Source organism: Streptomyces sp. MUSC 14, from assembly GCF_001866675.1.
Lineage (GTDB): Bacteria > Actinomycetota > Actinomycetes > Streptomycetales > Streptomycetaceae > Streptomyces.
On the sequence record NZ_MLYN01000009.1, the window covers coordinates 57,672 to 112,533 of the forward strand.

The window sequence follows — 54,862 nt, forward strand, 5'->3', positions numbered from 1 at the left end:
TTCCGGAGCACGTCGGCCTACCCGACGGCGCGCGGGCGCGCGGGCCTGCTGACCGAGGACCGCGACGGCTCCTGGCGTACGACGGCCCGGGCGGGCGAGTCCGTGGCGCTCCCGATGGTCGGCGTGCTGCCCGGGGACCTGCCGAAGAACGCCGCGCCCGCCTACCCGGCCGCCGCGAAACAGGCGGCCTCCGGTGAACTGCGCGGAGTCGTCTACCTCGACTTCACTCCGGGCGGGGGCGGCCGGCAGGGCAAGGTCGACCCGAACGAGAGCGGCCTGCCCGGGATGACGGTCCAGGCGGTGCGCGACGGCAAGGCGGTCGCGAGCGCGACCACCGCGGCCGACGGCTCCTTCCGGCTGCCCGGGCTCGCCGCGGGCTCGTACACGGTGCGGCTGCCGGAGTCCAACTTCGCCCAGCCCTACCAGGGCGTCTCCTGGCTGGGCCCGGCCCTCGTCACACCGGCGATCATCGGCGCGTACCTGTGGATCTGGACCGGCTTCGCGATGGTGCTGATCGGCGCGGGGCTCGCCGCCCTGCCCCGGGACGCGCTGGAGGCGGCCCGGATGGACGGCGCGAACGAGTGGCAGATCTTCCGCCGCATCACCGTGCCGCTGCTGGCCCCCGTGCTGACCGTGGTCTTCGTGACCCTGGTGATCAACGTGCTGAAGGTCTTCGACCTCGTCTACATCATCGCGCCCGGCCCGGTGCAGGAGGACGCCACCGTCCTCGCGACCCAGATGTGGCTCGTGTCCTTCGGCGGCGGCAACAACCAGGGCCTCGGCAGTGCCCTCGGTGTGCTCCTGCTGCTCCTGGTCATCCCCGCGATGGTCTTCAACGTCCGCCGTTTCCGCCGCAGTCAACGATGAGGAGTCAGCGATGAACGTGATCAGACGCGGCCTCGGCAACGGCTTGGTGCAGGCCTTCCTGGTGGTGATCGGCCTGGTCTGGCTGACCCCGCTGGCGGGACTGTTCGTGTCCTCGCTGCGCTCGTCCCAGGACACCGCCAAGGGCGGCTGGTGGACGGCCCTGACGAGCCCCGGACAGCTGTCCTTCGACAACTACGCGGCCCTGCTGAAGAACTCCGGCATCACCCAGGCCTTCTGGAACACGGTGCTGATCTCGGTGCCGGCGACCACCCTGGTCGTCGTCATCGCGGCCCTCGCCGGATACGCCTTCGCCTGGCTGGACTTCCCGCTCAGGGAACCGCTCTTCCTGCTGGTGGTGGCCCTGTTGGTGGTGCCGGTCCAGATCGGTCTGCTGCCGGTGGCCAAACTCTTCGGTGCGCTGGGCCTGTTCGGCACCATCCCCGGAGTCGTCCTCTTCCATGTCGCCTACGGCCTGCCCTTCGCGGTGTTCCTGCTGCGGAACTACTTCGCGGAGATGCCGAAGGAGATGCTGGAAGCGGCGCGGATGGACGGCGGCAGCGAGTGGCGCATCTTCACCCGGCTGGTCCTGCCGGTCGGGCGCCCGGCGATCGCCTCGCTCGCCATCTTCCAGTTCCTGTGGGTGTGGAACGACATGCTGGTCGCGCTGCTCTTCGCCGACAGCTCGTCCCAGCCACTGACCGTTCAACTCCAGTCCCAGATACGCCAGTTCGGCAGCAATATCGACGTCCTGGCGCCGGGCGCGTTCCTGTCCCTGATCGTGCCCGTCGTGGTGTTCTTCGCGTTCCAGAAGCACTTCGTGCAGGGCGTGATGGCGGGCTCCGTGAAATGAGGGGCGGCGGGGACCGAGGTCCCCGCCGCCCCTACGCACAGCCGGCCGTCACGGCGACGACGGCGGATACAGCGACCGCGGCAGCTGCGAAGCAGCCGCGGAGTCCAGCAGCCACAGGGTGCGCTGCCGGCCGTGCGCGCCCGCCGCCGGAGCCTGGATCTCGCCCGCGCCCGACAGGGCGATGGCCGCGGCCTCCGCCTTGTCCGCACCGGCCGCGAGCAGCCACACCTCGCGGGCCGCGCGGATCGCGGGCAGGGTCAGGCTGATCCGGGTCGGCGGCGGCTTCGGCGCGCCGTGCACGCCGACCACCGTGCGCTCGGTCTCCCGTACGGCCGGCAGCTCCGGGAAGAGCGAGGCCACATGGGTGTCCGGGCCGACGCCCAGCATGAGCACGTCGAAGGTGGGCACCGAGCCGTGGTTCTCCGGCCCGGACGCCTTCGCCAGCTCCGCCGCGTACGCCTCCGCCGCAGCCTCGACGTCCGTACCGTACGGGCCGTCGGAGGCGGGCATGGCGTGCACACGCTCCGGGTCCAGCGGCACGGAGTCCAGCAGGGCCTCGCGGGCCTGCGTGACATTGCGCTCGGGGTCGCCCTCGGGGAGATAACGCTCGTCGCCCCACCACAGGTCGAGCCGGCCCCAGTCGATGGCGTCCCGGGCGGGCGCCGCCGCGAGCGCGGCCAGCAGACCGTTGCCGTTGCGGCCGCCGGTGAGGACCACGGACGCGGTGCCCCGGGAGGCCTGCGCGTCCACGATCTTCGTGATCAGACGGGCCGCGGCGGCCTGCGCCATCAGCTCCTTGTCGCGGTGGACGACCAGCTGCGGAGTGCTCACTTCGCCGCCGCCTTCCTCGCCGGGGCCTTCTTGGCGGTCTTGGCGGCCGCCTTCTTCGCGGGCGCGGGCGCCCCGGCCGCCTCCGGCCCGGACGCCGTGGGCTCCGGCACCGTGTTCAGCCGCTCCACGCCGTAGCGCAGCGCCGACGCGTAGGTGTCGTCCGGGTCGAGCCGGCGCAGCTCCTCCGCGATCAGCTCGGCGGTCTCCCGCCGCTTCAGCGCCACCGCACGGGCCGGCTGGCCCTCGATGGTCAGCGTGGCCAGCGAACCGTCCGCGCGGTCCAGCACGATCGGGCCGCAGGTGGTCTCCATGCGCACGGCCGTCAGACCGGGGCCGGAGGACAGGGAGCGCCGGACGGGGACGTCCAGCCGGTTCGCGAGCCACATCGCCAGCAGCTCGCAGCTCGGGTTGAACTCCTCGCCCTCCACCTCGACGCCCCGCACCTCGCAGGTGACCTGGTCCAGGGCCGCCGCGAGCATCGAGCGCCACGGCGTGATCCGGGTCCAGGACAGGTCGGTGTCGCCGGGCGTGTAGGCCTCGGCGCGGGCCGACAGCTCCCGCACCGGCTGCTCGGCGGCATAGGTGTCGGTGACCCGGCGCTGGGCGAGCGCGCCCAGCGGGTCCTTCGCCGGGTCCACCGGGGCGTTCACCGGCCACCACACCACGACCGGGGCGTCCGGCAGCAGCAGCGGCAGCACGACCGAGTCGGCGTGGTCGGACACCTCGCCGTACAGCCGCAGGATGACCGTCTCGCCGGTGCCCGCGTCCGCGCCCACCCGCACCTCGGCGTCCAGCCGGGACGTCGTCCGGTCGCGTGGGGTGCGGGAGACCCGCTTGATGACCACGAGCGTGCGCGAGGGGTGCTCGCGCGAGGCGTCGCCCGCGGCCTTCAGCGCGTCGTAGGCGTTCTCCTCGTCGGTCACGATGACGAGGGTCAGGACCATGCCCACGGCCGGGGTGCCGATGGCGCGGCGGCCCCGGACGAGCGCCTTGTTGATGTCGCCGGCGGTGGTGTCGGTCAGGTCGATCTTCATGGCCTGCGCCAGCTCCGTCCGTCTCGTGCGAGCATCTCGTCCGCCTCGGCGGGGCCCCACGTGCCCGACGGGTACTGCGCGGGCCTGCCGTGCTTGTCCCAGTACTGCTCGATCGGGTCGAGGATCTTCCAGGACAGCTCGACCTCCTCCGTGCGCGGGAAGAGGTTGGCGTCGCCGAGCAGCACGTCCAGGATCAGGCGCTCGTAGGCCTCCGGCGACGACTCGGTGAAGGACTCGCCGTAGGCGAAGTCCATCGACACGTCGCGGATCTCCATCGAGGTGCCCGGCACCTTGGAGCCGAAGCGGACCGTGATGCCCTCGTCGGGCTGGACGCGGATGACGATCGCGTTCTGGCCCAGCTCCTCCGTCGCCGTGTGGTCGAAGGGGGAGTGCGGGGCCCGCTGGAAGACGACCGCGATCTCGGTGACCCGGCGGCCGAGGCGCTTGCCGGTGCGCAGATAGAAGGGGACGCCCGCCCAGCGGCGGTTGTCGACCTCCAGCTTGATCGCGGCGTAGGTGTCGGTCTTCGACTTGGCGTCGATGCCGTCCTCTTCGAGGTAGCCGATGACCTTCTCGCCGCCCTGCCAGCCGCCCGCGTACTGCCCGCGCACGGTCGAGGCGCCCAGGTCCTTCGGCAGCCGTACGGCGCCGAGCACCTTCTCCTTCTCGGCGGCCAGCGCGTCCGCGCCGAAGGAGGCGGGCTCCTCCATGGCGGTGAGCGCCATGAGCTGGAGGAGGTGGTTCTGGATGACGTCGCGGGCGGCGCCGATGCCGTCGTAGTAGCCGGCCCGGCCGCCGATGCCGATGTCCTCGGCCATGGTGATCTGCACGTGGTCCACGAAGGACCGGTTCCAGATCGGCTCGAACATCGTGTTGGCGAAGCGCAGCGCCAGGATGTTCTGGACGGTCTCCTTGCCGAGGTAGTGGTCGATCCGGAAGACCTGGTCCGGCTCGAACACCTCGTGCACGACCTTGTTGAGCGCCTCGGCCGACTTCAGGTCGTGGCCGAAGGGCTTCTCGATGACGGCACGCCGCCAGGAACCGCTCGACTGGTCGGCCAGCCCGTGCTTCTTCAGCTGCTGGATGACCACCGGGAAGGAGCGCGGCGGCACCGACAGGTAGAAGGCGAAGTTGCCGCCCGTGCCCTGTGCCTTGTCCAGCTCCTCGATGGTGGCGCGCAGCCGCTCGAAGGCGTCGTCGTCGTCGAAGGTGCCCTGGACGAAGCGCATCCCCTGGATGAGCTGCTGCCAGACCTCCTCACGGAACGGCGTACGGGCGTGCGCCTTGACGGCGTCGTGGACCTCCTGGGCGAAGTCCTCGTTCTCCCACTCGCGGCGGGCGAAGCCCACCAGCGAGAAGCCCGGCGGCAGCAGACCCCGGTTGGCGAGGTCGTACACCGCGGGCATCAGCTTCTTGCGCGACAGGTCGCCCGTGACGCCGAAGATCACCAGGCCCGACGGCCCCGCGATACGCGGGAGCCGTCGGTCGGCGGGGTCACGAAGCGGGTTCGCTCCGGATCCGACGAGGGGTGACAAATCAGCCCTCCGAGGGGGTGAGGCGCTTGAGCTCCGCCTCGGTCGACTTCAGCAGGTCGATCCAGGACGCCTCGAACTTCTCGACGCCCTCGTCCTCCAGCACCTGGACCACGTCGTCGTACGAGATCCCGAGCTTCTCGAGCGCGTCGAGGTCGGCGCGGGCCTGCTCGTAGGTGCCGGTGATGGTGTCGCCGGTGATCTGGCCGTGGTCCTCGGTGGCCTCAAGAGTGGCCTCCGGCATGGTGTTGACCGTGTTCGGCGCGACCAGGTCGGTGACGTACATCGTGTCCTGGTACGCCGGGTCCTTCACACCGGTCGACGCCCACAGCGGACGCTGCTTGCGGGCGCCCGCGTTCTCCAGCGCCTGCCAGCGGTCGGAGGAGAAGACCTCCTCGTACGCCTGGTAGGCGAGGCGTGCGTTGGCGACGGCGGCCTTGCCGCGCAGCGCCTTGGCCTCGTCGGTGCCGAGGGCGTCCAGGCGCTTGTCGATCTCGGTGTCCACACGGGACACGAAGAACGACGCCACGGAGCGGACGAGCGACAGGTCGAGGCCGCGCTCCTTCGCCTTCTCCAGACCGGTGAGGTAGGCGTCCATCACCGCGCGGTAGCGCTCCAGCGAGAAGATCAGCGTGACGTTGACGCTGATGCCGAGGCCGATGACCTCGGCGATCGCCGGCAGACCCGCCTTGGTGGCCGGGATCTTGATCAGGGTGTTGGGGCGGTCCACCAGCCAGGCCAGCTGCTTGGCCTCGGCGACCGTCGCCCTGGTGTGGTGGGCCAGCCGGGGGTCGACCTCGATGGAGACCCGGCCGTCCTGGCCGTCGGTGGCGTCGAAGACCGGGCGCAGGATGTCGGCGGCGTCCCGGACGTCCGCCGTCGTGATCATGCGGATGGCCTCGTCGACGGTGACCTTGCGGGCGGCGAGGTCCGTGAGCTGCTGCTCGTAGCCGTCGCCGCCGCTGATCGCCTTCTGGAAGATCGTCGGGTTGGTGGTGACGCCCACGACGTGCTGCTGGTCGATCAGCTCGGCGAGGTTGCCGGACGTGATCCGCTTGCGCGACAGGTCGTCCAGCCAGATCGCGACGCCCTCCTCGGAGAGGCGCTTGAGTGCGTCTGTCATGGAATTACATCTCCTACGTGTCGTATATGAGCGTCAGCGCTGGGCGGCGGCGAGGGATTCCCGGGCCTGGGCGGCCACGTTCTCAGGCGTGAAGCCGAACTCGCGGAACAGGACCTTGCCGTCGGCGGAAGCACCGAAGTGCTCCAGGGAAACGATGCGGCCGGCGTCCCCGACGTACTTGTGCCACGTGAGACCGATACCCGCCTCGACCGACACGCGGGCCCTGACCGACGGCGGCAGGACGGAGTCCTTGTACGCCTGGTCCTGCTCCTCGAACCACTCCACGCACGGCATCGACACCACGCGCGTGGGGACACCGTCGGCCTGGAGCTGCTCCCGCGCCTCGACGGCCACGTGCACCTCGGAACCGGTGGCGATCAGGATCACCTGCGGCTCGCCGCCTTCGGCGTCGAACAGCACGTAACCGCCCTTCGCCGCGTCCTCGTTGGGCTCGTACGTCGGCACGCCCTGGCGGGTGAGGGCGAAGCCGTGCGGCTGCCCCTTGCCGAACTCCTTGGTGTAGCGCCCCAGGATCTCGCGCCAGGCGATCGCCGTCTCGTTGGCGTCGGCCGGGCGGACGACGTTCAGGCCCGGGATGGCGCGCAGCGAGGCCAGATGCTCGACCGGCTGGTGGGTCGGGCCGTCCTCGCCCAGACCGATGGAGTCGTGCGTCCACACGAACGTCACCGGCAGGTGCATCAGCGCCGACAGACGCACGGCGTTGCGCATGTAGTCGGAGAAGACGAGGAACGTGCCGCCGTAGATACGGGTGTTGCCGTGCAGGGCGATGCCGTTCATCTCGGCGCCCATGGAGTGCTCACGGATGCCGTAGTGGACGGTGCGGCCGTAGGGGTTGGCCTCCGGCAGCGGGTTGCCCTCGGGCAGGAACGAGCTGTTCTTGTCGATGGTCGTGTTGTTCGACCCCGCGAGGTCGGCGGAGCCGCCCCACAGCTCGGGGATGACCGCGCCGAGCGCCTGCAGCACCTTGCCGGAGGCGGCACGCGTCGCGACACCCTTGCCGGGCTCGAAGACCGGGATCTTCTCCTCCCAGCCGGCGGGCAGCTCGCCCTTGCTGATGCGGTCGAACTCGGCGGCCCGCTCGGCGTTGTCGTCGCGCCACACCTGGAGCGACTTCTCCCACTCGGCCTTGGCCTGCGCACCGCGCTCCAGCGCCTTGCGGGTGTGGCCGATGACCTCGTCCGCGACCTCGAAGGTCCGCTCCGGGTCGAAGCCGAGGACGCGCTTGGTGGCCGCGACCTCCTCGTCGCCCAGCGCCGAGCCGTGCGCGGCCTCGGTGTTCTGCGCGTTCGGGGCCGGCCAGGCGATGATCGAACGCATCGCGATGAACGACGGCCGGTCCGTGACGGCCTTGGCCTTCTGGACCGCGTCGTAGATGGCGGCCGGGTCCAGGTCGCCGTTGTCCTGGGCCTCCACGCGCTGCACGTGCCAGCCGTAGGCCTCGTAGCGCAGAGCGGTGTCCTCGGAGACGGCCGTCTCGGTGTCGCCCTCGATCGAGATGTGGTTGTCGTCCCACAGCAGGATCAGGTTGCCGAGCTTCTGGTGGCCGGCCAGCGAGGACGCCTCGGCGGAGATGCCCTCCTGGAGGCAGCCGTCACCGGCGATGCAGTAGACGAAGTGGTCGAAGGGGGATTCGCCCTGCGGGGCCTGCGGGTCGAACAGACCGCGCTCGTAGCGGGCGGCCATCGCCATGCCCACCGCGTTGGCGACACCCTGGCCCAGCGGGCCGGTCGTCGTCTCCACGCCCTTGGTGTGCCCGTACTCCGGGTGGCCGGGGGTCTTCGAACCCCAGGTCCGGAAGGCCTTCAGATCGTCCAGCTCCAGGCCGAAGCCGGCCAGGTACAGCTGGGTGTAGAGGGTCAGGGACGAGTGGCCGGCGGACAGCACGAAACGGTCGCGGCCCACCCACTCGGGGTCGGCCGGGTCGTGCCGCATCACCTTCTGGAAGAGGGTGTACGCGGCCGGAGCCAGGCTCATCGCCGTACCGGGATGGCCGTTGCCGACCTTCTGTACGGCGTCGGCGGCCAGGACACGGGCGGTGTCGACGGCCCGCTGGTCCAGCTCGGTCCACTCAAGGTCTGTGGTGGTCGGCTTGGTGCTCACCCTGGGTCAGGGCTCCTCTCCACATGTCGGTCGCCGGTCTTTCGGGGCATGCGCCCACCCGGCTTCCGGGGGGCTTGCCGCCCACCGGACGCTGTCGAGCCTACCCTCGCGAAGACGTGCGTTTTTTCGACTCATTCCAGACTGCCGGGAGTCCGTGCGATCCGCCTCCCGACTGGCCGAGACGGCATTTGGCACATGAATACGGAGCCGGTCATCTGAGCGCTCAATCGAGGGGTGGGTCCCCTCTTATGGGGGGCCTCCGGAAGGCCGCTCATGAGGGCCCGCCAACACGACCCCACCCCCGCGAAGGTCGGGGTATGGGCAACGTCTAAAGTGGCGTGGTACGCGCGAGCCTTTACCGGGACTTCACAGGGACGGGCTTGCTGGGATGTCTCTGTCAGGGGTGTGCGTGACGGCCGTCGAATCACGTCCAGCTGGCGTGCTGGGTGGTGCGAGCCAGGGCCCGGGCCATCGGCCGTTCGGAGCTCGCGTCAAGGCGTTCGTGGCGCTGACGAAGCCGCGGATCATCGAGCTGCTGCTCATCACCACCGTTCCGGTGATGTTCCTGGCGCAGAAGGGTGTGCCGGACCTCGGTCTGGTCCTGCTCACCTGCGTCGGCGGCTACCTGTCGGCGGGCGGCGCCAACGCGCTGAACATGTACATCGACCGTGACATCGACGCCCTGATGGACCGCACCGCGCAGCGGCCGCTGGTGACCGGCATGGTCAGCCCGCGCGAGTGCCTCGCCTTCGGCATCACCCTCGGCGTCGTCTCCACGCTCCTGTTCGGCCTCACCGTCAACTGGCTGAGTGCCTGGCTCTCCCTCGGCGCACTCCTCTTCTACGTCGTCGTCTACACGATGCTCCTCAAGCGGCGTACGTCGCAGAACATCGTGTGGGGCGGCATCGCCGGCTGCCTGCCGGTGCTCATCGGCTGGTCCTCGGTCACGAACTCGATGTCCTGGGCGCCGATCATCCTCTTCCTCGTCATGTTCTTCTGGACCCCGCCGCACTACTGGCCGCTGTCCATGAAGGTCAAGGAGGACTACGCGCGCGTGGGCGTGCCCATGCTCCCGGTCATCGCGTCCAACAAGGTCGTCGCCCGGCAGATCGTCATCTACAGCTGGGTGATGGTCGCCGTCTCCCTCCTGCTGACCCCGCTCGGCTACACCGGCTGGTTCTACACGGTGGTCGCCCTCGCGGCCGGCGGCTTCTGGCTCTGGGAGGCGCACGGGCTGCAGAACCGGGCGAAGGCCGAGGTGACCGGCGTGAAGCTGAAGGAGATGCGGCTCTTCCACTGGTCGATCACCTACGTGTCGATCCTCTTCGTCGCCGTCGCGGTGGACCCCTTCCTGCGCTGACGCACGTCACAGCGGCCCGCTCTCGCCAGTCGATCTACCCGTGAGTAGCATCGGGGTCATGGCAGACACGCAGCAGGTTGACGCGCGGGCCGAGCGCAAGGTGTCCCGGCTCGCCCACCAGATCAGCGCCTTCGCCAAGGCGCACGGCGGCGCCGAGGGCCAGGTGGCCTACATCGGCGAACGCGGCGCCCGCATCGTCCTCGTCGGCGAGGACGGCGGCTGGGGCGACCTGGTGGCCCCCAGCACCGAGATCGCCGAGAAGGCCGTCGAGAAGTCCGGCATCACCGTCCACGAGTCCTTCGACGGCGAGTTCGCGGCCAAGGTGACGACGGGCCCGTACGAGTGGAAGAGGATGGCGGGCATTCAGATCGGGGGTTGACCACATACGGTCCGAAGCCGCCGAATAACCCGCAGTCCCGGCCTGTTCCGCGACCTCGGTCCCCGTTCCCCCGTTAGGACGTGCAAGGCAGCGCACGTCTTCACGGGGAGCCCCGGATGATCGAAACGCCGTCCCTGGTGGACCAGTACTGCCACGGAGTGCTCCGCACGGAACTGGGCCTCGGCACCTTCGAGGCCCAACTCGCCCGCACCGAGGGCCCGCCCGCGGCCGGCACCACCCTCTTCGACACCCAGACGGGCTTCGCCGTACGGCGCTGGTGCCCGCCCCTGCTCGGCCTCGAACCCCACTGCGCGCCCGCCCGCTATCTGGCCCGGCGCCGGGAACTGGGCGTCCTGGAGGCGGGCCGGCGGCTGCTGCGCGGCAGCGGCATCACCACCTACCTCGTCGACACCGGCCTGCCCGGCGACCTCACCGGCCCGGCCGAGCTGGCCTCGGCCGGTTTCGCGGAGGCCCACGAGATCGTCCGGCTGGAGCTGCTCGCGGAGCAGGTCGCCGACACCTCCGGCACCGTCGAGTCCTTCCTCGCCAACCTCGCCGAGTCCGTGCACGGCGCCGCCGCGCACGCCGTCGCCTTCACCTCCGTCGCCGGCCTGCGCCACGGCCTCGCCCTCGCGCCCGAGCCGCCGGGGCCGGGGGAGGTGCGGGGCGCGGCGGGCCGCTGGCTGGCCGGCCGCCCGGTCGGCGGGGCGCTGCGCGACCCCGTACTGCTGCGGCATCTGCTGTGGATCGCCGTCGCCTCCGGACGGCCCCTGCAACTGCACGCGGGCCTCGGCGAGCCCGGCTCCCGCATCGACCGCACCGACCCGGTGCTGCTCACCGACTTCGTGCGGGCCACGGCGGGACTCGGCACCGATCTGATCCTGCTGCACGGCTATCCGTACCACCGGCACGCCGCCCATCTGGCCGGTGTCTTCGCGCACGTCTACACCGACTCCGGCGCCGCGCTCGTGCGTACCGGGGCGCGGGCCGCCACCGTTCTCGCCGAGATCCTGGAGCTGGCCCCCTTCGGCAAGATCCTTTTCTCCACGGGCGCCCACGGCCTGCCCGAGCTGCACGTCGTCGGGGCCCGGCTGTTCCGCGAGGCGCTGGGCCAGGTCCTGGGCGGCTGGGTCGGCGAGGGCGCGTGGGCCCTGGAGGACGCCCAGCGGGTGGCCCGGATGGTCGCGTCGGGCAACGCGCGCCGGGTGTACAGGCTGGGCTGAGCTGCCCAGACTGGGCGGATGACGACGGAATCCCTGCTCGCCCGGTTCCTCACCGACCTGACACCCCTGCGCCCTCGCGCGGTCTGGGCGCACGGCTCACTGGCCGGCGGCGACTACCAGGAGGGCCGCAGCGACCTGGACCTCATCGCCGTACTGCCGGACGAGGTGAGCTTCACGACCGTACGGCGGGTCGTGGCGCTGCACCGGCGCCTGCGCGCGGAACCGCTCGCCGCGAAGCTCCACTGCAGCTATCTGACCCCGGCCACCCTGGACGATCCGGACCGGTCCCACCTCACCTGGGCGCACCGGCGGGTGATGCGCCGCCCGGTCACCCCCGTCACCCGGCGCGAGCTGCACGACTTCGGCCGGGTGCTGCACGGCGAGGCACCGGCCGCCCTGCTGCCGCCGGTGCCGGAGCGGCAGTTGCACACCTTCGTCGTCCGCGACCAGCGGGACTTCTGGCGGCCCCACGTCGAGAGGGCCCGGCTGTGGATGCAGGACGTCTGGGTCGATCTGGGCCTGGTGACCTTCGCCCGCGCCACCGTGACCCTGCGCGACGGGCGGCTGATCTCGAAGCGGGAGGCGCTCGCCGAACTCCCGTCGCTCGGCGCTCCGGCCGAGGTCGTCGAGGACATCGCCCGAAGGCGGTACGACGCGGCCGCGCCCACGGCGGACGACGCCTGGCTCACCCGCCGCGCCGCGCTGACCCGCGCCTACCTCGCCCCGGCGATCGACGCGCTGGTCGCCACGTACGGCTGACGTACGCGCGTGGCGTCGAGAACTTCGAAAGACGCACCACGCGCGTGTACTGCGAAAAACGCGCTACGCGCGCGTGCCCACCGTCACCTCGGCGGCCGGGCCGGGCAGGTCCACGGTGGCCTCCGGGCGCTCCCGCAGCGCCAGCAGGACGCGCAGGACGCCGATCCACACCAGGCAGGAGCCGAGCATGTGGAGGCCGACGAGCGCCTCGGGCAGATGGGTGAAGTACTGGACGTAGCCGATGACGCCCTGGCTCAGGAGGATCAGGAACAGGTCCCGGGTGCGGTGCAGCGGGCCCTTCGGCGCGTCGACCGCCTTGAGGACGAACCACAGGGCGAAGGTGAGCGTGACCACGATCCAGGCGAGCACGGCGTGCAGCTTGGCGACGGTCTCCCAGTCGATCGGGATGCGCTTGACGTCGCTGGAGTCGCCCGCGTGCGGGCCCGCGCCGGTCACCACCGTGCCGGCCGCGATCAGCAGCACCGAGGCGACCACGAGGAACCACACCAGCTGCTGCACGGCCTTGCCGACCAGCGGCCGGGGCGCCCCGTCGCCCTCACGGGTACGCTGCCACATCACCGCGGCGACCGTGATGAGGGCCGTCGCGAGCAGGAAGTGCGCCGCGACCGTGTACGGGTTGAGGCCGACGAGCACCACGATGCCGCCCAGCACCGCGTTGCCCATCACGAGCCAGAACTGCGCCCAGCCCAGCCGGGTCAGGCTGCGCCGGTACGGCTTCTCGGAGCGCGCGGCGATGATCGCCCAGCCGACCGCGGCGCACAGCACGTACGTCAGCATGCGATTGCCGAACTCGATGGCGCTGTGATAGCTCAGCGCGGTCGTCGGCGTCAGTGAGCCGTCGGTGCACTCGGGCCAGGTCGGGCAGCCGAGGCCCGAGCCGGTCAGGCGCACGGCGCCGCCGGTGACGACGATGACCACCGACATGACGAGCGCGGCGAGGGCCGCCCGCTGCACGGTCCGGGGTTCCGGCGTCCAGCGTGCGGCGATGAAGGCGAGCGGGTTGCGCAGGGCGGCTACGGCGTCGGCGCGGGTCAGCTTGGGCACGGGCACCATGGTAGGGCGCCGCTTGTGCACGCTTTCACGAGGGTCCACCGTGCCTCATTCCCAGCGGAAGAACTTCCCCGCCGCCGCGAGCCCGACGACCGCCCACACGGCGAGGATCCCGAGGTCGCCCCACGGCATGCCGGCCCCGTGCTGGAGCACGTCCCGCAGGCCGCCCGACAGCGCCGAGATCGGCAGCAGCCCGAGGACGTGCTGCCCGGCCGAGCCGAACTTGTCGAGCGGGACGATGACCCCGCCGCCGACGAGCAGTAGCAGGAAGACCAGGTTGGCCGCGGCCAGGGTGGCCTCCGCCTTCAGCGTGCCCGCCATCAGCAGGCCGAGCCCCGAGAAGGCGGCCGTGCCGAGGACGAGGAGGAGCAGGACGGCGGCGGGGTTGCCGTGCGGGTGCCAGCCCAGCGCGAACGCGATCACCGTCAGCAGGACGACCTGGAGGACCTCCGTGACCAGCACCGACGCCGTCTTGGCGGCCATCAGCCCCCAGCGGGGCAGCGGCGAGGAGGCGAGCCGCTTCAGCACGCCGTAGCGGCGCTCGAAGCCGGTCGCGATGGCCTGCCCGGTGAACGCGGTCGACATCACGGCGAGGGCCAGGATGCCGGGGGCGAGGAAGTCGACGGCCCTGCCCTTGCCGGTGTCGACGATGTCCACGGAGCTGAACAGGACCAGCAGCAGGGTCGGGATGACGACCGTCAGCAGCAGCTGCTCGCCGTTGCGCAGCAGCATCCTGGTCTCCAGCGCCGCCTGGGCCCCGATCATGCGGGGGAGCGGCGCCGCACCCGGCTCGGGGGTGTAGGTACCGGTACCGGTGGCGGTCGTCATGAGCGCAGCTCCTTGCCCGTGAGCTCCAGAAAGACGTCTTCGAGCGTGTGCCGCTCGACCGAGATCCGGTCCGGCATCACCCCGTGCTGGGCGCACCACGAGGCCACCGTGGCCAGCAGCTGCGGGTCGACCTTGCCGACGACTCGGTAGGCGCCCGGGGTCAGCTCGGCGGCCGTGCAGCCGTCGGGGAGGGCCTTGAGCAGGGAGCCGACGTCGAGGCCGGGGCGGCCGGTGAAGCGCAGGGTGTTCTCTGCGCCGCCCCTGCACAGCTCCTCGGGGGAGCCCTGGACGACGACCCTGCCGCCGTCGATGATCGCCACGTCGTCGGCGAGCTGCTCGGCCTCTTCCATGTAGTGCGTGGTGAGGATCACCGAGACGCCGTCGGCGCGCAGGTCCTTCACCAGGTCCCAGGTGGCCCGGCGGGCCTGCGGGTCGAGGCCGGCCGTGGGCTCGTCCAGGAAGACCAGTTCCGGGCGCCCGACGACGGCCATGGCCAGCGCGAGCCGCTGTTGCTGGCCGCCGGAGAGCCGGCGGTAGCTCGTCCGCCCGCAACCGCCCAGCCCCAGCCGCTCGATCAGCGCGTCCACGTCCAGCGGATGCGCGTGCAGCCGGGCGACGTGCCGCAGCATCTCGTCGGCCCGCGCGCCGGAGTAGACGCCGCCGGACTGGAGCATCACACCGATACGGGGACGCAGCTCGGCGGAGTGCCGCACCGGGTCGAGGCCCAGGACGCGCACCGTGCCGGAATCCGGCTTCCGGTACCCCTCGCAGGTCTCGACCGTGGTCGTCTTCCCCGCTCCGTTGGGACCGAGGACGGCGGTCACGCCCGCCCGGGCCACCAGGTCGAGGCCGTCCACCGCGGTCTTCGTGCCGTACCGCTTCACCAGGGCCTGGACCTGGACCACAGGGTCGCTTCGCATGGCTCCAGAGTCTAGGGAGAGCGCGGGGCGCCGCGGAGCCGGGGTGCTAGAACTCCTCCGCACGGGGCCGGTGCAGCGGCAGCCAGCGTTCGGCGTAGGCCACGGCGTCCGCCACGGGGAACAGCCGTACGTCGGCCGCGCCCGCCTTTCCCCGTACGACGTCCCGGTCCCGCTCGAAGTCGTGCCCCAGTTCGTCGAAGCGGTCCGAGGTGATCGAGACCTCGGTCACGGTCTCCCAGCCGCCGCCGGGGGCGGGCCGGCCGACCGCCACGCGGGGCGCGGGTACGCGGTACTCGGCGAGGTGGAAGCTCGTGCAGGCCGCGTATCCGGCGCCCAGCAGCAGGACCCGGGCACCCCGTTCCTCCAGGCGGGCCAGCGGGCTGTGCTCGCCGAGGCGGCAGTCGGGCGCGTGGCCGTCGGTGATCTCGCGCGCGTGCGGGCCGACGGCCGCGAAGGAGGTCTGCGGGTGTGCGCTGCGCAGCGCCCCGGGCCAGGTCCGCACGGTCTCCGGGATCACCCCGACCCCGCGCGTGGGCGTGATCAGCGGATCGTAGGCGGGCATGGTGACCCGGATCCGGTCCCACCACTGCGCGGGCACCGGCGGGTTCGACCACACCGCCGGGTCGGACAGATCGCCGGTCTGCGTCGGGACGACGAGCGTGCCGTCCGGGCCGAGGGCGTCGAGCAGACCCTGCACGACGGCGACCGCGCCTCCGTTGACCCAGCCGAGCGCGCTGAGCGAGGAGTGGACGAGGAGGATCTCGCCGGGCTCGACGCCGAGCAGTCGCAGCTGCGCGGCGAGGGTGTCGCGGGTGACGAGCGGGCCGGTCGGAGCGGGGGTCGGCATGGTCCGTGAGTCTTCCGGACGGACCCGCGCCGCGCCACCGAAATACCTGCTCAGCACCCTGGAGATGATCGATCAAAGATCGTTTGCGCAGGTCAGATTAGGTATGCCTAAGTGATGCAGGGCACCGTCCGATGATCCCGGCGGCGCTTGTCAGGTTCCGTGGAATTACGCAACAATGGCGTTGTGAAAAACGTCGACGAGGCTCGGGAGACCCCCCTGGGGGCCCCGCAGGAGGAACTCGCGACCGGTGAGCGCTCCACGCGCAACCGCGTCGCCCGCTCCATCCTGGACCACGGCCCGTCGACCGTCGCCGAGCTGGCCGGCCGGCTGGGGCTGACCCAGGCCGCCGTCCGGCGTCACCTGGACGCCCTCGTCGCCGACGACGTCGTGGAGGCGCGCGAGCAGCGGGTGTACGGCACGCGCACGCGTGGCCGCCCCGCCAAGGTCTTCGCGCTCACCGACTGCGGCCGCGACGCCTTCGACCAGTCGTACGACAAGCTGGCCGCCGACGCGCTGCGCTGGATCGCCGAGCAGGGCGGTGGCCCCGAGGCCGTCGCCGCGTTCGCCCGCGCGCGGATCACCGCCCAGGCGAGCGCCTACCGCAGGGCGATCGAGGCGGTCACGCCCGACAAGCGCGCCGAAGCGCTGGCCAAGGCCCTGAGCGTGGACGGGTACGCTGCAACGGCGCGCACCGCACCGGTCGGCGAGCAGCTGTGCCAGCACCACTGCCCGGTCGCCCACGTCGCGGAGCAGTTCCCCCAGCTGTGCGAGGCGGAGACGGAGATCTTCGCCGAACTGCTGGGGACCCACGTCCAACGACTGGCGACCATCGCGCACGGCGACGGCGTCTGCACGACGTTCATTCCCAAGATTTCCACTGACGCACCTGCAAGCACGGCCGGGAGGAACCCCGCATGACTCTCCCCACGGAGACTGCCCACCCTGAGCTCGAGGGCCTGGGCACGTACGAATACGGCTGGGCCGACTCCGACGTGGCCGGTGCGTCCGCGCGCCGTGGCCTGAACGAGGACGTCGTCCGGGACATCTCCGGCAAGAAGTCCGAGCCGGAGTGGATGACCAAGCTCCGCCTCAAGGGCCTGAAGCTGTTCGAGAAGAAGCCGATGCCGAACTGGGGCTCGGACCTCTCGGGCATCGACTTCGACAACATCAAGTACTTCGTGCGCTCCACGGAGAAGCAGGCGGAGTCCTGGGAGGACCTGCCCGAGGACATCAAGAACACCTACGACAAGCTGGGCATCCCGGAGGCCGAGAAGCAGCGCCTCGTCGCCGGTGTCGCCGCCCAGTACGAGTCGGAGGTCGTCTACCACCAGATCCGCGAGGACCTGGAGGAGCAGGGCGTCATCTTCCTCGACACCGACACCGCGCTGAAGGAGCACCCGGAGCTCTTCAAGGAGTACTTCGGCACGGTCATCCCCGCCGGTGACAACAAGTTCGCCTCGCTGAACACCGCCGTGTGGTCGGGCGGCTCCTTCATCTACGTCCCGCCGGGCGTCCACGTCGAGATCCCGCTCCAGGCCTACTTCCGCATCAACACGGAGAACATGGGCCAGTTCGAGCGGACCCTGATCATCGTCGACGAGGGTGCCTACGTGCACTACGTCGAGGGCTGCACCGCCCCGATCTACAAGTCGGACTCGCTGCACTCCGCGGTCGTCGAGATCATCGTCAAGAAGAACGCCCGCTGCCGCTACACGACCATCCAGAACTGGTCGAACAACGTCTACAACCTGGTCACCAAGCGCGCCGTGGCCTACGAGGGCGCGACCATGGAGTGGATCGACGGCAACATCGGCTCCAAGGTGACGATGAAGTACCCCGCCGTCTACCTGATGGGCGAGCACGCCAAGGGCGAGACCCTCTCCATCGCCTTCGCCGGCGAGGGCCAGCACCAGGACGCCGGCTCCAAGATGGTCCACATGGCGCCGAACACCTCCTCCAACATCGTCTCGAAGTCCGTGGCGCGTGGCGGTGGCCGCACGTCGTACCGCGGTCTCGTCGAGATCGGCGAGGGCGCCGCCGGCTCCAAGTCCAACGTGCTGTGCGACGCGCTGCTCGTCGACACCATCTCCCGCTCGGACACGTACCCCTACGTGGACGTCCGCGAGGACGACGTGTCGATGGGCCACGAGGCGACCGTCTCCAAGGTCTCCGAGGACCAGCTCTTCTACCTGATGAGCCGCGGTCTGACCGAGTTCGAGGCGATGGCGATGATCGTGCGCGGCTTCGTCGAGCCGATCGCCAAGGAGCTGCCCATGGAGTACGCCCTCGAGCTCAACCGGCTGATCGAGCTCCAGATGGAAGGCGCGGTCGGCTGAGCGCCAACCGCCCACCCCATCAAGCCACTTACGCAAGAAAGCGAGCAGACCGCAGCCATGGCTGAGGCTCAGAACATCCCGGTCGGGTCCACCACCGCCGGCCAGATCGCGGTGGCCGCCGAGTCGACCGTCGCCACGCGCATGAGCGCGCCCCCGTCCTTCGACGTGGCGGACTTCCCGGTTCCGCACGGCCGCGAGGAGGAGTGGCGGTTCACCCCGCTGGAGCGGCTGCGCGGGCTCCACGACGGCACCGCCGTCGCCACCGGCGCGGGCGTGAAGGTCGTCGTGGAGGCCCCCGAGGGCGTCACCGTCGAGACCGTCGACCGTGACGACGCCCGGATCGGCACGGCGGGCACCCCGGTGGACCGCATCGCCGCCCAGGCGTACTCGGCGTTCGAGAAGGCCGGCGTGGTCACCGTCCCCAAGGAGACGGTGCTCACCGAGCCGATCCGCATCGCCGTGCACGGCGAGGGCGGGGTCGCCTACGCCCACCAGGTCGTCGAGCTGAAAGCCTTCGCCGAGGCCGTCGTCGTCATCGACCACACCGGTGACGCGGTGCTCGCCGCCAACGTCGACTACATCCTCGGCGACGGCGCCAAGCTGACCGTCGTCTCGGTGCAGGACTGGGACGACAAGGCCGTGCACGTGGCCCAGCACAACGCCCTCGTCGGGCGTGACGCGAGCTTCAAGTCGGTCGTCGTCACCTTCGGCGGCGACGTCGTCCGCCTGCACCCGCGCGTCGCGTACGCCGGCACCGGCGGCGAGGCCGAACTGCTCGGGCTGTACTTCACGGACGCCGGCCAGCACCAGGAGCACCGCCTCCTGGTCGACCACAACGTCCCGCACTGCAAGTCCAACGTCGTCTACAAGGGCGCGCTGCAGGGCGAGCAGGCGCACGCGGTCTGGATCGGCGACGTCCTCATCGAGGCCGCGGCCGAGGGCACGGACACCTACGAGATGAACCGCAACCTCGTCCTCACGGACGGCGCGCGCGTCGACTCGGTGCCGAACCTGGAGATCGAGACCGGCGAGATCGTCGGCGCCGGCCACGCCTCCGCCACCGGCCGCTTCGACGACGAGCAGCTCTTCTACCTGATGGCCCGCGGCATCCCGGAGCACGAGGCCCGCCGCCTCGTGGTCCGCGGCTTCTTCGCCGAGCTGGTCCAGCAGATCGGTGTCGCCGACATCGAGGAGCGCCTGCTCGCCAAGATCGAGGAGGAGCTGGAGGCGTCGGTCGCATGACAGCTTCGTCCGCGTTCGTCCGCGCCTGCGCGCTCAGCGAGCTGGAGACGGACACCCCGAAGCGGGTGGAACTCGACGGCACGCCGGTCTCGGTCGTCAAGACCGAGGGCGAGGTCTTCGCGATCTACGACATCTGCTCGCACGCGAACGTCTCCCTCTCCGAGGGAGAGGTGGAGGACTGCCAGATCGAGTGCTGGCTGCACGGCTCCTCCTTCGACCTCCGCACCGGCAAGCCGTCCGGGCTCCCCGCGACGCGCCCCGTCCCCGTATACCCCGTAAAGATCGAAGGGGACGACGTTCTCGTCTCCCTCACCCAGGAGTCCTGAGGCACCCATGGCAACGCTTGAAATCCGAGACCTGCACGTCACCGTCGAGGCCGACAACGCCACGAAGGAGATCCTCAAGGGCGTCGACCTCACCGTGAAGCAGGGCGAGACGCACGCCATCATGGGCCCCAACGGCTCCGGCAAGTCGACCCTCGCCTACTCCCTCGCGGGTCACCCGAAGTACACGATCACCAGTGGCACCGTGCTGCTCGACGGCGAGGACGTCCTGGAGATGTCCGTCGACGAGCGCGCCCGCGCGGGCCTGTTCCTGGCGATGCAGTACCCGGTCGAGGTCCCCGGCGTCTCGGTCTCCAACTTCCTGCGCACCTCCGCCACCGCCGTCCGCGGCGAGGCCCCCAAGCTGCGCACCTGGGTGAAGGAGGTCAAGGAGGCCATGGAGCGTCTCCAGATGGACCCCGCCTTCGCCGAGCGCAACGTCAACGAGGGCTTCTCCGGCGGTGAGAAGAAGCGCCACGAGATCCTCCAGCTCGAACTGCTCAAGCCGAAGGTCGCGATCCTCGACGAGACCGACTCCGGTCTCGACGTCGACGCGCTCCGCATCGTCTCCGAGGGCGTCAACCGCGTCCGCGAGACCGGCGAGGTCGGCACCCTGCTGATCACGCACTACACGCGCATCCTGCGCTACATCAAGCCCGACTTCGTCCACGTCTTCTCCGGCGGCCGCATCGTCGAGTCCGGCGGTGCCGAGCTCGCCGACAAGCTGGAGGACGAGGGCTACGAGGCGTACACGAAGGGTGGCGTATCCGCGTGACACAGCTGCCGGGCCTCCTCGACGTCGAGGCGATCCGCAAGGACTTCCCCGTCCTGGACCGTCAGGTCCACGACGGCAAGAAGCTCGTGTACCTGGACAACGCGGCGACCTCGCAGAAGCCGCGCCAGGTACTGGACGCCCTGAGCGAGTACTACGAGCGCTACAACGCCAACGTCCACCGCGGTGTGCATGTGCTCGCCGAGGAGGCCACGGCGCTGTACGAGGGCGCGCGCGACAAGGTCGCCGAGTTCGTCAACGCGCCCAGCCGTGACGAGGTGATCTTCACCAAGAACGCCTCCGAGTCGCTGAACCTCGTGGCGAACATGCTGGGCTGGGCCGACGAGCCCTACCGCGTGGACCACGAGACCGAGATCGTCATCACGGAGATGGAGCACCACTCCAACATCGTGCCGTGGCAGCTGCTCGCGCAGCGCACGGGTGCGAAGCTGAAGTGGTTCGGCCTGACGGACGACGGCCGTCTCGACCTCTCGAACATCGACGAGGTCATCACCGAGAAGACGAAGATCGTCTCCTTCGTGCTGGTGTCGAACATCCTGGGCACGGTCAACCCGGTCGAGGCGATAGTGCGCCGCGCCCAGGAGGTCGGCGCGCTGGTCTGCATCGACGCCTCCCAGGCCGCCCCGCACATGCCGCTGGACGTACAGGCCCTCCAGGCCGACTTCGTGGCCTTCACCGGCCACAAGATGTGCGCCCCGACCGGCATCGGCGTCCTCTGGGGCCGCCAGGAGCTGCTGGAGGACCTGCCTCCGTTCCTGGGCGGCGGCGAGATGATCGAGACGGTGTCGATGCACTCCTCGACCTACGCTCCCGCGCCCCACAAGTTCGAGGCGGGCACGCCCCCGATCGCCCAGGCGGTCGGCCTCGGTGCCGCGATCGACTACCTGAACTCCATCGGCATGGACAAGATCCTCGCCCACGAGCACGCGCTCACCGAGTACGCGGTGCGCCGGCTGGCCGAGGTCCCCGACCTGCGTATCATCGGCCCCACCACGGCCGAGGACCGGGGCGCGGCGATCTCCTTCACGCTCGGCGACATCCACCCGCACGACGTGGGCCAGGTCCTCGACGAGCAGGGCATCGCGGTCCGCGTCGGCCACCACTGCGCGCGCCCCGTCTGCCTGCGCTACGGAATTCCTGCGACCACGCGAGCGTCGTTCTATCTGTACTCCACGCCGGCCGAGATCGACGCACTGGTCGACGGCTTGGAGCACGTACGGAACTTCTTCGGCTGAGAGGCGTGAGCTGAAACCGTGAAGCTGGATTCGATGTACCAGGAAGTCATCCTGGACCACTACAAGAACCCGCACGGGCGTGGTCTCCGGGATGGCGACGCCGAGGTGCACCACGTGAACCCGACGTGCGGCGACGAGATCACCCTTCGCGTGAAGTACGACGGCACGACGGTCAAGGACGTGTCGTACGAGGGCCAGGGCTGCTCCATCAGCCAGGCGAGCGCGTCGGTCCTCAACGAACTCCTCGTCGGCAGGGAACTGGCCGAGGCGCAGAAGATCCAGGAGACCTTCCTGGAGCTGATGCAGTCCAAGGGCAGGCTCGAACCCGACGACGCCATGGAGGAGGTCCTGGAGGACGCGGTCGCGTTCGCGGGCGTCTCCAAGTACCCCGCGCGGGTCAAGTGCGCCCTCCTGAGCTGGATGGCGTGGAAGGACGCGACGGCCCAGGCGCTGGGTGGCGCCGAAGCCGAAAGGAAGACGGCATGAGCGAGACCGCTGAGATGAAGCCGGCCTCGGAGGAAGAACTCCGCGAGGCGCTGTACGACGTCGTCGACCCCGAGCTGGGCATCGATGTCGTCAACCTCGGCCTGATCTACGGCATCCACATCGACGACGCGAACATCGCGACGATCGACATGACCCTGACCTCGGCGGCCTGCCCGCTGACCGACGTCATCGAGGACCAGGCCAAGTCCGCCACGGACGGTCTCGTCAACGAGCTGCGCATCAACTGGGTCTGGATGCCGCCGTGGGGCCCCGACAAGATCACCGACGACGGCCGCGAGCAGCTGCGGGCGCTGGGGTTCAACGTCTGACGTCACCGCGTGCGTGAAGCGGCGGCACCCGATGCGGGTGCCGCCGCTCTTTCGTGCGGTCAGGCCGGTGCGTCCACGAGCCGGAACGCCGAGTCGGCCCGGTACGGATCGGTGTCCTGGTACGGGTCCAGCTTCAGCCGGAAGTTCTGGTGGCGCAGGAAGCGGCCGGGGTAGTTGACCGACTCCAGCATGGTCGCGCCGCCGACGGACGAGGGGCGGGGGCAGAAGGTGGCGTCCTGGCGGAACAGGTCGGTGCCGTCGTCGTGTTCGGCACGCAGCAGGAAGTCCCGGTGACGGAGGTAGCCGCCGTCGGCCGTGGCGAAGGAGTAACAGCCGCTGTTCGCCAGGCCCTTGACGACCGTGAAGGTCGCGGCGCGGCGGTCGGCGGTGGAGGTGATCGGGTCGAGCCGCACGTAGTCGCCGCTGATGTGCCAGTATCGGTCCGGGTAGTTGACGGAGCGGACGGAGGCCCCCCTCGCGGCCGGCTTCGGCGGGCGTTGTGAACTCCCCTGTGAACTCCCCGGACGGGGCGGGGACTTGACGGGGGAGACCGGTGGTCCGGCCGAGGGGGAGGCGGCCGACTGCGGCGCCGTCGAGGGTGCGGTCCTCGTGCCCTTCGGCGCCGCTGCCGTGCGCGTCGACGGGGAGGCGAAGGAGAGCAGGCCGGGGCCGTGGTCCGTCGGCGGGGCGGGCGGAGCCGCGGCGGCTGCCGGGCCGGGGCCCGTGCCGTCCACGGCCAACGCCGTCACGCAGGCGACGACCGTCGCGAGTGCCAGCGCACCGGCCAGCCAGAGTCTTCGGGTGCCGGGGGTCCGGGAGGCGTCGGCGCTCCAGCCGCTCTCCCAGGGGCGGGGGGTGTGGTCGGGCATGAGCCCGCACATTAGCGGCCCCCGGACCCGCAGTGAGCGGTTTCCGTGAAAGTGAAACTTTCTCGTTGTGTACAGCCGTACGCATACGTTGTGTACGCTCGTACACATGGGATATCTCTTGCTCGCCGGCGCCATAGCCGCCGAGGTCGCCGCGACGACGGCGATGAAGTACAGCGCGGGGTTCAGCCGGCTGGGGCCCTCGCTCGTGACGACGCTGGGCTACGTCGTCTCCTTCGCGCTGCTCGCCCAGACACTGAAGACGGTGCAGATCGGCACCGCGTACGCGATCTGGTCCGGGGTGGGCACCGCGACCATCGCCGTCCTCGGGCTGCTGCTGTTCGGGGAGGGGCTGAGCGCCACCAAGGTCGCCGGGATCCTGCTGATCATCGGGGGCGTGGTCGTGCTGAACCTCGGCGGGGCGAGCCACTGATGGCCCGGCGCTACGACCCCGAGCGGCGCCAGCGGATCATCGACGCCGCGATCCGCGTGGTCGGCCGGGACGGCCTCGCCGGGCTGAGCCACCGCAGCGTCGCCGCCGAGGCGGACGTGCCGCTCGGCTCCACGACGTACCACTTCGCCACCCTCGAAGAGCTGATGGTGGCCGCACTGCGGCAGGCCAACGAGGGCTTCGGCCGCAGGCTCGCCGAGCGGCTGCCGGAAGGCGGCCAGGGGGATCTCGCCGCCGAACTGGCCGCCGAACTCGGTGCGTGGCTGGGCGGCGAGCGCAGCGGCGTGGAGCTGGAGTACGAGCTGTACCTGGCCGCGCTGCGCAGGCCCGCGCTGCGTCCCGTCGCCGCCGAGTGGACCGAGGACGCGGCCGCCCTGCTCGCCCGGCGCACCGACCCGGTCACCGCCCGCGCGCTGCTCGCGCTCATGGACGGCATCTGCCTCCAGGTGCTGCTGACCGGCGGTTCGTACGACGAGGAGTACGCGCGCACCGCCCTCGCCCGTCTGATCCCCTGAAGCCGCGCCCGGCACGTGAGACGGCCCGGTGCCGGTTCGCCTCCGCGAGGCCGCTCACGTTAGGTTTTGCTCCATGACCGACACCGCTTCCCGCACCACCGGCGCCGTCGCCGCCGGTCTCGCCACGATCGCCTCCGACGGCACCGTCCTCGACACCTGGTTCCCGGCCCCCGAACTGGTCGAGCAGCCCGGCCCGGCCGGCACCGAGCGGCTGACCGCCGAGCGGGCCGCCGAGCTGCTGGGCGACGGCGCGACCAAGGCGGCCGGCCCGGACGCCCGCCGGGGCGTCGAGGTGGTCGCGGTCCGCACGGTCATCGCCTCGCTGGACGAGAAGCCGATCGACGCGCACGACGCCTACCTGCGTCTGCACCTGCTCTCGCACCGCCTGGTCAAGCCGCACGGCCAGAGCCTGGACGGCATCTTCGGCCACCTCGCCAACGTCGCCTGGACCTCGCTCGGCCCGGTCGCCGTGGACGACATCGAGACGGTGCGCCTGAACGCCCGCGCCGAGGGCCTGCACCTCCAGGTCACCTCGATCGACAAGTTCCCGCGCATGACCGACTACGTCGCCCCGAAGGGTGTGCGCATCGCCGACGCCGACCGGGTCCGCCTCGGCGCGCACCTGGCCGAGGGCACCACGGTCATGCACGAGGGCTTCGTCAACTTCAACGCCGGCACGCTCGGCACCTCGATGGTCGAGGGCCGCATCTCCGCCGGTGTCGTGGTCGGCAACGGCTCGGACATCGGCGGCGGCGCCTCCACCATGGGCACCCTGTCCGGCGGCGGCAACGTGATCATTTCCATCGGCGAGCGCTGCCTCATCGGCGCCGAGGCGGGCGTCGGCATCGCGCTCGGCGACGAGTGCGTGGTCGAGGCGGGCCTCTACGTCACCGCCGGCACCCGCGTCACCATGCCCGACGGCCAGATCATCAAGGCCCGCGAGCTGAACGGCGCCTCCAACATCCTCTTCCGCCGCAACTCCGTCACCGGCGTCGTCGAGGCCCGCCCGAACAACGCGGTCTGGGGCGGGCTGAACGACATCCTGCACAGCCACAACTGACGCATGGCGGCCGTGACTTGCGGCCGCCGCCTCATGGACCAACGCTCTGACCCGCTGCTGAGCTGTCGGTACTTGTCGACGTTGGTCATCGCTGAGCGCCCTTCCACGGCCCGAGGACGGCCCGGGAGGGCGCTCGTGCATGAGCACCGCATGAGGAGTTCGATCGAGGCCCGCCCCCGGTGCCGTCGTCGGCTGATCCGACGGTCGCCCAGGGGCGCCGCCGTGTGCTGCCGTCCGGCCTCGTTGATGTCAGCCGTGGATGTCAGAAGCCGCTCTGTGAGCAGCGGCTGACACACGCTCTAGTGCCCGCAGAACTTCTCCGCCGCGGCCGCGCCGTCCCTGAACCCTCTCCGGAAGTTCTCGTTGACCGTGACGCCCTGCAGCTGCCGCACGTCGCAGTCGCTCTTCATGGCCGCGTAACCCGCCTTGTAGCCTGCCGCGTACTGCTCCTGGGCGCTCTGGCGTCCCCCTTGCTCGGCCGTGCCGCACCTGACCTCGGGGCCGCCGACCTGCCGGGCAGTGATGGTGCCGCGGGCATGACTGATCGTCGCGGAGAAGTTTCCGCCGGCGTCCGTCCGTTCGGTGCCCTGGGCCCCGTGCGCGGACTCGATGAATACGGCCTTGTCCGGCTCGAAGCCCTCGCCGACGACCGCCAGGTTCGCTCGACCGTCGGCCCGCGAGACACCGCAGGTGGGCGACGCCGCCGCGGCCGGCGAGGCGGCGAGCTCCACGGCCCCCGCTGTCAACGACGACACCACCAGGGGGACCAGCACCGCCAGGCGTACGCATCGACCGTTCATGGGAAGGCTCCTACGTGGCTCGCCCCCCTTCGGCCCCTGCCCTCCAGCGTCTCTCCGACGGTGAGGGGTGTCAAAACGGGGACAAATCCTAGCGGTTGATCGGGATCTCGTACACGATCTCGCAGTGCGCGGCGGGCACGACGATGTCCGCTGTCTCCACGGGCCGCCCCTGGTCGCTGTAGTACGTCCGCCGGATGTGCGTGACGAGCGCGGCCCTTCTGGCCATGCGGTTCACCAGGCCCGCCCCGGCGCGCGGCCCGCCCTCGGCGATGCCGAGCCGCGCCGCGATGTCCGCCGGCGCCGGAACCCTTGGCATCGGTCCGGCTCTCCCCATCACCTTGCCTGCCCACGGCCTTCATATCGGCGCGGAACGGCGATCCGCTGGGCTGCTCCCGGGCCGACGACCGCACGACCCGGACCCGCTGCCGGGGCTCGGCGACGTACGTGCCCGATCCGGCACGGCCCTCCAGCACCCCCTGGGAGATCAACAGCTCCTGCGCCCGGCGGAGCGCTAGCTCTACTGAAAGTGATCGCCGGTTGACGGAGGCTGCCCTGTGCCCGCTTCGGGAGTTGGCGCGGCGGCCATCGCTGCCCGGCTGTCCGCCGTCGGGGGACCAGCCATCAGCGATAGGAGGCACGGACGCATCGACGGTCATCCTGGCCCGGACTTCCGGCACCATGAATCACCGACGCCCGCTTGTGTGCGGGGGTCCGCCGATGCCTCGGCCGTCCCCCACAGGTCGACTGCCTGCCGTATGGGCACACACCATGCCTGCACTACGGCAGCCGTCCTACTCCTCCGGGTCCCACGCGCGGAGCAGGTCGAACAGACTTACGTCTCCCTCGATCTGCAGGGAGTCCGCCGGGATCCGGTCGTACACGAAGAGAACCAGCTCACTGGCCGTGCCGCGAACGGAGACGCCAGCCGCGTTCGGGCCCTCGTCGGCAGCGGCGACAGGCGTCGTGCCGGGCGCGGAGATACGGGTGGAGCGTGCGCCGTCGCCGTCGACCGTGAGGCGCCAGGAGTGGCCCTCGGTGGCGTGGAAGTCGAAGGCGGTGGGCCTGTGCGGCCAGGCACTCGTCGTTGCGACGCAGGTGGACAGGAACTCCTCGACACCGTCGAGTGCCACCTCGTCCGGCAGCGGCTCCGGGCCACCCACAGCGACCTGGGCGTCGTAGGTGTGCACCGCCATCTGCTGGAGCTGGTGCCGGGCGACGGCGCCACAGGTCTGCGGTGACTGGGACGCACCCCACCACGTCCAGCAACCGCGATCCGGGCCGGCCTCCCGCAGTGCGTCCAGCAACTCCTGCGTCGACGCGGCCAACCAGGCCGGCACGGCCTCGCGCTCCCGAGGCGTAGCCGGGGCGCCCTCCGCTGCGGACTTGGCCGGGGCAGGCCCTGCGGCGACGGTGGCGGCCCAGGCGCGGCGCCCCTCCCCGATGTGCTGTGCCAGATCGAACAGCGTCCACTCCGGGCAGGTCGGCACCTGTACGTCGAGGCTGGGCGCGGAGGCGACCGCGGCGCGGAAGGCGCTCGACCGTTCGTCGATCAGTCGCAACAGAACGGGGAACGCAAGTGTCGTTGTCACATGGACTCCCTATCACCGTGTTCCGACAATCGGGCAGTGATTTTCGCGGCCGAGGCGGCGAGCGCGCGGCACGGGCCGGGCGCCCACAGGCGACGCCGTGTCCACAGTCCGAAACGATCAGTGGGTCACGCAACGCCGCACCGGCAAGGCCTCATCGGCCGCTCTCGCCGTGCCCAATTCGAGGTTTCCGATTGACTCGCGGGTCCGGCTCGGACAGGAACCGCAACTGACGCCCGCAGTACGCCCGGAAGCGCCCTTCACCGCCTGGTGAGGGGCCCTTGCGTCATGCGCCGACGCCTGCCGCGAACTCCCGCAGGACCGTGAAGTCGCCCTCCCGCAGGCCGACCCGTGGATCGACGTGGTGCAGCAGGGCCGGAGCGGGGTGACGGGCTCTGACGTACCGCGTGTCCGCCGGGCTCTGCTCGTCGTCCACCCAGGCGAACGGCCGGCCCGCGGCGTACGCCACGATCGCCTCCGTCTTCCAGTGGACGCCGTCCGGGCGCTCGGCGAACAGGCCCCGGCCGAAGTCGACGTACGGCAGGTCGGCGGGCAGGCCGACGACCGGTGCGATCCACACACCGGCCTCCGCCATCCAGCTCGTCGCCCAGACCAGTTCGTAGCCGAGCCGGAGCAGCGCCGGGCCGTGGGCCGGGTTCAGCCAGACCCGCAGGGGCCGTCGGTAGGCGAGGGGGACCCGGATCGTCGTGTAGCCCGCGGGCCGGCGTTCCGGTTTCGCCGCGTACGGGTTCAGTGGGCCGTCGATGTCCAGGAACAGCAGGGGGCGGGTCACGGGGCCACCGTACGGCAGGCGGCGACCGGGACCTGTCGACCGGCCGCGTGAGCGCCGGTCAGGCAGCCGTCAACTCCTCGTACAGGGCCAGCAGTCGGTCGGCCGTCTCGCGGCCGGCCGGCAGCAGTGGGGCGCGCACCGGGCCCGCGGGCAGGCCGAGCCGGGAGAGGAGGGCCTTGGCGGTGACCGTGCCCGGCAGGCCCGCGCCCATCATCGCCTCGATCAACGCCGTGGCGCGCAGCTGGAGTTCGCGCGCCCGGGCGGTGTCGCCCGCGTCGAAGGCGTCGAGGATCGCCGCGATGTGGCCCGGAACGGCGTTGCCGACCGTGCTCACACAGCCCGCCGCGCCGATCGCGTACAGCGCCAGCACATGCTCGTCGCAGCCCGCGTAGTACGCCAACTCCGTGCGGGCCAGCACCTTCTGGGTGCCGAGGAAGTCGTAGGAGCAGTCCTTGACCGCCACGATCCGCGGATGTGCGGCCAGCCGGATCATCGTGTCCGGCTCGATCCGGGTGCCGGTGCGGCCCGGGATGTCGTAGAGCATCACGGGCAGCCCGCTCGCGTCGGCGACCTGGCGGAAGTGTGCCTCGACCGCCTCCTGCGGGGGCCGGCTGTAGTACGGCGTCACCACCAGCACCCCGTCGGCGCCCGCCTTCTGCGCCCCGAGCGCCAGCTCGACGGTGTGCCGGGTGTCGGCGCTGCCCACGCCCGCGACCAGGGCCACCCGGTCGCCGACCGCGTCCCGGACGGCCGCGACCAGCTCCGCCTTCTCCGTGTCCGAGGTGGTGGGCGACTCGCCCGTGGTGCCGTTCAGCACCAGGCCGTCGCAGCCCTCGGCCACCAGGCGCGCGGCCAGTCTCCGGGCCCCGTCCAGATCGAGGGCGCCCGCCTCGGTGAACGGCGTGATCATCGCGCAGAGGGTGCGGCCGAAGGGCCGGGCGGTGTCGCGTGTACTCGTCATGAGGGTAGTCTCGGCAGCGTGACGGCGTAGCTCTACTTAATTCTTCTAAGTGGTATTTCTAAGCATCTCTGATGAGTGGGTGTGCGGCCGACGGCGCTGTGTCCAACACGGGCCCTCATGGGTCACTATGGCCGAAGGGGCAAGTGACGTCCGTCAGTCCGTCATGGGAGGCACCATGAAGCTCGGCAAGGCACTGGCCACCGGGGTCGCCGAGGAGCGACCGCGCGTCCACGAAGAAGAGATCCCGCTCCCCGAGGACACCGACACCGACACCGCCACCGTCCACGTCGAACCGGCCGAGCCGGCCCGCGAAGAGGTCCCGGCCGCCCGATGAGACTGCGGCTCCCGGCGGAACGCCCGACGGAGCCGCCGACCGGATACAAGATCGCCCACCCGGTGCTGTCCCAGGACGGCACCCGGGCCGGGTTCACCGGAGTGTCGCTCGGCGGCGCGCTGCCGTACGGCGTGCTCGACGACGCCTCCTGTGTCTACGGCCGACGGCACCGCCCGCCCGCGCGGCTGTGCGACTGCGGCTTCCACTGCGTCCACGACCAGGCGGCTGCCGAGGCCATGCTGTGCACCGCCGAGCACCGCACCGCGCTCCTGCTGGAGATCACCGTGCTCGGCGCCTACATCCGCTTCGAGCGCGGATTCCGCTACGCCCGCCAGCGGGTGCGGACGGCCACCGCCGGCCCGTGCGCCTGCGGGGCCGGCGCCGTCGCGCTCGCCGACGCCGGCTGGGGCCGCCCCGGCTGGCTCGCCCTCGTTCCCGTCTGCGCCGGGTGCGTGCGCGGGCGTACGTCCGTCTCGCTCGCCGGGTTCGCGCGGCTGGCCGGGGACGGGCTGAAGGTCGTGGCGCGCGGCGGAGTCGGCACGGCGCTCCCGGCGCTCGACCCGGCGTCCGGCGCGGAGCTCGGCGTGCCCGAACTCGTCGCCGAGGCCGCCCTGCTGCAGGCGCGCCTCGACTGGTTCCAGACCCAGCTCGCCCGCCTCGGCGAGCAGGGGGGAACCCCCTAGCCCCTGTCACCCGTCACGCGCCGTCCCTCTCACCGAAAACTCGATCCGTCTGGACAAAAAAAGTTTTCGGTGCGAGGGTGGGCGCATGCTGGACGTGACCGTGATCGAGGACCCCGAGGCAGCCGCCGTGTCGCTGGACCCCGTACGGGCCCGGCTGCTCGCCGAGCTGGCCGCCGAGCCCGCGTCGGCCGCGATGCTGGCCGGCAAGGTCGGACTGCCCCGGCAGAAGGTGAACTACCACCTCAAGGCGCTGGAGCGGCACGGCCTGGTCGAACTGGCCGGGGAGCGCCGCAAGGGCAACGTCACCGAGCGGCTGATGCGCGCGACCGCCGCGTCGTACGTCATCTCGCCGGCCGCCCTGCCCGCCGTGCAGCCGGACCCGGAGCGCTTCCGTGACCAGCTGTCCGCGCGCTGGCTGCTCGCGCTCGGCGCCCGTCTGGTACGGGACGTCGGCGCGCTGATCACCGGCGCCGCCAAGGCCCGGCGGCAGCTGGCGACCTACGCCCTGGACGGCCAGGTCCGCTTCGCCTCCGCCGCCGACCGCGCGGCCTTCGTGCAGGAGTTGACGGCGGGCGTGAGCGCCCTGGTCCGCAAGTACGACGCCCCGGGCGCCGAGGGCGGCCGGGACCACCGGATCGTCGTCGCCCTCCACCCCACGCTCAGAGAACCGACACGTAAAGAACCCCCGCTCGAAGACCCCACGCCCAAGGACCCCGCGGTCGCGGACCCCGCAGCCGGCCCAGCCGTCGGCCCCGCCGCAGAGGACCAGCCCACCCCCGCACCGGATCAGTAAGCAGGAGCCCCCGCCATGTCCCAGGAATCACCCAAGGAATTCGAGATCGTCCGCGAGTTCGAGGTCGACGTCCCGCCCGAGCAGGTGTGGGACGCGGTCGTCAACGCGTCCGGCGCCTACCTCTGGCCGATGGACCCGCCCGAGCCCCGCGTCGGCGGCTCGGGACCCTTCGGCTCCACCGTCACCGCCTGGGATCCGCCCCACCGCTACACCAACCGCAGCGAGAACACGGGCATGCCCACCCAGTCGGCCAACCAGCTCGACTACACCATCGAGTCCCGCGACGAGGGCCGCCGCGCCTGGGTGCGCTACGTGCACAGCGGCGTCTTCACCGACGACTGGAACAACCAGTACGACGGCGCGAGCAAGCACACCAACTTCTATCTGCACACCCTGTGCGAGTACCTCACCCACTTCGCGCCCCGCCCGGTCACCTTCGCCCAGGCCGACGGGCCCGCGGCCTCGGCGACCCAGCAGGCGCTCGCCGCCGTCGCCCACGCCCTCGGCCTGCCGGACGACGCGGCCGCGGGGACGAAGACCGGCGTCCGCGGGCCCGGCGGACGGCCCCTGGACGCCGTCGTCGACTACCGCAACCCGTACTTCCTCGGGCTGCGCACCGAGGGCGCGCTCATCCGGTTCTTCGGGCGCGGCCACTGGGGCGCCCCGCTCGGCATCAGCGTCCACGACTTCGCGCCGGACGCCGATGCCGAGGCGACCGGGACCGCCTGGCAGGCCTGGCTGAACGGGGTGTTCGACCAGGCCTGACACCGGGCGACGCCTAGGGGCGCAGGCGCAGCACCTGCGGGTCGTGGTCGCTGATCTGGTCGTTGAACTCCGAGTTGATGTGCACGCTGTCGTACGCGAAGTCGCCGTCGCGCCGGATCCGCGGGCTGATCAGGATCTGGTCCAGGACCTGCTCGTTGCCCTGGTAGTCGTAGGTGTAACGCTCGCTCTTCGGCAGGGACTTGATCGCCGACCACAGCGCGCCGTCGCCTTCGAGGATCTTGGCGGTGCCGGAGAACTCGAAGTCGTTCATGTCGCCGAGCGCGATGACGTCCGCGTTCTTCTGGACCTTCAGGATGTCCTTGACGAACGCGTTCACCGCCGTCGCCTGCGCGTGGCGCTGGATCTCGGAGCTGCGCGTCACCGGCTGGTACTGCGCGGTCAGCGGCTGGTCGCCGCCCTTGGAGATCAGGTGGTTGGCGATCACGAAGACGGTCTTGCCGTGGAAGACGAACTGGCCGGCCAGCGGCTTGCGGCTGTCCTTCCAGGCCGCGTTCGCCGGGTCGACCCGGCCCGGCGAGGCCGTCAGCTCCGCCTTGCCGTTCACCTTGGTGACGCCGACCGGAGTGGTGGAGTCGCCGCCGGCGCGGTCCACGAAGGACACCCGGGCGGGGTTGAACAGGAACACCTGGCGGATGTTGCCGCCCGGCTCGCCGCCGTCCTGGTCGTTGACCGGGTTGATGGACCGCCAGTCGTACTTCGGGCCGCCCGCCGCGACGATCGCGTCGATCAGCTTGTTCACGGTGACGCTCGCGTCGACGGTGCCGTCGTCCGTGGCGCCGTTGTCGTCCTGGATCTCCTCCAGGGACACGATGTCCGGCGACTGCAGATTGTGCACGATCGCGGCGGCGTGCTGGTCGAACGTGTGGTCCGACGGATCGAGGTTCTCGACGTTGTACGTCGCCACCGCCAGCTCGCGGCCCGACTGCTTGCGCGTGGTCTCGCGCTCCAGGCCCGCGCTCTTCAGCGTGCCGAGCTTGCTCGCGACCAGCGTGTAGCCGCCGTACTGGTTGAAGTCGAGCGGGCCGGTGGTGGTGCCGGTGAGCGTGTCGCCGACGTTCGCCTTCGGGAAGTCGGCGGTCGCGCCCAGCGACTGTATCTGGAGCCGGCCGGTGTTCTGCGAGTCGTAGGAGCCGTAGACCGTGCCGCCGCGGCGGGTGCGGTGCTCGTACGGCTTCACCGTGACCCACAGCTCGCTGTACGGGTCGGTCGCGGTGACCACGCGCGTGTCGGCGACCTGGACGTTCATGCCCTCCAGGGACTCGTAGTAGTCCAGGGCGTACGTCGACGGCCGCAGCGTCAGGCCGTTGACCGAGCCGTTCGCGGCCGTGTCACCCGCCGGGGTGTACCGGCTCGGGACCGACTTCGCGTCGATCACGACCGGCGCCGGGACCGGGTTGCCGGTGGAGACCGTGGTGACCGTCGGCTTGGTGATCTCCGTCAGGGACTGGTTGCCGGACGAGGCGCCGCCCGGGACGTACTCGGAGACCGTGCCGGTCACCGTCACCGAGTCGCCGACCGCGACCTTCGGCGTGGAGCCGGTGAAGACGAACACGCCCTCGCTGGTGCGCGGGTCGTCGTCCGGGGTCGGATCCTGCATCCAGAAACCTCTGGAGGAGCCGTACGTGCGCGTGGCCGTGACGATGCCGGGCACGTCCGTCACCTTCTGGCCGGCGAGCGGCGAGATCCGGGTCGTGCCCTGGATGTCGTGGATGCGCACGGAGTCGGCGTGCGCGGGAGAGGTGAGCACCACGGCGGACGCGGCGGAACAGACGGCGGCGACGGTGAGCGCGGCAAGACGCGCGGAAGACCTGCTCGGCAAGGGATCCCTCCGGGGATGTGACGAAGCGCCGGGACGAGGTGGGGCACGGGGGCGGATCGGGAGCGTGGGGGGCTGGTCGCCCTCCGTGACACGCGTAGAGCCGAGTGAACAGTTGTCCCCCGAACTTCTACGCGCGTCAATCTCCAACTCGTGCAAGGGAGTTGTCAAGGTTTCAGCCATGTACGGCGGCCGACGGAGAGATGAACCGGGCGGCATGGGTGGAAATCCGTCTAGGCTGAGCGGTCGAGCCCGTTCACGGTCCGAGGAGAACCAGCCGATGTCAGACAGCTCCCCCCTGCCGCCCGTACGGCTGCGTCCCGAAGCGGAGCTGGCGCGTGCCGCGCTGTCCACGCCGTTGCTCTCCCGCGCCGCCCGCCTCGCCCGCTGGGCCGGACCCGACACCCGTGTGGACGCCGGCGGCGGCCTGGCCGAGGAGCAGCTTCCGGCCGCCGCCGAACTGCTCGGACTGACCGGGGACGACGCCGCCGGCCACGCCGGGGAGGCCTGGCGGGTCGCGGTGGACGCCGGGCTGGTCGAGATCGTGGACGAGGAGGAGGGGACGGTCCGGGCGGGGGACGAGCTGGCGCTGCTCACCGGCGGTTCCCCGCACGACGTGCTCACGGTGTGGCTGGCCGCCGTCGAGACCGTCCTCGCCGACGCCGCCGTGCCCGACCTGGACGATCTGGTCGGCGCGCTGGACGAGGGCGGCGGGGTCGATTTCTCGTCACTCGACTGGGACCCCGAGGCCGAGTCGGAGTTCCTCGACGGCGTCCTCGGCAACCTCTACCTGCTGACCGTGAGTGAGGACGGCCCCGGCGACGGCCCCGTCCCGCTGCCCGCCCTCGCCGCCTCGATGATCGTCCCCGACGACATGGGTGAGCCCACCAACGACGTCCTGGAGCAGGTCTCCGACGCGATGATGCGGCTGGACGACCAGTTCCGGGTGCTGGAGCCGGTCGGGCTCGTGGAGTACCAGCCCGTCGACGAGGCCCTCATGGCCGACACCGACGAGGAACCGGCGGAGCCTGTCGACGACACCGACGTCTCCCGCTACGGCATGGTCCGGCTCACCCCGCTCGGCGCCTACGGGCTGCGGGCGCGGCTGCTGGACGCCGGCTTCGAGGCGCCGGCCGTCGGGGAGCTGGCCGACAAGGGCGCGGACGCGCTGCTCGACGGCACGTCCGGATTCGGGCCGTCGGCGGCCCAGGCCGAGACCGAGCTGTGGCTGACTCGGCGTCAAGCACTGGACGCAGCACGGGAGTTGCTCGCGGCCGCGCGCGGCGGTGACGAGGGCGCGCCGCTGCGCCGGCTGCGCTGCCAGCAGGCTCTGTCGCTGATCGGCGGGGACGCCGAACCGGCGCTGCGCGAGGTGCTGGACGATCCGGAGCTGGGCGGCCTCGCCCGGGTGTGGCTGACGGAGCAGGGCGCCGCCGGGGTGCCGGCGCCGTCCGAGGACATGGTCTTCTGGCTGACCATCGACACGGTCGCCGCGCAGCTGGCCGCGGAGGGCAACTCCGAGGAGCTGCAGGTCCTGGTCGAGGGGCTGGCCGCACAGCACAGCGGGTTCTTCGCGGCCGCGTGGCGGGTGGAGCATCCGGCCACCGCCGACGTGCTGGAGGCGATGGGCCGGCTGCACCCGGACAAGAAGGTGGCGAAAGAGGCCCGGAAGGCGGCGTTCAAGGCACGCTCCCAGCAAGGGAGTTGAGAGCGGCCGAAGAACCCCTTGGGTTCGGCATGGGGTAGTGCATACGGATTCTTGAACAAAGGGCTCTGAAGTCGCCCGGCGTTCAACCGGTGTTCAGAAGCGGGCACGAGCGTGTGCGCCGGACCGAGGACGCCACCCTCCACGGCACTCCCACCGTCTCAGGAGACACCATGTCGCTCACCCGCAGGGACTTCACCAGAACATCCGCGATCACCGGCGCCGGAGTGGTGCTGGCAGGCAGCGTCGGTGCCCTCGCCAGTGCCCCCGGCGCCCTCGCCGCCACGGACGACGCCGGGACCGCGGCCGGTACCGGAGCCGCGGACGGTACGGCGGCGCGCGGCCGGCACGGCGTCGGCTACGGCCCCCTGATCGCCGACCCGGCCGGTCTCCTCGCCCTGCCCGAGGGCTTCACGTATCGCGTCATCACCTACAGCGGCCGCACCACGCTGGAGTCCGGCGAGTTCACCCCGTCCAACCACGACGGCACCGCCACCTTCGAGGGCCCGCGCGGTGCCACCCTGCTCGTCAACAACCACGAGCTGGCCGGCCCCCGCGCCGCGTGGCCGCACCCGGTGCCGCTCACCGAGGGCCTCGTCTACGACCCGGCGGCGGCCGGTGGCTGCACGGTGGTCGAGGTCCGCCGCGACCAGGTGGCCGAGTGGGTGGGCATCGCGGGCACCGCCACCAACTGCGCGGGCGGCAGCACCCCGTGGGGCACCTGGCTGACCTGTGAGGAGACCGAGGACAAGGCCGGCCACAACGGCATGACCAAGGACCACGGCTACGTCTTCGAGGTCGACCCCGCCGACCGCCGGGCCAACCGCGACCCGAAGCCGGTCAAGGCGCTCGGCCGCTACGCCCACGAGGCCGTCGTCACCGACCCCGGGCGCGGCCACCTCTACCTCACCGAGGACGCCTCCGGACCCAACGGCCTGCTGTACCGCTGGACCCCGCCGGAGGGCTTCCGCCACGGCCGCGGCAAGCTGCGCACCCTCGCGGACGACGCGGGCGTGCTCCAGGCCTTCAAGTGCTTCGACTCCGGCGGGAAGTTCGTCGACGACCTCTCCCGCGCCACGAGGATCGGCACGGTCTACGGCGTCGACTGGGTGGACGTCCCCGACCGCGACGCCAAGGCCGTCTCCGTCCGCAAGCAGTTCACCACCGGCCAGGTCACCCGCGCCCGCAAGCTGGAGGGTATGTGGTGGGCCGACGGCGGCGCGTACGTCGTCTCCTCCTACGCCCGCGAGGAGAGCCCGGTCCCGCACGACGGCCAGGTCTGGTTCTACGACCCGAAGCGCCGCACCCTCACGCTGAAGGTGCTGCTCGGAGTCAACCCGGACCCCGCACAGGACGGCGCCTTCGACGGCCCCGACAACATCACCGTCTCCCCCTACGGCGGCCTCGTCATCGCCGAGGACGGCGAGGGCGTCCAGCACCTGTTCGGCGCCACCGAGAGCGGTCGCACGTACCCGATCGCCCGCAACGAACTCAACATCGGCACCGCGGCGCAGCCGGAATACAGCGAGTTCACCGGTGTCACCTTCTCGCCCGACGGCAGGACCCTGTACGCCAACATCCAGACCCCGGGCATCATGCTGGCCATCACCGGGCCGTGGAAGCGGCAGAAGCGGTAACCCGTTCCTCCGCTCGCGCCGCGGCCGTCCTGCCGGGCCTCGGCCCTTGGTGTCCGATACCATGCGGAGAGAGCCCCCGGTTGGCAAGGAGTAACGGGATGGCGCAGGTCAGGCCCATGCGCGCGGATGCTCGGCGCAACTACGAGCGGTTGCTGAAGGTGGCGGCGGAGGCCTTCGCCGAGCATGGGGAGAGCGCGTCGCTCGACGACATCGCCAAACGGGCGGGCGTCGGCTCCGGGACGCTGTACCGGCACTTCCCCACGCGGCAGGCGCTGTTGCAGGCCGCGTACGTGGGCCGTGTCGAGGCACTCGGCGCGCGGGCCGACGAGCTGGCGGCGCGGCTGCCGCCGGGCGAAGCGCTGATGGAGTGGCTGTACGAGCTGTGCGTCGGCTCGATCCAGGTGCGCGGACTGAAGGCGCTGCTCGGATCGGCGGTCACGGACGGCAGCACGGCGGCGCTGACGGCGTGCGGGACGACCGTGCGCGGCGCGGCGGGCCGGCTGATCGAGGCCGCGCGGGCGGACGGTTTCCTGCGCGCCGACCTGGAGCCGGTCGAACTGCTGCGGCTGGCCCACGGGGTGACCACGGCAGCGGAGCTGGCGGACGAGAAGGGTACGCAGATCCGGCGCTATCTGGCACTGGTGACGGAGGGACTGCGGGCGTAGCCCCGCGCCCCGAGGGGCGCGGTGGCTGCGTCGGCGTGTGGCTGTGCGGCTGTTCCGTGGCGGGGGCTACAGGGCCCGCGCCCCCGGATCCACCATGTTCCGGACCGTGCGGGCCTTGACGAAGTCGCCCACTGCCGTCATGTCCCACTCGCCGGAGAACTGCCGGACGAGCTTGGCCATCATGACGCCCGTCTGGGGCTCGGCGTTGGTCAGGTCGAAGCGGACCAGCTCCTCGTCGGTGGCCGCGTCGACCAGGCGGCAGTAGGCCTTGGCGACCTCCGTGAACTTCTGGCCGGAGAAGGAGTTGACCGTGAAGACCAGACCGGTGACCTCCGGGGGGATGCGGCCGAGGTCGACCACGATCACCTCGTCGTCGCCCCCGCCCTCACCGGTGAGGTTGTCGCCCGAGTGCTTGATCGCGCCGTTCAGGATCGTCAGCTTGCCGAAGTAGCAGCTGTCGACGTGGTTGCGCTGCGGGCCGTACGCGATGACCGAGGCGTCCAGGTCGATGTCCGCGCCGCGGAACGCCGGCTCCCAGCCGAGGCCCATCTTCACCTGGGTGAGCAGCGGGCGGCCGGCCTTGACCAGGGACACCGTCTGGTTCTTCTGGAGACTGACCCGGCCCTTGTCCAGGTTCACCTTCCCGGCGCCGGGGACGGGGGCGGGGGCGGGCGGGGCCGGCGGCATCGGGGGAGCCGCCGGGGTGGACATAGGCGGGGCCGGCGGGGTCACCGGCTGCGGCGGTGCCGCGGGGGCCGCGGCCGGTTCCTCCACCGTCACGCCGAAGTCCGTCGCGATGCCGGCCAGGCCGTCGGCGTACCCCTGGCCCACGGCGCGGGCCTTCCAGGCGCCGCCCCGGCGGTAGAGCTCCACGACGACCAGCGCCGTCTCCGCGCCGAGCCGGGGCGGGGTGAACGTGGCCAGCGCCGCGCCGGTGTCCGCGTCGCGGATCGTGGCCGTCGGTTCGACGCCCTGGAAGGTCTGGCCGGCCGCGTCCGGGCTGGCGGTGACCACGATCTTCTCGATGTCCGGCGGGACGGCGAGGGTGTCGACCGTGACCGAGTCGGGGGCCGCGCCCCCGCCGGACGTGTAGGTCACGCCCGGGCCCGTCGGCTGGTTGTAGAAGATGAAGTCGTCGTCCGAGCGCACCTTGCCGTCGCCCGTGAGCAGCAGGCCCGACACATCGAGCCGCACGGGCGCGGCCACGTCCACCGCGACACGGGCGGCCGGCAGAGGGATGTTCGAGCCTGGGGTCATAGCTGTCATGCCGGGTGAACGAACGACACCGCTTTACCGTTCCCTTACCCAACCCCCAATCGGCTCAGGGGCCCGACCCCGAACAGGATCCGGGCCCCGCCCGAAGCCGGCTCAGGGAACCACCACGATCTTCCGGCCCACCCCCGCCGCGAACTGCTCCAGCGCCTGCGGATAGCGCTCCAGCGGGATCCGGTCGCTGATGAAGACTTCCGGATCCAGCACGCCGTTCGCGAACAGCTCCGCCGCCCGCTCGAAGCTGTGCAGCACCGCCATGGAGCCGGTGATGGTGATCTCCTGGTTGTAGATGCGGTACGGGTCGATGGTCACCCGGGTCGCGTAGTCGGCCACCCCGAACTGCAGGAAGGTGCCCGCCTTCGCCACCCGGCCCAGGCCGTCCTGGATCGCCGCCGCGTTGCCGGTCGCGTCCACGACCACGTCCCAGCCCTGCGGGCGCTCCAGCTCGTCCGCGCCGGCCGCCGCGGCCGACACGCCGAGACGCCGTGCCGTCTCCAGCCGCGTCGGGTTCACGTCCACCACGTCCACGCTCGCCGCGCCCGTGCGCTTGGCCAGCTCCAGCATCATCAGGCCCATGGTGCCGGAGCCGTAGACCAGAACGTGGGCGCCGAGGCGGCTGTTGAGGATGTCGTAGCCCCGTACCGCGCAGGACAGCGGTTCCACGAGGGCCGCGTCCTCGGTGCGTACGTGCTCCGGCAGCTTCACGCAGTTCGCCACGGGTGCGACCGCGTACTGTGCCGCCCCGCCCGCCGTGGTCACGCCGATCGCGGCCCACCGCTCGCACAGGTTGTTGTGGCCGTCGCGGCAGTGACGGCACTCGTAGCAGTACAGCGAGGGGTCCACGGCCACCCGGTCGCCGATCGCGACCTCGGTGACCTGGCCGCCGATCCCGACGACCTCGCCCGCGAACTCGTGCCCGGGGACGATCGGCAGCTTGGGCGCGAACTCGCCCTGGAGGATGTGCAGATCGGTGCCGCACAGGCCGCAGGCCGCCACCTCCACGACGACCTCGCGCGGGCCCGGTGTCGGGTCGGGCACCTCGGTGACCACGGCGCGGCCCACGGACTCGATGACGGCGGCCTTCATTTCACGGCTCCCAACGACAGGCCCTGGACCAGTTTGTCCTGGGCGGCGAACCCCGCGGCGAGCACCGGCAGGGAGATGACGAGCGACGCGGCGCACACCTTGGCCAGGAACAGGCCCTGGCTGGTGATGAAGCCGGTAAGGAAGACGGGGGCGGTCTCGGCGACCACGCCCGTCAGCACCCGGGCGAACAGCAGCTCGTTCCAGCTGAAGATGAAGCAGATCAGGGAGGTCGCGGCGATGCCGGGCAGGGCGATCGGCGCGACCACGCGCGCGAGGATCGTCGGCAGCCGGGCGCCGTCCACACGCGCCGCCTCGATGATCGCGACCGGCACCTCGGCGAGGAAGGACTGCATCATCCACACCGCGATCGGCAGGTTCATGGAGGTGTAGAGGATGACCAGGAGCCAGATGTTGTCGAGCATCCCGGTGTTCTTGGCGAACAGGTAGATCGGCAGCAGGCCCGCGACGGCCGGCAGCATCTTCGTGGACAGGAAGAAGAACAGCACGTCCGTCCACTTCTTCACCGGCCGGATCGACAGCGCGTACGCCGCCGGGAGGGCCAGGAGGAGGACGCAGAGCGTGGAGACGACCGACGCCACCGTGGAGTTGATCAGCGCGGGCCACGGGCTCGCCCCGCCGCCGCTGCCGAAGAACTCCCGGTAGCCGTCGAGTGTCAGCGACGCCGTGAAGGACGGCGGGTTGGTCGCCGCGTCCGCCTCCGAGTGGAAGGAGGTCAGCGCCATCCAGGCGATCGGCAGGAAGAACACGATCCCGGCCAGCCAGGCCACGAGGCCCAGTCCGTTCCGGCGCAGTATGCGCGATACGGCGGTCATGCGCGGGACACCTCCTCGCGGAACAGGGACGACACCACGCGCAGCGCGAAGGTGGCGATGATGATCGAGCCGATGACGACCAGGACGCCGGCCGCCGAGGCGAGGCCGTTCTCATGGGCCTGGTAGAAGCTCTGGTAGACCGTGTACGGCAGGTTCGCCGTCCCCAGGCCGCCCGAGGTGATCGTGAAGACCGCGTCGAAGTTCTGCACGATGTAGATCGAGCCGAGCAGGGCGCCGAGTTCGAGGTAGCGGCGCAGGTGGGGGAGGGTCAGATGGCGGAAGACCTGCCAGTCGTTCGCGCCGTCGACCCGGGCGGCCTCGATCTGCTGCTGGTCCCGGCTCTGCAGTCCGGCGAGCAGGATCAGCATCATGAACGGCGTCCACTGCCACACCAGGGAGGCCTCGACCGCGAGCAGCGGGGTCTGGGAGATCCAGTCCGGCTGGGGGCCGCCCACATAGTGCAACAACCCATTGAGCAGGCCGTATTCAGGGTTGTAGAGCACATGCTTCCAGAGCAGCGCCGCGGCCACGGGCACCACCAGGAAGGGCGCGATCAGCAGGGTGCGGACGATGCCCCGGCCGCGGAACCTGCGGTCCAGCAGCAGGGCGAGCGCCAGCCCCAGCACCAGGCTGGCCAGCACCACCGCCACCGTGAGCAGCACGGTCGTCCACACCGACTGGCGCAGGTCGGCGTCGGTCAGCACCTGGCGGTAGTTGTCCAGGCCGGTGAAGTGACGGGCCTTGGGATAGAGGGCGTTCCAGTCGAAGAAGGAGATCACCAGCGTGGCCACGAACGGCAGTTGGGTCACGGCGATCATGAAGACGAGGGCCGGCAGCAGCGGGGCCCGGGTGGCCCAGGCGCGCAGCCGGGCGGTGGGTCGTTTCACCATGTGTGCGGGGGAGGCCGCGAGGGCGGCCGTGGTCGTGGCTGTCATCGTCCCTCGTACTCCTTGGAGATCTTCTCGGCGAGCTGCTGGGACTTCTTCAGGGCCGAGCCGACGGACTGACGTCCGGCGATGGCCGCGCTGATCTCCTGGGAGACCTTGGTGCCGAGGTCGGTGAACTCCGGGATGCCGACGAACTGGATGCCGGGTGCGGGCCGCGGCTGCACCCCGGGGTCGTTCGGCCGGGCGCTCTCGATGGCCTGCCTGGTCATCTCCTGGAAGGAGGCGGCCGACGCGCGGTAGTCGGCGTTCTCGTACGTCGACGCCCGCTTGCCCGCCGGGACGTTCGGCCAGCCGCCGGTCTCGCCGACCAGCTGCTCATAGCCCTTGCCCGACGCCCAGGAGACGAACTTCCAGGCCTTGTCGGGGTTGCGGGAGGCCTTCTGGATGCCCCAGGCCCAGGTGTAGAGCCAGCCGGAGGACGGGGTCTTCTCGACGGGGGCCGGGGCGTAGGCGAGCTTGCCCTTGACCGGTGAGCCGTTCGCCTCCAGCAGCCCGGCGGCGCTCGTGGCGTCGTACCACATGGCGACCTTGCCCTGGGTCATGTCGTTCAGGCACTCGGCGAAGCCGGACTGGGCGGCGCCGGACTCGCCGTGCGCACGGACGAGATCGACATAGAACTTTGTCGCCTTCTCGAACTCCGGCGAGTCCAGGCGGGCCTTCCAGCCCTTGTCGAACCAGGTGCCGCCGAAGGTGTTCACGACCGTCGTCAGCGGTGCGATCATCTCGCCCCAGCCGGGCAGTCCGCGCAGACAGATGCCCTTCATCCCGGGTTTCGCGCCGTCCGCCTTCGCGGCGAGGTCGGCGACCTGCTGCCAGGTCGGGTGGGCGGGCATGGTGAGGCCCTTCGCCGCGAAGACGTCCTTGCGGTACATCAGGAACGACGACTCGCCGTAGAAGGGCTGCCCGTAGAGCTTGCCGTCGTCGGCGGTGAGGGACTGGCGCATCGGTTCGAGGACGTCGTTCTCGTCGTACGACGGGTCCTTCGCGACGTACGAGTCCATCTCGTGCAGCCAGCCGTTGCGGGCGTAGATCGGTATCTCGTAGTTGGACAGGGTGGCGACGTCGTACTGCCCGGCCTGGTTGGCGAAGTCCTGGCTGATCTTGTCGCGGACGTCGTTCTCGGGCAGGACCGTGAAGTTGACCTTGATGCCGGTCTCCTTGGTGAAGTGCGCGGCGGTCAGCTTCTGCAACTCGGTCATCTGCGGGTTGTTGACCATCAGGACGTTGATGGAGTCGCCGCCGGAACCGGTCCCGCCCGCGCCGGCCCAGCAGCCGGAGAGCAGCGGGGCGAGCAGCGTTCCCGCGGCGGCCATGGCGAGCGTGGCTCGCGGCCTCCGTCGGCTCGGGGTGCGCATGGGTCGCTCCTGGAGGTATGGGGAGATAAGGGGCACTCCTGGGCGTGAAGAGCCCCTGGAGGTGAGGGAGTTTGTTTTTCGGACCTGGTCGGTTTGTTTTTCAGACCCTGATGACCTGGGGGCCCAGCAGGGAGTATCGGTGGGCCTCGGCGGCCGGTAGCTGGGTGCTCGTCACGATCGCCTCCAGCGCGCCGACCTCGGCGAACCGGCAGAAGCTGACCGCGCCGAACTTGGTGTGCACGCCCGCGAACACGGTCCGCCGGGCGGCGCGCAGCGCCTGTGCCTTGACCTCGCTGACCGCCGGGTCGGGCGTGGTCAGGCCGTACTCGCGGGAGATGCCGTTGGCGCCGATGAAGGCCAGGTCGAGGACGAAGCCGGCGAGCATCTTCGTCGTCCAGTGGTCGACGGTGGCCAGCGTGCCCGCCCGGACCCGGCCGCCGAGCAGCAGCACCGAGACCTGTTCGGACTCGGCGAGGGCGGCCGCGACCGGCAGCGAGGCGGTGACCACGGTGAGCGGCCGGTCGGTGGGCAGGGCCTCGGCGATGAGCTGCGGGGTGAAGCCCTCGTCGACGAAGACCGTCTCGGCGTCCCCGAGCAGCCCGGCCGCGGCGGCCGCGATCCGGCGTTTCTCGGGCACATGGCTGGTGGCGCGGAAGGCGAGCGTCGTCTCGAAGCCGGCGCTCTCCACCGGATAGGCGCCGCCGTGCGTGCGGCGGACCAGGCCGTGGTCCTCCAGGGCGCGCAGATCGCGCCGGATGGTCTCCTTGGCCACGCCCAGTTCCTCGGCGAGCGCGGCGACGTCGACCGAGCCGGTGGCGCGCGCCGCCAGCACGATCTCGCGCTGGCGCTCTTCTGCCGTCCTGGTGCTCATGCCGTCACCCGCTTCCGCGTGGAACCGCCCGTTCGGGCCCATGGGGGAAGTTCTACAGCGGGGGCGTGGCACCGACCAAGCCTGTCGTGGGCCCGTTTCTGCCCGTGTGGGCCCGTTTGCCGAGCGTGGTGCCCGCCGCCGACCTGCGAGGCCGTGTCCGGCGGGGTGGGAGCGGGCGGCCCGGATGCCCGAACACGGCGGCGGGCGGGCCCGTTCGGTGCCCGCCCGCGCGCGTGGGCGACGGTTTTCCGCCGCCGGGAGCCCTCTTTCCGGACGCCTTCCGTGGCGTCAGTACGGCCAGATCGGCGGGTCGCTCACGAAGTGGCCGCCCAGGCGGCCGTGGGCCGGGTTCGCCGGGTCCAGCTCGCCCTGCTCGGCGATCAGCTTGCCGGCGTACGGCTCGGAATCGTCCTGCGGCGCGTAACCGAGCGCCCGCGCGGTGGTCAGGTCCCACCACAGCCGGGTGTTCGCGGAGGAGCCGTAGACGACCGTGTGGCCGACCTCCTCGGCGGTCAGGGCCGCGTGGAAGAGGCGGGCGCCGTCGGCCGGGCTCATCCACACCGAGAGCATGCGCACGCTGGTCGGCTCCGGGAAACAGGAGCCGATGCGCACCGAGACGGTCTCCAGGCCGTGCTTGTCCCAGTACAGCTGGGCGAGATCCTCGCCGAAGGACTTGGACAGGCCGTAGAAGGTGTCCGGGCGGCGCGGCGTGTCGACCGGGATGAGCGGTTCGCCCGTGCGCGGGGCGGGGGTGAAGCCGACGGCGTGGTTGGAGGAGGCGAAGACGATCCGGGGCACACCCTCCTGGCGGGCCGCCTCGTAGAGGTGGTAGGTGCCCTCGATGTTCGCCTTGAGGATCTTCTCGAACGGGGCTTCCAGGGAGATGCCCGCGAGATGGAGGACCGCGTCCACGCCCCGCACCGCCTCGCGCACCGCCGCCGTGTCGCCGAGGTCGGCGGTGATCGCGTCCGGCGCGCCCTCGACGGGGCGCATGTCGAACAGGCGCAGCGCGTAGCCGTACTCCGGCAGCAGGGAGCGCATCAGGGTGCCGAGCCCGCCGGCGGCGCCGGTGAGTAGAACGGTGCGGGGAGCGGGCATCCTCGGTTCTCCTTGTGGCCGATATTCACATACATGGACAAGTTAGAGAGCTTCACCGGGCGGCGTCAAGTGTCGCGTGAGCGCGGTGAATCCGCTCGGGAGTTGCGGGTTTGCCTGCTTGACCTGCCGCAAGGGGGCCCTTAGCGTAGTCGCGTTCAGAAATGTAGACGTAAATCAGAAACATGCACCGGTGTTTCTCAAGGGAGAGCTCGTGACGCCAGCCCCTCTCACCGAACGGCTCAGCGACCCGAGCGGGCCGCTCTTCTTCCCCGTCACGGCCTACGCCCCGGGCGGCGCCCTCGACCTCGACGTCTACCGCACCCATGTGCGCCGGGGCGTCGAGGCCGGCGCCGCGGCCGTGTTCGCCTGCTGCGGCACCGGAGAGTTCCACGCACTGCTGCCGGAGGAGTTCAAGGACTGCGTCCGGGCCGCGGTCGAGGCCGCCGAGGGGCGTGTGCCGGTCGTCGCGGGCGCCGGGTACGGCACCGCGCTCGCCGTCCGCTACGCGCGCCTGGCCGAGGAGGCGGGCGCCGACGGCCTGCTCGCCATGCCGCCGTACCTCGTCAAAGCCGGCCAGGAAGGGCTGCTGCGGCACTACCGCGAGGTCGCCGCCGCCACGGCCCTGCCGGTCATCGTCTACCAGCGCGACAACGCCGTCTTCACCCCGCCCACGGTGGTCGAACTCGCCCGCACCGACGGCATCATCGGCCTCAAGGACGGCCTCGGCGACCTCGACCTCATGCAGCGCATCGTCAGCGCCGTGCGCACCGAGGCCCCCGGCGACCTCCTCTACTTCAACGGCCTGCCCACCGCCGAGCAGACCCAGCTCGCCTACCACGCCCTCGGCATCACCCTGTACTCCTCGGCCGTCTTCTGCTTCGCCCCCGAGATCGCCCGGACCTTCCACGGCGCCCTCGCGGAGGGCGACACGGCGACCGTGCGGCGCCTCCTGGACGGCTTCTACCGCCCGCTCGTGGAACTGCGAGCCCAGGGCCACGGCTACGCCGTCTCCCTCGTCAAGGCGGGCGTACGGCTGCGCGGCCTGGACGTCGGCGAGGTCCGGCCCCCGCTGCACGAACCGTCCGAGGAACACGTCAAGCAGCTCGCCCAGCTGATCGAGCGCGGCTACGCACTGCTGGAGGAGGGCCGGTGAAGGCGTCGGCGTTCGTCTACCCCTGGGACGTCAACGGCGATCCCGCGGCCCCCGCGCGCGTGGCCGGACTCGGGATACGGCAGGTGACCCTCGCCGCCGCCTACCACTCCACCCGCACCCTGACGCCCCGCCACCCCCGCCACCGCATCGTCACCGCCGAGTACGCGGCCGTCCTCTACCCGCCCGGCGACCGCTGGGCGGGCCGCGACCTGCGCCCCCGTGCCGCCGGCCGCTGGGCCCCGGGCGACGCCTACGGCGAGGCGGCACGGGCCCTGGCCGCGGCCGGCCTGGAGGTGCACACCTGGGTCGTGCTCGCGCACAACTCCCGCATGGGCGCCGAGCATCCGGACACCTCCGTCGTCAACGCCTACGGCGACCGCTACCCCTGGGCGCCCTGCATCGCCCAGCCCGCCACGCGCGCGTACCTGGTCGACCTCGCCGCCGAGGCCGCCGTACGCCCCGGCGCGCACGGCACCGAGCTGGAGTCCCTCGGCTGGTACGGGCTCCAGCATCTGCACGCCCACGACAAGACCGGCGGGGTCGGCCTCGGCGAGGCCGGGCAGTACCTGATGGCCCTGTGCTTCTGCCCGTCCTGCCGCGACGGCTACGGCGAACACGGCCTCGACCCCGACCGGTTGGCGGCGTCCGTGCGCGACGCCCTGGAGCCGCTGTGGCGGGGCGCGGCGGACGACGAGGGCTGGCCGACTGTCGTCGACCGGCTCGGCGAGGAGCCGGCGGCCCGCACGCGCGCGTGGCGCGAGGAGACCGCCGGCACCCTCCAGGAGGAGGCCGTCGCCGCCGTCCGCGCCGCCGCACCGGCCGGCTTCCGGATCCTGCTGCACGCCGACCCGGTCTCGCACCACTGCGGCGCCAACGCCGGCGCCGACCCCGCGCGCGTGCTCGCCGTCGCCGACGGTGTGGTGGTGCCGTGCGCGGGCGGCACCGGCCTGCTGGCGCCCTTCGCCGCCCACGCGCGCGAGCGGACGGTGATCGCCGCCAACTTCACCGTGGTCTCCGGGGTGGGCGGCAGCCCCGGCACCCTCGCGCAGGACGCGGCACGCGCGCGTGCGCAGGGCGCGACGGAACTGCGCCTGTATCACGCCGGGTTGGCGTCGGACGACGACCTCGACACGGTACGGGAGGAGCTGTCCGCGCTGTCCGCGTCGTCCGGGCGGTCCGGGCCGTCCGCGCGCTGAGCCGTCGCGGCCGCCGTCAGCAGCATCGCGAGGCCGTAGAGGGGCAACAGCAGCGCGGGGGAGGCCAGTTCGACCAGGCCCGCCCCGACGCCCAGCCCGATCACGTTGGGCGTGAAGACGAGGGCGTTGGCCGTGGCCGTCGCCCGGCCCAGCACCGGGCCGGGCGTCTCCCGCTGGACGGCGGTGAACACCGCGACGAGCACGCACGGCAGCGCCAGCCCGGTCGCCGCGGCGGACCCGAGGGCCACCGCGTCCGACGGCACCGCCCGCGCGGCCACCGCGACCGCGTTCAGCGCGATGCCCGCCGCCGCGAGCCGGCGCCCGCCGAGGCGCCGCAGCGCGGCCCCCGCCACGAGTCCGGCCGCCACCGAACCCGCGCCCTGGACGGCGTACAGCACGCCCGTGTAGGCGGGTGAGCGGCCGAGCCGGTCCACGACCGCGTACACCGTCGTGGCGCTCAGCGAGCCGAGCAGCATCGTCGTACCGCCCGCCGCGACCAGCGGACGCAGCCCGGGGTGCCCCCACAGATGCCGCACGCCCCGCGCGGTCTCCCCGCGCCAGCCGCCACCCGGCCGTACGGGCCGTTCCTCGCGCACCCGCAGCAGGGCGACCAGACCGGCGGAGACCACGAAGGTGACCGCGTCCAGGCAGGCGACCGCCGGACCGCCGAAGGCGGCGTACAGGCCCGCCCCGGTCAGCGGGGCGACCAGCTTCATGCCCTCCGTGACGGTCATCCGCAGCCCGTTGAAGTCGCCGAGGAGGTCCTCGTCGACGGCGGCGGTCACCAGCCCCGCCACGGCGGCCTCGGCGACGACCGCCACCGTGCCGTACAGGAACAGGACGGTGAACAGCAGCCACAGCCCGCCGGGGGAGCGGACGGCGAAGAGCGTGAGGAGGGCGGCGGCGAGCCCCAGGTCCATGCGGACCAGCAGGGGCCCCCGGCGCACCCGGTCGGCGACCGTGCCGAGTGCCGGGCCCGCGAGGGTGGGCGCCCACAGGGCGAGCATGCACAGGGCGGCCAGACCGTCGGACCCGGTGAGGTCCTTGACCCACACGCCCGAGGCGAGCCACAGCGAGGAGGTGCCGAAGGCGGACACCGCCAGGCCCGTGAGATACAGCGCCGCGTTGCGGTCCCGCAGGACGCGCGGCAGGCTCCACGAAGTCGTCATGCCTGGTCATCGTGGAGCTAAGGAGGGTGGGCGGGGATCGGTGAGATGCCCTATTCCGGTGTGGCGGACCGGCGGGTTCCGCACCGGCCGGCCGCTGGCGACAATCCGTCGGAACGTGTCAGTCGTCCCACTGGGGCGCACGCGGGCCGCTGCCTACCGTCGAGCGCATGCGTTACGTCGCCCCGATCCTCATCGGCCTCCTCTACGTCCTGCTCATGTCCCTCGTCCCGGAAGCCCACCGGCGCCGCCTCAACGCGGTCATAGTGGCGGGTGCCGGCGCCGCCTACCTCAGCGGTGGCGGCATGGGCGGCTGGGAGTTCGCGTTCACGGCCGTGTCCACCTTCGTCGCCTACAAGGGCCTCGACTCCTGGGCCTGGATCGGCGTCGGCTGGCTGCTGCACACGGCCTGGGACGTCGTGCACCACCTCAAGGGCCACCCGATCATCCCGTTCGCCCACGACTCATCGTTCGGCTGCGCCCTGTGCGACCCGGTGATCGCGGTGTGGTGCCTCGGCGGCGGCCGGTCGCCCTGGACAAGAAGGCGTGGAACCGATGAGTTTTCCGGAACCAGCCGGTCTGTCCTTCGTACGGGAGACACGATCCTGAAGGAGTGAGGCAGACATGACCACGTTCGACCTCGGACCCCAGGCCAGAGCCGTGGCGCGGCTCGCCGAGTCCGTGACCGACGAGCAGCTGGTCGGCCCGACCCCCTGCCCCGACCTGGCGGTGCGGAACCTGCTGGGCCACCTGCTGGGGCTGTCCGTGGCCTTCCGCGACGCGGCGCGCAAGGACCTCGGCCCCACGACCGACACCAACCCGAACGCCGCCGTCCCGGACCTCGGCCCCGGCTGGCGCGAGGAACTGCCCAAGGCGCTGGACGAGCTGGCCGACGCCTGGCGCGACCCGGCCGCGTGGACCGGGGACACCCGGGCCGGCGGCGTGGACCTGCCGGCGGCGGTCGCGGGTGCGGTCGTCGCCGACGAACTGGTCGTCCACGGCTGGGATCTGGCACGCGCCACGGGACAGGACTACGCCCCCGACCCGGCCGCGCTGGGCGCGGCGCTCACGTTCCTGCGGGCCGCCGCGAACGATCCCGGCCGCGGGAGCGGGCTGTTCGGGCCGGTGGTCGCGGTGCCGGAGTCCGCGACGCTGCTGGACCGGGCGGTCGGGCTGAGCGGCCGGGACCCCGGATGGCGGCCGGTGCCGGCCTGACAGCCCGCAGGGCGACCGGAGCGCGCCCTCGGCACCGCCTCCCCGCACCCCGGGCCCGTGGCGGTGCCGAGGTGCGGATCTCCTCTCTGCGCGCGGACGTCGGCTCGGACTTCCTCCGGCTCCGTTTGTCAGAAGCATTGACGAAACACGGGCCCCCTCCTACTTTCAACGCGTCGTACTTCGTACGTCATATATGAGACGCGATATGTGAGATCCGAGAGGGCCGTATGACCTCTGTGCCCAGCCCGATCCCGTCCCGCACGCAGTACGTGCTGGACGCGATCAGACACCGCATCCTGACCGGGCGGTTGACGCCCGGTCAGGCCCTCGTCGAGACGGAGCTGGCCGCGCAGTTCGGGGTGTCCAAGACCCCGGTGCGCGAGGCGCTGAAGACCCTCGCCGGGACCGGGCTGGTCGTGATGAGCCAGTACAAGGGCGTCACGGTGCGCATGGTGGACGCGGACATGGCGCGCGAGGTGTACGACGTACGGCTCCTGCTGGAGCCCGAGGCGCTGCGCCGGGCCGTCCGGCGCGGCGCCCCCCTCGATGCCGCGCGCGACGCGCTGGCCCGTGCCGACGGCGCCACCGACACCGCCGAACGCTCCCTGGCCAACCGGGAGTTCCACCGCGCGCTGTACCTGCCGTGCGGCAATCCGCTGCTCGGCCGGATGCTCGACGAGATCCGCGACCAGGCCGCCCTCGTCTCCACCGTCGCCTGGGCCACCGACCCCTCCTGGGAGCGGGAGGCCGCCGAGCACCGGGAGATCCTGCGGCTCGCGCTGGCCGGCGACGCCGACGCGGCCGCCGGCGCCCTGCACGCCCACATCGCGTCCTTCGTCCGGCGCGCGTTCTCCTCTCGGATCCCGGACACGCCGGGCGCCCCGGCCGGCCCGGAGATCCAGGACGTCCCGCACGCCCGGCACGCCGCGGACCCCGAGTTCCCCGCGCAGGAAGGTCATTCATGAGCAGCGTGACGTTCGAGAGCAGGCGGGCGGCCCTGGCCGGCGTGGTGGCCATCCCGGTGACCCCGTTCGCCGCGGACGGCTCCGTCGACACCGGCGCCCACCGGGCCCTGCTGCGCCGCCTGCTCGACGGCGGGATCACCACCCTCACCCCGAACGGCAACACCGGCGAGTTCTACGCCCTCACTCCCGAAGAGCGCCGCCAGGTCACCGAGTCGACCGTCGACGAGGCGGGCGGACGCGCGGCGATCCTCGTCGGGGTCGGGCACGATCTGCCCACCGCCGTCGCCTCCGCCCGGCACGCACGCGGCCTCGGCGCCGGGATGGTCATGGTCCACCAGCCCGTGCACCCCTACGTCTCGGCGGCCGGCTGGGTCGACTACCACCGTGCCATCGCCGAGTCCGTGCCCGAGCTGGGCGTGGTGCCGTACCTGCGCAACACCCAGCTGCCCGGCGCCCGGCTCGCCGAACTCGCCGACCACTGCCCGAACGTCATCGGCGTGAAGTACGCCGTACCGGACGCCGCCCGCTTCGCCGCCTTCGCGCGCGACGCCGGCCTCGACCGCTTCGTCTGGGTCGCCGGACTCGCCGAGCCGTACGCCCCCTCCTACTTCTCGGCGGGCGCCACCGGCTTCACCTCCGGACTCGTGAACGTCGCCCCGGCCGTCTCGCTGAACATGATCGAAGCGCTGCGATCCGGCGACTACCCGGCCGCCATGAAGGTCTGGGAGCAGATCCGCCGCTTCGAGGAACTGCGCGCCGCCCACGGCTCCGCCGACAACGTCACCGTCGTCAAGGAGGCCCTCGCCTCGCTCGGCCTGTGCCGCCGCGACGTCCGCCCGCCGAGCAGGGCGCTGCCCGAGGACGAGCGCGCCGAGGTCGCCGCCATCGCCGCCGGATGGCCGATATGAGCGCCCCGCGCAAGCGCCCCGAGGAACTGAGAAGCCACCAGTGGTACGGCACCGACGGCCTGCGCTCCTTCAGCCACCGCGCCCGCACCCGCCAGCTCGGCTACCTCCCCGAGGAGCACCTCGGCAAGCCGGTCATCGCGATCCTCGACACCTGGTCCGACATCAACCCGTGCCATGTGCACCTGCGGGACCGTGCGCAGGCCGTGAAGCGGGGCGTGTGGCAGGCCGGGGGCTTCCCGCTCGAATTCCCGGTCTCCACCCTCAGCGAGACCTTCCAGAAGCCGACCCCCATGCTCTACCGCAACCTGCTCGCGATGGAGACCGAGGAGCTGCTGCGCTCCTACCCCGTCGACGGCGCGGTCCTGATGGGCGGCTGCGACAAGTCGACGCCCGCCCTGCTCATGGGCGCGGCGAGCGTCGACCTCCCGGCCGTCTTCGTCCCGGCCGGGCCCATGCTCCCGGGCCACTGGCGCGGCGAGGTCCTGGGCTCCGGCACCGACATGTGGAAGTACTGGGACGACAAGCGGGCCGGCCTCATCGGGGACTGCGAGACGGCCGAGCTGGAGAGCGGCCTGGCCCGCTCGCCCGGCCACTGCATGACCATGGGTACCGCGTCCACGCTGACGGCCGCCGCCGAGGCGCTCGGCGTGACCGTGCCCGGCGCGTCCAGCATCCCGGCGGTGGACTCGGGGCACGAGCGGATGGCGGCGAGGGCGGGGCTGGTCGCGGTCGAACTGGTCCATCGCGGCCGGAAGTTGAGCGACATCCTCACCCGGGAGGCCTTCGCGGACGCCGTCACCACCGTCCTCGGGCTCGGCGGCTCCACCAACGCCGTGATCCATCTGATCGCCATGGCGGGCCGGGCGGGCGTCCGGCTCACCCTGGACGACTTCGACCGGATCGCCCGCACGGTGCCCGTCCTCGCCAACGTCCGCCCCGGCGGCCGGACGTACCTCATGGAGGACTTCCACTTCGCGGGCGGCCTGCCCGGCTTCCTCTCCCGGATCCCGGACCTGCTCCACCTCGACCGGCCGACGGTCTCGTACGACACCCTGCGCGAGCAGCTCGACGGCGCCCGGGTCCACCACGACGACGTCATCCGCACCCGCGACAACCCGGTCGCGCGCGAGGGTGGGGTCGCCGTACTGCGCGGCAACCTCTGCCCGGACGGCGCGGTCATCAAGCACATCGCCGCCGAGCCCCACCTGCTCGCGCACACCGGCCCGGCGGTCGTCTTCGACGACTACCGGACCATGCAGCGCACCATCGACGACCCCGCGCTCGGCATCACCGCCGACAGCGTGCTGGTGCTGCGGGGCGCCGGTCCCAAGGGCGGTCCGGGCATGCCCGAGTACGGCATGCTGCCGATCCCGGACCACCTGCTGAAGCAGGGCGTGCGCGACATGGTCCGGATCTCCGACGCCCGGATGAGCGGCACGAGTTACGGCGCCTGCGTGCTGCACGTGGCCCCGGAGTCATACGTCGGCGGACCGCTGGCGCTGGTGCGCACCGGCGACCTCATCACCCTCGATGTCGCGGCCCGCACGCTTCGACTCGACGTGGACGACGAGGAGTTGGCGCGTCGCCGGGCGGAGTGGACGCCGCCGCCCGTGCGGTACGAGCGCGGATACGGCGCGCTCTACACCGAGCAGATCACCCAGGCGGACACCGGCTGCGACTTCGCGTTCCTCGCGCGGCCGGGCAGGGTGCCGGAACCGTACGCGGGCTGATCCCGGCCTCGGCCACACCTCCCCATGGCCGAGATCTCGAACAACGCTCGGCAAGCACGACCGCCCGGGCTACCGGGCCGCCACGAGGGGGCGGAACTCCGCCAGGGCGTACCGGTAGTCCCCGGCGACCGGATCGCCGGGAGGGAGGGGGTGGACGCGTAGAAGATCCTCGGCGGCGTCCAGTACCGCGGCGGCGAGTGCGGGACCGGTGGTCCGGCCGAGGAGCCCGTCCCGCCCGGACACCGCCACATGGTGCTCGCCCCGCCGCAGAACGAGCGTGAACGACGTGTCGACCCCGTAGTACCTGAGGTACCGGACGTCGCCCCGCAGAAAGCCGCGGAGCTGGTCCAGCAGCGTGACGACCGACAGGTGGATCATCATGCCCTGATCGGGAACACGGCCGGCCGAGCCGGTCGTGCCGAGGTCCCCGGTGACGACCATGTCCCCCAGGTCGAAGCCGGTGGCCTCCCCCTGCCCGGGCCGCACACTGCACCGCACGGTCACCGGGCTCAGCCCGTGTCGCCGCCCCACACCGCCTCCAGGTCGTCGCAGCGCACCGTGAGGGTCGCGTCGGTCAGCTCGATCTCATGGGCGCAGCCGCCGTCTCCGTCGGGAAGCACCTCGTCCAGGAGCACCGTGTCGACCCTCATCCAGTCGATGGCACGGTGATGGTCGACGGCGAAGTGCCGCACGCCCGTGTAGCCGATACGCAGCCCGACGTCGTGCTTCCACCGGTTGGGCGCGAACTCCAGCACCAGCCCACCGCTCCTGTCGGTCGCGAGGTGTATCCCGGCCAGCTCCAGGTCCTTCACGCAGCGGGTGGCGCCGGGAATGTCGTAGTGCCCGGGACCGGAGACGAAGGCCCAGGCGCCCGGCGGCAACTCGTCGCGCAGGCAGGGTAGTTCATCCAGATAGGCACGGGGGTCCACAAAGAACCCGTGCCGCTCCCAGTGCACGTCGACGAACTTCATGCCCCCGATTCTCCCCCCTCGCGGCAGCGCACGGTCACAGGACCCTGATCCGGGCGGGGTCCGGCAGCCGGGTCGGAGCGGGGTCGCCGTACCACGCGTACTCAAGGGCCGAGAGCCGCCCGTCGCTCACCCAGACGAGCAACTCGCCCACCAGCT

Annotated in this window: 57 protein-coding genes and 1 pseudogene (2 of these 58 only partly in view); 31 read left to right on the forward strand and 27 right to left on the reverse strand. The window is 71.5% G+C overall.

From position 1 onward, the window contains the following. A protein-coding gene (locus tag BIV25_RS04780) for an ABC transporter permease subunit (protein WP_071370859.1) crosses the window boundary here: on the forward strand, positions 1 to 867 show its 3' portion. The gene continues 486 nt to the left of window position 1, outside the view; the window shows 867 of its 1,353 coding nt (coding positions 487–1,353); the start codon falls outside the window, past its left edge; it ends in the stop codon at positions 865 to 867. Positions 868 to 877: 10 nt separating this feature from the next. Next, complete coding sequence (locus BIV25_RS04785; RefSeq protein WP_071370860.1) at positions 878 to 1,717, forward strand: carbohydrate ABC transporter permease; 840 nt, start codon at positions 878 to 880, stop codon at positions 1,715 to 1,717. Positions 1,718 to 1,765: 48 nt separating this feature from the next. On the opposite strand, the gene pgl is transcribed toward BIV25_RS04785, so the two are convergent. From pgl to tkt, 5 genes are read right to left on the reverse strand one after another with little or no spacing between them, the layout of a single operon-like run. Beyond that, positions 1,766 to 2,548: a 6-phosphogluconolactonase gene (pgl, locus tag BIV25_RS04790; protein ID WP_071370861.1), complete on the reverse strand. Its 783-nt coding sequence runs from the start codon at positions 2,546 to 2,548 to the stop codon at positions 1,766 to 1,768. Continuing rightward, entirely contained in the window at positions 2,545 to 3,582 is a 1,038-nt protein-coding gene (gene opcA / locus BIV25_RS04795) for a glucose-6-phosphate dehydrogenase assembly protein OpcA (RefSeq protein ID WP_071370862.1), read from the reverse strand. The genes pgl and opcA overlap by 4 nt, the downstream gene beginning before the upstream one ends. Beyond that, on the reverse strand, positions 3,579 to 5,117 hold the full coding sequence (gene zwf / locus BIV25_RS04800) for a glucose-6-phosphate dehydrogenase (RefSeq protein WP_071370863.1): 1,539 nt from the start codon (positions 5,115 to 5,117) through the stop codon (positions 3,579 to 3,581). Before zwf ends, opcA begins: the two co-directional genes overlap by 4 nt. A gap of 1 nt (position 5,118) precedes the next feature. Then, positions 5,119 to 6,237 carry a transaldolase gene (tal, locus tag BIV25_RS04805; protein ID WP_071370864.1) on the reverse strand — a complete coding sequence of 373 codons (1,119 nt, stop codon included), beginning with the start codon at positions 6,235 to 6,237 and terminating at the stop codon, positions 5,119 to 5,121. A 33-nt stretch (positions 6,238 to 6,270) separates the two neighbouring features. Beyond that, positions 6,271 to 8,358, reverse strand: coding sequence for a transketolase (gene tkt, locus BIV25_RS04810; RefSeq protein ID WP_071370865.1), 2,088 nt, complete (start codon positions 8,356 to 8,358; stop codon positions 6,271 to 6,273). Positions 8,359 to 8,761: 403 nt separating this feature from the next. Here tkt and BIV25_RS04815 point away from each other — a divergent pair, with 403 nt between their 5' ends. From BIV25_RS04815 to BIV25_RS04830, 4 genes are all read left to right on the forward strand, one after another. Further along, a complete protein-coding gene (locus tag BIV25_RS04815; protein ID WP_071370866.1) occupies positions 8,762 to 9,718 on the forward strand; it encodes a heme o synthase in 957 nt (318 codons plus the stop codon). A gap of 58 nt (positions 9,719 to 9,776) precedes the next feature. Further along, positions 9,777 to 10,097 carry a hypothetical protein gene (locus BIV25_RS04820; RefSeq protein ID WP_071370867.1) on the forward strand — a complete coding sequence of 107 codons (321 nt, stop codon included), beginning with the start codon at positions 9,777 to 9,779 and terminating at the stop codon, positions 10,095 to 10,097. 116 nt (positions 10,098 to 10,213) lie between these two features. Continuing rightward, positions 10,214 to 11,320: an amidohydrolase family protein gene (locus BIV25_RS04825; protein WP_071370868.1), complete on the forward strand. Its 1,107-nt coding sequence runs from the start codon at positions 10,214 to 10,216 to the stop codon at positions 11,318 to 11,320. Between the two features lie 18 nt (positions 11,321 to 11,338). Further along, a complete protein-coding gene (locus BIV25_RS04830) occupies positions 11,339 to 12,079 on the forward strand; it encodes a nucleotidyltransferase domain-containing protein (RefSeq protein ID WP_071370869.1) in 741 nt (246 codons plus the stop codon). Between the two features lie 63 nt (positions 12,080 to 12,142). On the opposite strand, the gene BIV25_RS04835 is transcribed toward BIV25_RS04830, so the two are convergent. The 4 genes from BIV25_RS04835 to BIV25_RS04850 are packed head-to-tail and all read right to left on the reverse strand — an operon-like array spanning position 12,143 to position 15,745. Then, positions 12,143 to 13,153 carry a heme A synthase gene (locus BIV25_RS04835; protein WP_071370870.1) on the reverse strand — a complete coding sequence of 337 codons (1,011 nt, stop codon included), beginning with the start codon at positions 13,151 to 13,153 and terminating at the stop codon, positions 12,143 to 12,145. A 45-nt stretch (positions 13,154 to 13,198) separates the two neighbouring features. Further along, positions 13,199 to 13,978, reverse strand: a complete 780-nt coding sequence (locus BIV25_RS04840) for an ABC transporter permease (RefSeq protein ID WP_071370871.1) — start codon at positions 13,976 to 13,978, stop codon at positions 13,199 to 13,201. Next, positions 13,975 to 14,898: an ABC transporter ATP-binding protein gene (locus tag BIV25_RS04845; protein ID WP_071370872.1), complete on the reverse strand. Its 924-nt coding sequence runs from the start codon at positions 14,896 to 14,898 to the stop codon at positions 13,975 to 13,977. The genes BIV25_RS04840 and BIV25_RS04845 overlap by 4 nt, the downstream gene beginning before the upstream one ends. A gap of 46 nt (positions 14,899 to 14,944) precedes the next feature. Continuing rightward, positions 14,945 to 15,745 carry an aminoglycoside N(3)-acetyltransferase gene (locus BIV25_RS04850; protein ID WP_071370873.1) on the reverse strand — a complete coding sequence of 267 codons (801 nt, stop codon included), beginning with the start codon at positions 15,743 to 15,745 and terminating at the stop codon, positions 14,945 to 14,947. 183 nt (positions 15,746 to 15,928) lie between these two features. Here BIV25_RS04850 and BIV25_RS04855 point away from each other — a divergent pair, with 183 nt between their 5' ends. The 8 genes from BIV25_RS04855 to BIV25_RS04890 are packed head-to-tail and all read left to right on the forward strand — an operon-like array spanning position 15,929 to position 22,489. Further along, positions 15,929 to 16,663, forward strand: a complete 735-nt coding sequence (locus tag BIV25_RS04855; RefSeq protein WP_071370874.1) for a metalloregulator ArsR/SmtB family transcription factor — start codon at positions 15,929 to 15,931, stop codon at positions 16,661 to 16,663. Beyond that, the gene (gene sufB / locus BIV25_RS04860; protein ID WP_071370875.1) at positions 16,660 to 18,081 is read left to right on the forward strand and encodes a Fe-S cluster assembly protein SufB; all 1,422 of its coding nucleotides are present in this window, start codon (positions 16,660 to 16,662) and stop codon (positions 18,079 to 18,081) included. Before BIV25_RS04855 ends, sufB begins: the two co-directional genes overlap by 4 nt. Positions 18,082 to 18,138: 57 nt before the next feature. Further along, on the forward strand, positions 18,139 to 19,323 hold the full coding sequence (gene sufD, locus BIV25_RS04865) for a Fe-S cluster assembly protein SufD (protein WP_071370876.1): 1,185 nt from the start codon (positions 18,139 to 18,141) through the stop codon (positions 19,321 to 19,323). Next, positions 19,320 to 19,649, forward strand: a complete 330-nt coding sequence (locus tag BIV25_RS04870; protein ID WP_071370877.1) for a non-heme iron oxygenase ferredoxin subunit — start codon at positions 19,320 to 19,322, stop codon at positions 19,647 to 19,649. The genes sufD and BIV25_RS04870 overlap by 4 nt, the downstream gene beginning before the upstream one ends. Before the next feature lie 7 nt (positions 19,650 to 19,656). After that, on the forward strand, positions 19,657 to 20,421 hold the full coding sequence (gene sufC, locus BIV25_RS04875) for a Fe-S cluster assembly ATPase SufC (RefSeq protein WP_071370878.1): 765 nt from the start codon (positions 19,657 to 19,659) through the stop codon (positions 20,419 to 20,421). Continuing rightward, positions 20,418 to 21,674: a cysteine desulfurase gene (locus BIV25_RS04880; RefSeq protein WP_071370879.1), complete on the forward strand. Its 1,257-nt coding sequence runs from the start codon at positions 20,418 to 20,420 to the stop codon at positions 21,672 to 21,674. The genes sufC and BIV25_RS04880 overlap by 4 nt, the downstream gene beginning before the upstream one ends. An 18-nt stretch (positions 21,675 to 21,692) precedes the next feature. Beyond that, on the forward strand, positions 21,693 to 22,160 hold the full coding sequence (sufU, locus tag BIV25_RS04885) for a Fe-S cluster assembly sulfur transfer protein SufU (RefSeq protein ID WP_071370880.1): 468 nt from the start codon (positions 21,693 to 21,695) through the stop codon (positions 22,158 to 22,160). Continuing rightward, entirely contained in the window at positions 22,157 to 22,489 is a 333-nt protein-coding gene (locus BIV25_RS04890) for a metal-sulfur cluster assembly factor (RefSeq protein ID WP_031166063.1), read from the forward strand. Before sufU ends, BIV25_RS04890 begins: the two co-directional genes overlap by 4 nt. A 59-nt stretch (positions 22,490 to 22,548) precedes the next feature. Here BIV25_RS04890 and BIV25_RS04895 read toward each other — a convergent pair whose 3' ends face one another. Then, positions 22,549 to 23,358 carry an AbfB domain-containing protein gene (locus BIV25_RS04895; RefSeq protein ID WP_071370989.1) on the reverse strand — a complete coding sequence of 270 codons (810 nt, stop codon included), beginning with the start codon at positions 23,356 to 23,358 and terminating at the stop codon, positions 22,549 to 22,551. A gap of 106 nt (positions 23,359 to 23,464) precedes the next feature. On the opposite strand from BIV25_RS04895, the gene BIV25_RS04900 reads away from it, so the two are divergent. The 3 genes from BIV25_RS04900 to dapD all read left to right on the forward strand — a co-directional run bounded on the left by BIV25_RS04900 (position 23,465) and on the right by dapD (position 25,381). Further along, positions 23,465 to 23,788, forward strand: coding sequence for a multidrug efflux SMR transporter (locus BIV25_RS04900; RefSeq protein WP_071370881.1), 324 nt, complete (start codon positions 23,465 to 23,467; stop codon positions 23,786 to 23,788). Beyond that, the gene (locus tag BIV25_RS04905) at positions 23,788 to 24,321 is read left to right on the forward strand and encodes a TetR/AcrR family transcriptional regulator (RefSeq protein ID WP_071370882.1); all 534 of its coding nucleotides are present in this window, start codon (positions 23,788 to 23,790) and stop codon (positions 24,319 to 24,321) included. Before BIV25_RS04900 ends, BIV25_RS04905 begins: the two co-directional genes overlap by 1 nt. Positions 24,322 to 24,394: 73 nt before the next feature. Then, complete coding sequence (gene dapD, locus BIV25_RS04910; RefSeq protein WP_071370883.1) at positions 24,395 to 25,381, forward strand: 2,3,4,5-tetrahydropyridine-2,6-dicarboxylate N-succinyltransferase; 987 nt, start codon at positions 24,395 to 24,397, stop codon at positions 25,379 to 25,381. A gap of 299 nt (positions 25,382 to 25,680) precedes the next feature. On the opposite strand, the gene BIV25_RS04915 is transcribed toward dapD, so the two are convergent. The 5 genes and pseudogenes from BIV25_RS04915 to dapA form a co-directional block, all read right to left on the reverse strand. Then, positions 25,681 to 26,181, reverse strand: a complete 501-nt coding sequence (locus tag BIV25_RS04915) for a hypothetical protein (protein WP_071370884.1) — start codon at positions 26,179 to 26,181, stop codon at positions 25,681 to 25,683. A gap of 88 nt (positions 26,182 to 26,269) precedes the next feature. Then, positions 26,270 to 26,799: pseudogene (locus BIV25_RS46405) on the reverse strand (hypothetical protein). A gap of 173 nt (positions 26,800 to 26,972) precedes the next feature. Next, positions 26,973 to 27,770 carry a maleylpyruvate isomerase family mycothiol-dependent enzyme gene (locus tag BIV25_RS04925; protein WP_071370886.1) on the reverse strand — a complete coding sequence of 266 codons (798 nt, stop codon included), beginning with the start codon at positions 27,768 to 27,770 and terminating at the stop codon, positions 26,973 to 26,975. A 283-nt stretch (positions 27,771 to 28,053) separates the two neighbouring features. Then, complete coding sequence (locus BIV25_RS04930) at positions 28,054 to 28,560, reverse strand: HAD domain-containing protein (protein ID WP_079176422.1); 507 nt, start codon at positions 28,558 to 28,560, stop codon at positions 28,054 to 28,056. Between the two features lie 58 nt (positions 28,561 to 28,618). After that, positions 28,619 to 29,521, reverse strand: a complete 903-nt coding sequence (gene dapA, locus BIV25_RS04935; protein ID WP_071370888.1) for a 4-hydroxy-tetrahydrodipicolinate synthase — start codon at positions 29,519 to 29,521, stop codon at positions 28,619 to 28,621. 175 nt (positions 29,522 to 29,696) lie between these two features. Here dapA and BIV25_RS50780 point away from each other — a divergent pair, with 175 nt between their 5' ends. The 4 genes from BIV25_RS50780 (at position 29,697) to BIV25_RS04950 (ending at position 32,096) form a co-directional block, all read left to right on the forward strand. After that, positions 29,697 to 29,855, forward strand: a complete 159-nt coding sequence (locus BIV25_RS50780; protein WP_177235156.1) for a hypothetical protein — start codon at positions 29,697 to 29,699, stop codon at positions 29,853 to 29,855. Beyond that, positions 29,852 to 30,538, forward strand: coding sequence for a hypothetical protein (locus tag BIV25_RS04940; protein ID WP_071370889.1), 687 nt, complete (start codon positions 29,852 to 29,854; stop codon positions 30,536 to 30,538). The genes BIV25_RS50780 and BIV25_RS04940 overlap by 4 nt, the downstream gene beginning before the upstream one ends. A gap of 85 nt (positions 30,539 to 30,623) precedes the next feature. Continuing rightward, positions 30,624 to 31,331 carry a helix-turn-helix domain-containing protein gene (locus BIV25_RS04945; RefSeq protein ID WP_079176423.1) on the forward strand — a complete coding sequence of 236 codons (708 nt, stop codon included), beginning with the start codon at positions 30,624 to 30,626 and terminating at the stop codon, positions 31,329 to 31,331. 15 nt (positions 31,332 to 31,346) lie between these two features. Continuing rightward, positions 31,347 to 32,096: an SRPBCC domain-containing protein gene (locus BIV25_RS04950; protein WP_071370890.1), complete on the forward strand. Its 750-nt coding sequence runs from the start codon at positions 31,347 to 31,349 to the stop codon at positions 32,094 to 32,096. A 13-nt stretch (positions 32,097 to 32,109) separates the two neighbouring features. On the opposite strand, the gene BIV25_RS04955 is transcribed toward BIV25_RS04950, so the two are convergent. Then, positions 32,110 to 33,936 (reverse strand): endonuclease/exonuclease/phosphatase family protein, encoded by a 1,827-nt coding sequence (locus BIV25_RS04955; RefSeq protein WP_071370891.1) that lies wholly within the window; start codon positions 33,934 to 33,936, stop codon positions 32,110 to 32,112. 277 nt (positions 33,937 to 34,213) lie between these two features. Between BIV25_RS04955 and BIV25_RS04960 the strand changes: the two genes are divergently transcribed. From BIV25_RS04960 to BIV25_RS04970, 3 genes are all read left to right on the forward strand, one after another. Further along, the gene (locus BIV25_RS04960; protein ID WP_071370892.1) at positions 34,214 to 35,641 is read left to right on the forward strand and encodes a hypothetical protein; all 1,428 of its coding nucleotides are present in this window, start codon (positions 34,214 to 34,216) and stop codon (positions 35,639 to 35,641) included. Between the two features lie 170 nt (positions 35,642 to 35,811). Then, on the forward strand, positions 35,812 to 37,275 hold the full coding sequence (locus tag BIV25_RS04965; protein ID WP_071370893.1) for an alkaline phosphatase PhoX: 1,464 nt from the start codon (positions 35,812 to 35,814) through the stop codon (positions 37,273 to 37,275). A gap of 98 nt (positions 37,276 to 37,373) precedes the next feature. Then, entirely contained in the window at positions 37,374 to 37,940 is a 567-nt protein-coding gene (locus tag BIV25_RS04970) for a TetR/AcrR family transcriptional regulator (RefSeq protein WP_071370894.1), read from the forward strand. A 66-nt stretch (positions 37,941 to 38,006) separates the two neighbouring features. On the opposite strand, the gene BIV25_RS04975 is transcribed toward BIV25_RS04970, so the two are convergent. The 7 genes from BIV25_RS04975 to BIV25_RS05005 form a co-directional block, all read right to left on the reverse strand. Further along, complete coding sequence (locus BIV25_RS04975) at positions 38,007 to 39,197, reverse strand: TerD family protein (protein ID WP_071370895.1); 1,191 nt, start codon at positions 39,195 to 39,197, stop codon at positions 38,007 to 38,009. Between the two features lie 111 nt (positions 39,198 to 39,308). Beyond that, positions 39,309 to 40,298: a zinc-dependent alcohol dehydrogenase family protein gene (locus BIV25_RS04980; protein WP_071370896.1), complete on the reverse strand. Its 990-nt coding sequence runs from the start codon at positions 40,296 to 40,298 to the stop codon at positions 39,309 to 39,311. Next, a complete protein-coding gene (locus tag BIV25_RS04985; protein ID WP_071370897.1) occupies positions 40,295 to 41,131 on the reverse strand; it encodes a carbohydrate ABC transporter permease in 837 nt (278 codons plus the stop codon). The genes BIV25_RS04980 and BIV25_RS04985 overlap by 4 nt, the downstream gene beginning before the upstream one ends. After that, positions 41,128 to 42,066 carry a carbohydrate ABC transporter permease gene (locus BIV25_RS04990; protein WP_071370898.1) on the reverse strand — a complete coding sequence of 313 codons (939 nt, stop codon included), beginning with the start codon at positions 42,064 to 42,066 and terminating at the stop codon, positions 41,128 to 41,130. Before BIV25_RS04990 ends, BIV25_RS04985 begins: the two co-directional genes overlap by 4 nt. Then, positions 42,063 to 43,433 carry a sugar ABC transporter substrate-binding protein gene (locus BIV25_RS04995; RefSeq protein ID WP_071370899.1) on the reverse strand — a complete coding sequence of 457 codons (1,371 nt, stop codon included), beginning with the start codon at positions 43,431 to 43,433 and terminating at the stop codon, positions 42,063 to 42,065. The genes BIV25_RS04990 and BIV25_RS04995 overlap by 4 nt, the downstream gene beginning before the upstream one ends. Positions 43,434 to 43,533: 100 nt before the next feature. Next, entirely contained in the window at positions 43,534 to 44,304 is a 771-nt protein-coding gene (locus tag BIV25_RS05000) for a DeoR/GlpR family DNA-binding transcription regulator (RefSeq protein ID WP_071370990.1), read from the reverse strand. A gap of 288 nt (positions 44,305 to 44,592) precedes the next feature. Further along, positions 44,593 to 45,402, reverse strand: coding sequence for an NAD(P)-dependent oxidoreductase (locus BIV25_RS05005; RefSeq protein ID WP_071370900.1), 810 nt, complete (start codon positions 45,400 to 45,402; stop codon positions 44,593 to 44,595). Positions 45,403 to 45,613: 211 nt separating this feature from the next. On the opposite strand from BIV25_RS05005, the gene BIV25_RS05010 reads away from it, so the two are divergent. Together BIV25_RS05010 and BIV25_RS05015 are read left to right on the forward strand one after the other, a co-directional pair. Continuing rightward, positions 45,614 to 46,555: a 5-dehydro-4-deoxyglucarate dehydratase gene (locus tag BIV25_RS05010; protein ID WP_071370901.1), complete on the forward strand. Its 942-nt coding sequence runs from the start codon at positions 45,614 to 45,616 to the stop codon at positions 46,553 to 46,555. After that, a complete protein-coding gene (locus BIV25_RS05015) occupies positions 46,552 to 47,751 on the forward strand; it encodes a hypothetical protein (protein ID WP_071370902.1) in 1,200 nt (399 codons plus the stop codon). Before BIV25_RS05010 ends, BIV25_RS05015 begins: the two co-directional genes overlap by 4 nt. On the opposite strand, the gene BIV25_RS05020 is transcribed toward BIV25_RS05015, so the two are convergent. Then, positions 47,652 to 48,920, reverse strand: coding sequence for an MFS transporter (locus tag BIV25_RS05020; RefSeq protein WP_071370903.1), 1,269 nt, complete (start codon positions 48,918 to 48,920; stop codon positions 47,652 to 47,654). The genes BIV25_RS05015 and BIV25_RS05020 overlap by 100 nt on opposite strands. A gap of 167 nt (positions 48,921 to 49,087) precedes the next feature. Here BIV25_RS05020 and BIV25_RS05025 point away from each other — a divergent pair, with 167 nt between their 5' ends. From BIV25_RS05025 to araD, 5 genes are all read left to right on the forward strand, one after another. Further along, on the forward strand, positions 49,088 to 49,534 hold the full coding sequence (locus tag BIV25_RS05025) for a DUF6010 family protein (RefSeq protein WP_071370904.1): 447 nt from the start codon (positions 49,088 to 49,090) through the stop codon (positions 49,532 to 49,534). 7 nt (positions 49,535 to 49,541) lie between these two features. Next, positions 49,542 to 50,132, forward strand: coding sequence for a TIGR03086 family metal-binding protein (locus BIV25_RS05030; protein ID WP_071370905.1), 591 nt, complete (start codon positions 49,542 to 49,544; stop codon positions 50,130 to 50,132). Positions 50,133 to 50,359: 227 nt separating this feature from the next. Continuing rightward, entirely contained in the window at positions 50,360 to 51,097 is a 738-nt protein-coding gene (locus tag BIV25_RS05035; protein ID WP_071370906.1) for a GntR family transcriptional regulator, read from the forward strand. Beyond that, on the forward strand, positions 51,094 to 52,005 hold the full coding sequence (locus BIV25_RS05040) for a dihydrodipicolinate synthase family protein (RefSeq protein WP_071370907.1): 912 nt from the start codon (positions 51,094 to 51,096) through the stop codon (positions 52,003 to 52,005). The genes BIV25_RS05035 and BIV25_RS05040 overlap by 4 nt, the downstream gene beginning before the upstream one ends. Then, a complete protein-coding gene (araD, locus tag BIV25_RS05045; protein WP_256255587.1) occupies positions 51,993 to 53,735 on the forward strand; it encodes an L-arabinonate dehydratase in 1,743 nt (580 codons plus the stop codon). Before BIV25_RS05040 ends, araD begins: the two co-directional genes overlap by 13 nt. 69 nt (positions 53,736 to 53,804) lie before the next feature. Here araD and BIV25_RS05050 read toward each other — a convergent pair whose 3' ends face one another. The 3 genes in view from BIV25_RS05050 to BIV25_RS05060 are tightly spaced (at most 34 nt apart) and all read right to left on the reverse strand, a layout consistent with a single transcriptional unit that may run on beyond the window. After that, on the reverse strand, positions 53,805 to 54,266 hold the full coding sequence (locus BIV25_RS05050) for a hypothetical protein (protein WP_071370909.1): 462 nt from the start codon (positions 54,264 to 54,266) through the stop codon (positions 53,805 to 53,807). Continuing rightward, on the reverse strand, positions 54,245 to 54,706 hold the full coding sequence (locus BIV25_RS05055; protein WP_071370910.1) for a hypothetical protein: 462 nt from the start codon (positions 54,704 to 54,706) through the stop codon (positions 54,245 to 54,247). The genes BIV25_RS05050 and BIV25_RS05055 overlap by 22 nt, the downstream gene beginning before the upstream one ends. A gap of 34 nt (positions 54,707 to 54,740) precedes the next feature. Beyond that, positions 54,741 to 54,862 carry the 3' portion of a hypothetical protein gene (locus BIV25_RS05060; protein ID WP_071370911.1) on the reverse strand. The gene runs 238 nt beyond the window's last position, so the window shows 122 of its 360 coding nt (coding positions 239–360); its start codon lies beyond the right edge, outside the window; the stop codon is at positions 54,741 to 54,743.

Coding starts and splice junctions, on each gene's coding strand:
- BIV25_RS04785 (WP_071370860.1), top strand. CDS start 878: ATGAACGTGATCAGACGCGGCCTCGGCAACGGCTTGGTGCAGGCCTTC.
- opcA (WP_071370862.1), bottom strand. CDS start 3,582: ATGAAGATCGACCTGACCGACACCACCGCCGGCGACATCAACAAGGCG.
- tal (WP_071370864.1), bottom strand. CDS start 6,237: ATGACAGACGCACTCAAGCGCCTCTCCGAGGAGGGCGTCGCGATCTGG.
- BIV25_RS04820 (WP_071370867.1), top strand. CDS start 9,777: ATGGCAGACACGCAGCAGGTTGACGCGCGGGCCGAGCGCAAGGTGTCC.
- BIV25_RS04825 (WP_071370868.1), top strand. CDS start 10,214: ATGATCGAAACGCCGTCCCTGGTGGACCAGTACTGCCACGGAGTGCTC.
- BIV25_RS04830 (WP_071370869.1), top strand. CDS start 11,339: ATGACGACGGAATCCCTGCTCGCCCGGTTCCTCACCGACCTGACACCC.
- BIV25_RS04835 (WP_071370870.1), bottom strand. CDS start 13,153: ATGGTGCCCGTGCCCAAGCTGACCCGCGCCGACGCCGTAGCCGCCCTG.
- BIV25_RS04840 (WP_071370871.1), bottom strand. CDS start 13,978: ATGACGACCGCCACCGGTACCGGTACCTACACCCCCGAGCCGGGTGCG.
- BIV25_RS04845 (WP_071370872.1), bottom strand. CDS start 14,898: ATGCGAAGCGACCCTGTGGTCCAGGTCCAGGCCCTGGTGAAGCGGTAC.
- BIV25_RS04850 (WP_071370873.1), bottom strand. CDS start 15,745: ATGCCGACCCCCGCTCCGACCGGCCCGCTCGTCACCCGCGACACCCTC.
- sufB (WP_071370875.1), top strand. CDS start 16,660: ATGACTCTCCCCACGGAGACTGCCCACCCTGAGCTCGAGGGCCTGGGC.
- sufD (WP_071370876.1), top strand. CDS start 18,139: ATGGCTGAGGCTCAGAACATCCCGGTCGGGTCCACCACCGCCGGCCAG.
- BIV25_RS04870 (WP_071370877.1), top strand. CDS start 19,320: ATGACAGCTTCGTCCGCGTTCGTCCGCGCCTGCGCGCTCAGCGAGCTG.
- sufC (WP_071370878.1), top strand. CDS start 19,657: ATGGCAACGCTTGAAATCCGAGACCTGCACGTCACCGTCGAGGCCGAC.
- BIV25_RS04890 (WP_031166063.1), top strand. CDS start 22,157: ATGAGCGAGACCGCTGAGATGAAGCCGGCCTCGGAGGAAGAACTCCGC.
- BIV25_RS04895 (WP_071370989.1), bottom strand. CDS start 23,358: ATGCCCGACCACACCCCCCGCCCCTGGGAGAGCGGCTGGAGCGCCGAC.
- BIV25_RS04900 (WP_071370881.1), top strand. CDS start 23,465: ATGGGATATCTCTTGCTCGCCGGCGCCATAGCCGCCGAGGTCGCCGCG.
- BIV25_RS04905 (WP_071370882.1), top strand. CDS start 23,788: ATGGCCCGGCGCTACGACCCCGAGCGGCGCCAGCGGATCATCGACGCC.
- dapD (WP_071370883.1), top strand. CDS start 24,395: ATGACCGACACCGCTTCCCGCACCACCGGCGCCGTCGCCGCCGGTCTC.
- BIV25_RS04915 (WP_071370884.1), bottom strand. CDS start 26,181: ATGAACGGTCGATGCGTACGCCTGGCGGTGCTGGTCCCCCTGGTGGTG.
- dapA (WP_071370888.1), bottom strand. CDS start 29,521: ATGACGAGTACACGCGACACCGCCCGGCCCTTCGGCCGCACCCTCTGC.
- BIV25_RS50780 (WP_177235156.1), top strand. CDS start 29,697: ATGAAGCTCGGCAAGGCACTGGCCACCGGGGTCGCCGAGGAGCGACCG.
- BIV25_RS04940 (WP_071370889.1), top strand. CDS start 29,852: ATGAGACTGCGGCTCCCGGCGGAACGCCCGACGGAGCCGCCGACCGGA.
- BIV25_RS04945 (WP_079176423.1), top strand. CDS start 30,624: ATGCTGGACGTGACCGTGATCGAGGACCCCGAGGCAGCCGCCGTGTCG.
- BIV25_RS04950 (WP_071370890.1), top strand. CDS start 31,347: ATGTCCCAGGAATCACCCAAGGAATTCGAGATCGTCCGCGAGTTCGAG.
- BIV25_RS04960 (WP_071370892.1), top strand. CDS start 34,214: ATGTCAGACAGCTCCCCCCTGCCGCCCGTACGGCTGCGTCCCGAAGCG.
- BIV25_RS04965 (WP_071370893.1), top strand. CDS start 35,812: ATGTCGCTCACCCGCAGGGACTTCACCAGAACATCCGCGATCACCGGC.
- BIV25_RS04970 (WP_071370894.1), top strand. CDS start 37,374: ATGGCGCAGGTCAGGCCCATGCGCGCGGATGCTCGGCGCAACTACGAG.
- BIV25_RS04975 (WP_071370895.1), bottom strand. CDS start 39,197: ATGACCCCAGGCTCGAACATCCCTCTGCCGGCCGCCCGTGTCGCGGTG.
- BIV25_RS04980 (WP_071370896.1), bottom strand. CDS start 40,298: ATGAAGGCCGCCGTCATCGAGTCCGTGGGCCGCGCCGTGGTCACCGAG.
- BIV25_RS04985 (WP_071370897.1), bottom strand. CDS start 41,131: ATGACCGCCGTATCGCGCATACTGCGCCGGAACGGACTGGGCCTCGTG.
- BIV25_RS04990 (WP_071370898.1), bottom strand. CDS start 42,066: ATGACAGCCACGACCACGGCCGCCCTCGCGGCCTCCCCCGCACACATG.
- BIV25_RS04995 (WP_071370899.1), bottom strand. CDS start 43,433: ATGCGCACCCCGAGCCGACGGAGGCCGCGAGCCACGCTCGCCATGGCC.
- BIV25_RS05000 (WP_071370990.1), bottom strand. CDS start 44,304: ATGAGCACCAGGACGGCAGAAGAGCGCCAGCGCGAGATCGTGCTGGCG.
- BIV25_RS05005 (WP_071370900.1), bottom strand. CDS start 45,402: ATGCCCGCTCCCCGCACCGTTCTACTCACCGGCGCCGCCGGCGGGCTC.
- BIV25_RS05020 (WP_071370903.1), bottom strand. CDS start 48,920: ATGACGACTTCGTGGAGCCTGCCGCGCGTCCTGCGGGACCGCAACGCG.
- BIV25_RS05025 (WP_071370904.1), top strand. CDS start 49,088: ATGCGTTACGTCGCCCCGATCCTCATCGGCCTCCTCTACGTCCTGCTC.
- BIV25_RS05030 (WP_071370905.1), top strand. CDS start 49,542: ATGACCACGTTCGACCTCGGACCCCAGGCCAGAGCCGTGGCGCGGCTC.
- BIV25_RS05035 (WP_071370906.1), top strand. CDS start 50,360: ATGACCTCTGTGCCCAGCCCGATCCCGTCCCGCACGCAGTACGTGCTG.
- BIV25_RS05040 (WP_071370907.1), top strand. CDS start 51,094: ATGAGCAGCGTGACGTTCGAGAGCAGGCGGGCGGCCCTGGCCGGCGTG.
- araD (WP_256255587.1), top strand. CDS start 51,993: ATGGCCGATATGAGCGCCCCGCGCAAGCGCCCCGAGGAACTGAGAAGC.
- BIV25_RS05055 (WP_071370910.1), bottom strand. CDS start 54,706: ATGAAGTTCGTCGACGTGCACTGGGAGCGGCACGGGTTCTTTGTGGAC.